The following is a 46,033-nucleotide window of genomic DNA, read 5'->3' as shown; positions in this document are numbered from 1 at the left end:
GTCGTGCCATGACTCGATCCTTTCACGAAATCGAGTCTCCATTCGAGCCGGGGCGGTTCACACCACCACTCCCAGCCCCTCCGCCACTCCCAGCCCCTCCGCCACTCCCAGCCCCTCCGCCCCCAACAGCCACACAACAGGTCCCAGCCGCCCCACCCCCAACGGCCAGATAAAGGCAAACAATCACCCCCCAGCCCCACCCATCCGCCCGCCAACCCCCCGCCTCCCACCCCGCGAAGCCCTCCGTCTCCGTATCCGCTGGGTGCAGGAACTGCAGGTCCGCCTGGTCCGCGAAGCGGCACGGCGGCTCGCCCTGGACGTGGAGCGCGTCGGGCTGCTCAGGTGGCCGGAGCTGGCCGCCGCCCTCGACGGAGCCGGGCTCCCGGACGATCTGCACGACCGGGTGCGGCAGGTGGAGTCGCCCCCGCTGCCGGACGCGTTCCGGCTCGTGGACGGCGGGGTCGTCGTCGCCGAGCGGAGTGGCCGCGGCGAGGACGGCGCACGGGGCGTGTCCGCGGGGCGCACGGTCGGAACGGTCTGGGACGGGACCGGCACCCGACCGCCGGACGCGGTGCTCGTCGTACGGACGCTGGACCCCGCGCTCGCCCCGCTGCTGCCCCGACTCACCGGACTGGTCGCGCAGACCGGCAGCCCGCTGTCGCATCTAGCGGTGCTGGCCCGTGAACTGGGGCTGCCCGCGGTGGTCGGCGCCACGGACGCCGTACGCCGCTTCCCGCCCGGCACCCGCCTCACCGTAGACGGGACGACCGGCGGCGTGGAGGCGCTGGAGGAGCCATGAGGCGGATCGCGTTCGTCTTCGGGGCCCTGGCAGCGGCAGGAGCCGGGACCTACCTGGTCGTGTACCTGTACCGGTGGCAGTGGCAGCGCGCCATCCTGTGCGGGGTACTGCTGCTGATCGTCGAGATCATGCTGCTCGGCATCGTGATGCTGGGGCGGCTGGCCCGGATCGAGGAGCGGGTGCGTGACACCGACCGGCGGCAGCGGGAGCTGACCGCGCGGCAGGAGGACGTACTGAGCCGGCTGCGCACCTCCACGCCCGAGCCTGAGGGCGCCGGCCTGTTCCGGTGGCTGGACGACCCCACCGAGCGGACGTACGTCTTCGTGCCGGTCCTCATGGTCGCCGGTGTCGCGCTGTCCGGGCTCGCCTGGGTGGTGCAGCGGGTCGCGTCGGCGACCTCCCGTCCGGCGGAGCGGCGGCTGGCGGGGCGGGCGGCCGTCCTCAGCGCGCCCGGCCCGGACATCGTGGACGACCTGGAGGATCTGCCGCCACCGGGCACGAGGGGCTCCCAGGCAGGCGCGGGCCGGGTCGCCACCGTCATCGTCGTCGGCATCGCGCTGCTCGCCGCGCTCGTCGTCGGCTTGGCCGAAGTCACCCAGACCCGGGCGGAGCCGGACAACGCCAGCAGGGCGACCTCCGTGCTCTTCCAGGTCGACACGCGCGACGCCAGCATGACTGCCGAGCGCCGGTCTCTCGCCGCCCAGCAGCTCTGGGAGCGGTGCCGGGACTCCACCTCCGTACCCCTGCACCATGCGACGCTCGGCGATCTGGGCGACGGACTGTTCGCCGGGGCAGTGCGGCCCGCGCTCAGCGAGCACGACCGTATGCGGCTGCGCGGCTGCCTGGAGGACGCGACGCTCGACCGGGCACACCTCACGGTGGTCGGCATCGGCGACGCCGGCGCGCATGACGACTGAGTCATGGCAGACAACCACGACCAATCACGACGACCAGCCATGACAACCAGCCATGACAACCAGCCATGACGACCGCGCACGACGACCACGCACGACAAGTGAGATATACGGCACAAAAGGGGACGCGTCGAACAGATGATCACAGGCCCCGGGTTACGATGCCAAAGCGCCCTCGTCCCCTAGTCACCCGGGTCGCCCATGGCTGTCATCACCGCAACCCCACCCCGCCCTGCCATCCGCAAGCGCCCGCTGTCGCGGCGCGCACTGCGGATCCTCCTCGGCGTCGTCATCGGCTACCTCGTCCTCTGGGTCGCCGGCGCGGGAGGCATCCTGGGTCTGTCGTACTGGGCGAAGGCAGAGACCCCGGCGCCTGCGGGAACCCGCACCGTCCAGGGCGTCCACAACTTCCAGCCGGTCGACCCCGACGGCAAGCTGTGGCGAGGCGCGGCCCCCTCTCCGGCCGGATACCGCGCGCTGGCGGGCATGGGCTTCACCACCGTCGTGGACCTGCGGGCCGAGGACCTGAGCGCGGCCCAGCTCGCCGAACCCGGCAAGGCCGGGCTGAAGACCGTACACCTGCCCATCCGGGACGGGCAGACGCCGACGTCCAAGCAGGTCCAGCGCCTGCTCAGCATCGTCTCGAACGCGCCCGGGCCGGTGTTCGTGCACTGCGGTGCCGGAGTCGGCCGTACGGGCACGATGGCGGCGGCCTACCTCGTGCAGACCGGTGAGGAGTCGGCGGCGCAGGCGGTCCGGCGCAACCTCGCGGTCGGACCGCCGTCGATCGAGCAGATCTACTACGGCCTGAACCTCAGCCCCAACAAGGCCGAGCAGCCGCCGCTGCCGGTCGTGGTCGTCAGCCGCCTGGTCGACGCCCCGCGCCGTATCGCGTCCTGGTTCTGACCGCGCCTCCAACGACCCGCAACCGGCTACGACTTACGCCCTACGCCCCACCGCCCCGGACGGGAGCGATCTCCTGCGCGAGCCGAGCATCTGAAGGCGTCTGATGAAGGCGTCTGAGACGGGAAGTGATCAAGTTCGCACCAAAGTTAGGAAGTTGAAGAGGCAATAACATGTGACATTCAAGACAGCAGGAAGTCCGCCTGCCCCGACTTCGCCCCCTCAATGAACGCCAGCATCTCATCGGTGGTGTAGATCAACGCCGGCCCGTCGGGATCGGTCGACTGGCGTACGGCGATCCGGCCGTCGGCCAGCTTCATCGCCTCCAGGCAGTTGCCTCCGTTGCCGCCGCTCCACGGCTTGAGCCAGCCTTCGCTGCCCAAGTCCCGCGCGGGCATGCCGTTGTAGACGTGTGGGCGCGGCTTGATGCGTTCCATTCAGAGCTCCTTGCGGAGATCCCGGAGGATCTCCTTCGTGCGATGTGCTGTAGCGGCCTGCGCCGCCATGCGGTCCATGACCTCAAGGTGGGTCACCACCTCTTCACGCGCGTCGAGATAGACGGCGCCGGTCAGGTACTCGCTGTAGACCATGTCCGGAAGTTCGGGCATGGCAAATCGGAAGAGCACGAAGGGCCCGTACGTGCCGGGGTGCGGCCCGCTGGAGAACGGGGCGACCTGCAACGTCACATTGGACAGCTTCGTGACCTCAAGCAACTTGTCGATCTGAGCACGCATCACCTCCGGGCTTCCTACGGGGCGACGCAGTGCGGTCTCGTCCATCACCGCCCAGAACCGGGGTGCGTCGGGACGGGTGAGCAGATCCTGACGCTGCATGCGCAACGCGACATGGCGCTCTATGTCCTCGGGCCGGGTCTGGCCGATGGCACCCGACTTCAGGACTGCGAGGGCGTATTCCTCGGTCTGGAGGAGGCCGGGGACGAAGTGCGGTTCGTAGTTGCGGATCAGGGCGGCGGCGCCCTCCAGGCTGACATACATGGAGAACCAGCCGGGCAGGATGTCATGGAAGCGCTGCCACCAGCCGGGTTTGTTGGCCTCCTCCGCCAACCGCACAAAGGCGTCGGCCTCTTCCTCGGAGACGCCGTAGGACTTCAACAGCAGCTGGAGATACGGGATTTTGAGCCCGACCTCGGCCATCTCCATACGGCGGACGGTGGCGGGGGCGACACGGAGGACGCGGGCGGCCTCCTCGCGCTTGAGGCCGGCGCGTTCACGGAGGTCGAGCAGGCGCCGGCCGAGGACGACCTGACCGACCGTCGGTGCGGACCGCGGCTCGCTCACCCTCCACCTCCACAAAAGAATCCTGACAGCCCGGCGGCGCCATTCGAAGACCCATTCGAAGGCGTGGGCAGGCCTTCGGGGTCTCAACTGGCGCCGCTCGACATGCTGTTGCGAGCAGTGTGCCACGGCATTCCACCGCGTCACACAGCACTCTGCATTTTTCAGAGTGACACTTGCCAAGTGTTCACGGCGGGGCGATAGTGGCAAGCGTGATTCCGTCCGCGCCCTTAGGAACAGACGCCGCCGCAGCGCCCTTCGGCCTCGGTGCCGCCTCGGCAGAAAGCCCTGGTGGGACCGGAGCGAAGCGCCGGTTCCGCTTCGAGCTGGCCGCACATCCGGCTTCTCCCGCCCAGGCAAGGCGTCTGACGCGCGCCCGGCTGACCGGCTGGTCGGTGGGCGAGGACACCTGCGACTCGGCGACCCTGGTCGTCTCCGAGCTGGTCACCAACGCGGTTCTGCACACCGCGAGTACCCACATCGTGTGCGAGTTGCACGACGGTGCCGACCTGGTGCGCATAGCCGTCCGCGACGAGGGCTGTGCTCCGGGTGAGCCCCGCCCGGCCTGCCCGCGGTCCGAGGAGGAGCACGGGAGGGGATTGTTCCTCGTCGACGCGCTGTGCCAGGCCTGGGGCGCCCAGGAGCACGGCCCCGGCCTGCTGGTCTGGGCGGAGCTGCGGCGCGGGACCGCCAACGCCGACGCCATCCCCGGTCCGCGCGGCGACCTCGGCTGGGGCGCCCGCCCGAAGCCCGGCCCGTCCGGCGGCTCCGCCGGCAGCGCGGGCAGGGCGGGCAGGGCGGAGGCGCACGGGAAGGCCGCACACGGCGCGTTCGGAATCGGAACGTACATACACGGCGTGGACGGGCACGGGGCCTGCGGGCACGGGGCCTGCGGACATGGGACCTGCGGGCACGCCATGCACGGACACGACACGTACGCGCACGAGACGCACGCACACGACACACGCGCACACGACACGCACGCATACGACGCATACGACGCATACGACGGACCCGATCAGCACGACGCCCAGCAGGCGCCGCAGCCCCAAGGCCGCACGGCACGCCCCCACGACGGTCACGGGGCGGGGGCCGAATGGCTGTAGGCGCTGGTCACAGCGGCGGCCGGGCGCTGACCCTGGACACGATGGTCCGCCTTCGCCGCGGACTGCACGCCCCCGTACCACCCCGGCGGCTCCCCGTCCCCGAGGGCATGACCGCCCCCCTCGGCTGCGACGCGGTGGCGGTACCCGCCCGATTCGGCCCGCTGGTACTGCCCCGGCTGCCCCGCGTGGGGTGCGTCTACGCCGACGATGCGCACTGGTGGTGGATCGTCCCGTCCGACTCCGACTACGCCCTGGAGTGGCCGGCCCTCGTGCGCTACGCCACCGGCGCGCTGATCCCGGGCACCCCGCAGGCCCCCGGCCTGATCCACCGGCCGGACGGCACCGTGCCGTACACCCCGCCGATCCCCTTGTACCTGGCCCTGTGCCGGGTGACGGGCACGAACCCCTCCTGGTCGCGCTCGGTGAGCGCGTAAGCACAAGGCGTACGCCCGCGCGCTCCGGCCTCCCCCGTCTGCGCTCTCCCCTGGGGTCATATGTCCCGCGATAGTGGCCGTCGTCCACGATCGGGGGAGGGGTCCACGGTGGCCGGTAGGAAGCGCGATGCGCAGAAACCCGACGCGCAGAAACCCGACGCGCAGAAACCCGAGGTCTCCGAGTCCGAGCAACTGCTCTTCGGCGGCCCGTTGCGCTACGACATGGGCTGGAACCAGCACCGTGACGCGTTCCTGGAGCTGAACTTCCGGGCCATGGTGGCACGGCTGCCCTCCATGCTGGCCTCCAGTTTCCGGCTGGCCTGGCAGGCCGACCGGCGGGCGGCGCGGACCGTGCTGGCCGCCGAGGTGGGCCGGGGCGTGGCGCAGGCGGTGAGTCTGCTCGCGGTCAACAGCGTGCTGGGCCGGCTGCTGACGGGCGGCGCCATCGAGGACCGGCTGCGCGGCGCCGTCCCCGCGCTGGTCACGGTGGCCGCCGTGATGTTCGTATCGGCGCTGCTGCGGGCCGCGTCGACGTACGCCACCGGCCGGTTGGAACCGAAGGTGGAACGCGTCGCCACCGAGCGGTATCTGGAGCGGGCGGCGGCGGTGGAGCTGGCCGCGATCGAGGACCACACCTTCCACAAGCTGCTGGACACCGCGCAGTACGGCGCCCAGTCGGCCCGGCGCATGATCTCGTACAGCACCCGGGTGGTGAACGCGATGATCTCGCTGATCGCGGCGGCCGGTGTGCTGACCGTCCTGCATCCGGCGCTGCTCCCGCTCCTCGCGACGATGACGCTGCCGAGCGCGTGGAGCGCCCTGACGAACGCACGGCGCCGGTACGAGTCCTTCCACACCTGGGTGCAGCACGCCCGCGCCGGGCATCTGATCAGCGGGCTGCTGACCGAACCGGCGGCGGCGCCGGAGATCCGGCTGCACGGCGTGGGCCCGTTCCTGTTGCGCCACTTCCGGGCGATGTCGGAGACGGCGGAGGCGGAGCAGGCACGCCTGGCGCGGCTCGCGGCGCGTACCGGGCTGTTCGCGGCGGCCTGGACGGGCCTTGCGACGGTGGCGACGTACGCCACACTCGGCGGGCTGCTGCTCGCCGGGGCGATGGCCCTCTCCGTCGCGGGCACGGCCGTGATCGCGATCCGCACCGGGTCCGCCAGCCTCGACACCCTCGTCCTGGAGGTCAACGCGCTCCATGAGGAGGCGCTGTTCGTGGGCGATCTGCAGCGCCTGTACGTCGAGGCGGCCGAACGGGCGATCCCGGTCGGCGGCGACGCTCTGCCGGAGGCGCCCCGCGAGATCCGCTTCGAGAACGTGTCGTTCAGCTACCCGGGTGAGTCCACCCGCCCGGCGCTGGACGACGTCACACTGACCATTCCGCTCGGCCGCATCGTGGCGCTCGTCGGCGAGAACGGCTCCGGCAAGACGACCCTGGTGAAGCTGGTCTCGGGCCTCTACACCCCGGACCGGGGCCGGATCCTGTGGGACGGCGTCGACGCGGCGGGCGCGGACCGGCACCAACTCGCCGAGCGCATCGCGATGGTGGCGCAGGACTTCAAGCGCTGGCCGTTCACGGCCCGCGTGAACGTGGCCGTCGGCCGCTCCTCCGTGCCCCTCACCGAGGAACGCCTCGCTGCCTCTCTCACCGAGGCGGGCGCCGAGGAGGTGGTCGCCGATCTGCCGCGGGGCCTGGACACTCTGCTGGCCCGGCACTTCAGCGGCGGGCACGAGCTGTCCGGCGGCCAGTGGCAGCGGCTCGGTATCGCGCGGGCGGCATACCGGCGCGGCAGCATCCTGATCGTCGACGAGCCGACGGCCGCCCTGGACGCACGGGCCGAGCTGGAGGTCTTCGAGAAGATCCGCGCCCTGGCCTCGACCGGCCAGACGGTCATCCTCATCACCCACCGACTGGCGTCCGTCCGCCACGCGGACCTGGTGCATGTCCTCGACCAGGGCCGCCTGGTGGAGTCCGGCACCCCCGGCGAACTCCTCGCCACCGGCGGCGTCTACGCAGAGCTGTACGCGCTCCAGGCGGAGCAGTTCACGACTCCCGTACCGGACGCGGACTCCACCGCTCGATGCGCGGTGTCAGCGGAGGACGCGCGCTGAACGCGCACATCCTTCGACAGCTGATGAGAGAGTTCCGCATGGACTCACCCACCCCCCTCCTGGTCATCCCCGCGCTGTTGTGGACCGCGGTCGCCGCGGCCTCGCTGATAGCCTCGATCGCGCTCTCCGTCCGAGCCAGGCGCTGGGAGAAGGGCTCCGACGCCTGGAACCCCTTCGACACGGACTCCCCGGTCATCGCCGTGGGGGCGATCGCCGGATACGCGGTCGCCGCCGTCATCGGCGGCCACCTCTCTGCCGGGTCCGCCGCATTCAGCATCCTGTGGCCCGCCATGGCCGGATCGGCCCTCACCTACGCGGCAGGAAGACGCACCCGCTCCTGGCCCCGCCGGGCCGGCGCAGCCTTCGCCGCCGCAGGTGCCGCACTGTTCGGCTCACTGCCCACGTGACTTCCGGCGGAGCCGTCACGCCGCGATGTCCGTGGCGACGTCACCGCCTCGCAGGATCACCAGGAACGAATCCGTGGCGAGATCCATCACGACTTCCGCGGGCAGGCCCTTCAGACGCTGCGCCTGCGCGAACTCCTCCGCCGGCCAGGAACCTCGCGGCCCGCCTGCGGGAAAGCGCTCAAGCACCGTTCGCCCGTTCACCCTGCACCTCCATGTAGCGCTGACTCATAGAGTTAAACGCCAAAGTCGGGGTGAACGCCTCGCGAAGTAACGGTACTGAGACGTAGTTGACACTCGTCCACCACAGGGTGTGAGGACTCTCTCAGCATTTCGGGCACATGATCACTCTGTGCGTCGGCCTCCGCACTCGACGTGATACCGAATGCGCAGTACTCATGCGTCGTACTGCTGGATCCGCCTGCCGTGGCTCCGGTCCAGGAGTGCGGGCAGTCGCTCCCCCAGCTCCCGTACGACCGCGGGCACATCGAGGGTCAGCAGCTCGCGGTCGCGCATGAGGATCCGACCGTCGACGATCGTCGTGCGGACGTCGGCGGAGCGGGCGCTGTGCACCAGGGTCGCGGCGAGGTCGTGCACGGGCTGGGTGTGCGGGCCGGTGAGGTCGACGAGGATGATGTCGGCGCGGCGACCGGGGGCGATGCGGCCGAGTTCCTCGCCCAGCCCGACGGCCCGTGCGCTCTGCACGGTCGCGTGGTGCAGGGCTTGACGGGACGTCAGCCAGCGCGGGTCGCCCTGGGTCGACTTCTGGACGAGGGCGGTGAGCGCCATCGACTCCCATACGTCGAGGGAGTTGTTGGAGGCGGCTCCGTCCGTGGCGAGTCCGACGGGGACCCCGATGTCGTACAGCGCGCGCACGGGTGTGGTGTCGGGCCAGGCGAACTTGAGATAGCCGCGCGGCGCTGATGCGACGGCGATCCGTCCGGTGGCGCGTTCCAGGACGGGCAGGTCGCGGTCGAGGATGCCGGTGCCGTGCGCGATGAGGAGGTCGGTGTCGAGGAGGCCGGTGGCGGCGAGGACGTCGATGGGGGTGCGGCCGTGGCGGGCGAGGCTGGTGTCGGCCTGGTCGCGGTTCTCGGAGGCGTGGATGTGGACGGGCAGGCCGTGTTCCAGGGCGAGTGCGGCGGTGGCGGCGAGGTCGGCGTCATCGACGGTGTAGGGGGCGTGCGGGGCGAGGGTGGTGGTGATACGGCCGCCTGCGCCTCCCCGGTGCCGTAGCGCGAACTCCAGGGACTTCTCCCGCCCTTGCGGCCCTTGGGAGGAGAAGAAGGCCTCGCCGAGATGTGCCCGCATCCCGCATGCGTCGACCACGGCGGCGACCGCGTCCATGGCGAAGTAGTGATCGGCGAAGCAGGTGACACCGGCGCGGATCATCTCGGCGCAGGCGAGCCGCGCCCCCAACTCCACGTCCTTTCCAGTGAGGTTGGACTCGATGGGCCAGACGACGTCGTTGAACCACTCCTCGGTCGGCAGGTCCTCGGCGACCCCGCGCAGCGCGACCATCGGAGCGTGCGTGTGGCAGTTGACGAGCCCGGGCATGGCGACCTGCCCGCGGGCGTCGATCCGTTCCCGTGCCGCCCGCCCTGCCGCTTCAGCGGCGCTGGTCACAGCCTCGACGCGACCGTCCCGTACGACGACTGCGGCGTCTTCCTCGAACCCGATCCGCTCGTGATCGTCGTGCACGAGGACAGCGCATCCGGTGATGATGAGATCAGCTTCCGCAGGAGAGGGCGTCATGGGGCCAACGTACGACGGTGTCCTGCGGTGACGTGAACCGAACCGCGTATCCCACCGCTGCCTGGACGTCAGTGCCCCGCGCCCCTGAAGGGGCGCGGGGCGGTGTACGTGTGCGGCTTCGCCACCCTCAGCGGTCAGCCGCCCTTGCGCTCAGCCGCCACGGAGCACCGTCTCGGCTCTGTTGCCCGCGTAGTCCTCCAGAACGGCCACGACCCTGCTGGTGGAACTGGTCATGGTCACGGTCATCGCCGCACGGGTGGTGCGGCCTCGGATGATGTACGGCTTGTTCCCCGATCCGTACGTCGTCGCGAACGACTTCGGCTGGCCGTCCTCCAGGATGGTGAGGGTGTGCCAGTCGGCCAGCGTGGGCCGGGAGAAGGCGAAGGTGTTTCCGCTGACGCGCACGGCGGAGGCGGGATAGGGGGTGATCTCGGCGTCCGCGAACGTGCCGCGAACGGAGGTCTTCGTGCCACCCGCCGATTTCACGGTCACGACGTAGTCGCTGCCGTCGACGGGCACACCGGTCAGGGTCGTGCCCGTGGCGGTGCCCGGGACCGTGACCGTCCTGGTGTAGGGGGCGGACTTGTCGACGTTCTTCACCTTCACGGTGACCGGCAGGCCCGACGGGGGCTGTGTCCAGGTCACGTCGAGCGTGCCGTCCCGGTCGGCCACGCCGGTCACCTTGCCCGGTGACGTCCCCAGGTCGAACGGTACGGTGGCCGGCTCGCTCCGGCTGCCGTCCGGGCCCACCGCCACGAGCTTGATGGTTCCCGAGGTGGCGGTGAAACGCTTGGCGTAGAAGACGTCGTCGTAGATGCCACCGAGGTAGGTGTCGTCCAGGTAGACGTCGTAGCGGCGGACGGTGTCGTAGTCGCTGCGCTCCCAGGAGAGGAACATTTCGTCCGTCTCGGGCAGCAGCTGGGTGATGGCCAGACCCTCGGGGGCGGCCGGGGTGCGGTCGACGCCGTCGTGCAGGGCCAGGGCGCCCAGGTTGACCTGGTAGTCCTCGATGGGCTGCGCTCCGGCGGCGACCACGACGCCGAGCGAGGCGATGTGCTGGCCCGCGTAGGCGGACAGGTCGGCCGTGGCGGTCGTCCAGCCGTCGGTCTGCCGGCCGGAACCGGCCAGGGGGACCTGCACGACCTTGTCCGGGTCGGAGGCCAGCACCAGGGCGAGCCGCAGTTCGGAGTCGTCGTCGGCCGAAGGCTTGTTGTAGGTGAGGTCGAGCGTCGAGCCGGCGGTCAGGGTCAGGTCGGTCTTGTAGAGGCGGACCGTGTTGTCACTGGCCAGCGTGCCGCTCAGGGCGAGGGAGCTGCCACCGTCGTAGGCGCCGATCTTCTCGTACGAGAACCTGCTCGCCGGGGTGTACTCGGGGCCGTAGTCGAAGTCCGCGGCCAGCGGCGAGCGGTCCGCGTCGATCCACCACTGCCAGGTGACCGGGATGTCCTGGAGGTTGATGTTGCCCCACTCGGCGTCGTTGGACAGCCTGCCCTCGCTCCAGGTCGACAGGCCGTGGCCGGTGTTGAACGACGTGTTGAAGGTGGTGCCGTTGATGACGGAGCGCTCGGCGATCTGGTTCGAGATGCCCTTCCAGGCGCCGTCGGGGGTGGTGGTGCCCTGGGACGAGCCGGTCCACCAACGGCGTTCCCGGTCGAAGACCTGCGCCTGGGCGGCGTCGTCGGTCTTGTTCGCGTAGTCGGAGGAGACGAAGTCGGCACCGAGCGTGGCGATGGCGTTCATGGGAGTGCCGTCGGGACCGAGGTTGTTGTCCAGGTTGTAGGGCTGGTTGAACTGGTACATCCCCGCCTCGACGCCGGCGAACACGCTGTCGCGGGAGTCCAGGCCCAGACCGGCCGCGTACGACTGCGAGTTGGTGAGCTTGCTCTGGTTCCACCAGTAGTTCAGGAAGATGGAGTCGGACACGTCACCGAGCTGACTGTCGCGTACGAAGGGGGCATTGACCGAGTTGAACTCGTTCTGGTACGAGATCTGGCCGGTGGAGTTGTTGATGGAGTCGTACCACTGCACGTACAGCCCGCCGTCGCGCAGCTGCTTGAGGAACTGCTTGTACGCCGGGATGTCGGCGGGGGCGACGGAACTCTCCTGGTTGACGAAGTAGCCGTCGAAGCCGTAGTAGTCGGCGACCTCGATGAGCTTCCTGGCCGCGGGGAAGCTGCCGTCGGCGTCGCGGACCAGCAGCTCGGAGTAGGACTGGTCGCCGCGGTCGTTCGGGGAGAAGAAGATGCAGCCCAGTGACCGCACGCCGTTCGCGTGCGCGGCGTTGGTGTAGCCGGGGTTGGGCAGGTTCAGCATCCCGAACTCGAACCACTTCTCCCGCCAGTCCGCGTTCGGGTCGTAGTAGTCCACCGGGACGCCCTCGGTGGGCATGCCGTGCCAGGACGCGTAGACGTCCGTGTACTGCCAGTAGTTGAACAGGTACTGGCTGAACTCGTTGGTGTACGCGTTGCTTTCGAAGAAGGCATTGCCGTAGTCGCCCGCGAGGGTGAGCTGCTGGGTCTCGGCGGGCAGCGCCGGGTTGCGCTGGGTCGCGGAGTTGGGGGCCACCCGGTCCTGCAGCGGCACCTTCGCGCGCAGGTACTCCGCGTCGGTGTCGTCGGCGGGGTTCCAGCGCAGCAGGTCGGTGGATGAGTAGCCGTGCTGGTAGGGCTGGTTGGCGCCTATCGCGCTGTCACCGGTCCACGGCAGGGTGTCGGTGGCCCCGGCGCTTCCCGCGCCGAGCGTGAGGGCGAACGCCACCGCCAGCGCACCGGCGCCGGCACCGGCCCGCAAGCCGGAGCGTCTTCCCGTCCTGCTTCCCGTCCTGCTTCCCGTCCTGCTTCCCGTCCTGCTTCCCGTCCTGCTTCTCGATCTGCTTCCCGATCTGCTTCCCGATCTGTGATGCCACAACAAGACATTGCCTCGCTTTCTCTGCGGGGGGGGGCTACTGGGAGATGGCCGGCCCTCAGGACGGGCCGGGCCCGCGCCTTCAGCCAGGGGCGGCGGCGGTCCGTTGCAGTACCTCCTCATCGCTGACGGACGAATAGAAGGTGCGGCCGGTCGGGTCGGCGGACACCAGACGCTCGATTCCGCGGGCGCCCGACGCGGCCGGGTCGGCGGCGGTACCGGAGGTGATGAGGGCGGGGCGTGCCCCGGCGCGGGCGCGGTCCATCCACGCTTCGAAGACGCCGCCTCCCGGGGAGAGTTCGGCCCGGGAGAGGGGTACGTCCATGCCGTCGACCGGAACCACCACGGCCTCGCGCCGGGACGCGGGACGCGGCCGGTCGCGCAGTTCCGCGGCGAGTTCGGCGAAGCGCCGCCCGATCGGTTTCACCGTCGAGTCGGCGCCGATCAGGCCCAGGCTGTGCTCCAGGTCGGGGAAGTCGCCCAGCCGGCGGTCCACGTCGTGCGAGCACCACCAGGTGATCCCCCACAGCGCCTCGCTGTCGGCCGCCGCACGTACCGTCTGCTCGCAGAAATCGGGCGCCTGGGCCTCGGTGAGGTGGTTGAGCGGCGCCCCGACCTCCTGCAGCCACACCGGGCGGGCGGGGTCGACGGCGAAGGCGCGTGACAGCTCCACGAGGTAGGCGGCGTGGTGGACGCTCTCGTGGGACATGGGACCGTATCCCTGCGCGGTGCCGTTGAAGATCCAGGAGTGCACCACGCTCATCCCGCCGAAGCGACTGGAGTGGGACGGTACGAAGGCGTGCCCGTCGGCGTACCACACGGCGTCGTACTCGGCGTTCAGCCTGAAGTGGCGGGTCTCGCGCGGCCCGGCCCCGTGCAGCGCGCGGAGCCAGGCCGTCACCTGCTGCGTCGTGGCGAGCATCGGGGTGGGGTGCACCGCGGAGGTGAACTGGTTGACCTCGTTGCCCAGCGTCAGCCCGAGGAAGTTGGGCAGGTCGTGCAGGTGCTCCTCGAACGCCTCGACCAGGTCGACCTGGGCGGCGACGGCGTCAGGGTCACTGAACATGCTGCGCCGGTGCCAGTCCGTCAGCCAGCTCGGCACGAAATCGAATCCGGACAGGTGCCCCTGCAGGACGTCGACGCCCGCGTCCAGACCGGCCTCACCGGCGATCTCCACGACCCGGCGGACATCCCGCAGGGCGCGGTGGCGGATCAGCGTCCGGTTCGGCTGTACCACGGGCCACAGCGGCAGGACGCGGATGTGGTCGAGCCCCAGGGCGGACACGGCCTCCAGATCGCGGCGGACGGCTGCCCAGTCCGGATCAAGCCAGGAGTAGAACCAGTCCTGGGAGGGCGTGTAATTGACTCCGAACCTCAGCATGTCACCCTTTCAGTCCGCCGGCTTCCAGCCCGCGGAAGAAGTAGCGTTGCAGGACGGCGAAGAACGCGATGATGGGAACGAGGGCGATGATCGTGCCGGCGGCGATGAGGCGCGGATCGTCGTAGAAGGTGCCGCGCAGCCGGTTCAGACCGACGGTGAGGGTGTAGTTCTGTTCGTCCGACAGGACGATCAGCGGCCACAGGAAGTCGTTCCACGAGCCGACGAAGGAGAACACCGCCACCACGGTCATCACGCCCTTGACCTGGGGGACGGACACCCGGATGAACCGCTGCCAGGCATTGGCGCCGTCCACGACGGCGGCCTCCTCGAACTCCGGTGGAAGACTGGCGAAGGCGTTGCGCATCAGCAGCACGTTCAGCGCCGCCACCAGGGTCGGCAGGGCGACGGCGACGAGCGTGTCCGCCAGTCCGGCCTCCCTGACGATGAGGAACTGCGAGACCAGGACGGTCTCCGACGGCACCAGCAGGGCCGCGACGACGAGCACGGTCACCACACCCCGGCCACGGAAGCGCAGTTTCCCCAGCGCGTAGCCGGCGCAGGTCGCGCCGACGACGTTGCCGACCACCGCCATGACCGCCACCAGCAGCGAGTTGTAGAGATAGCGCGGTACCGGAATGCGGTCCAGCACGGTGCCGAAGTGCTCGAACGTGGGGTGCTCGGGGATCAGCCGGGGCGGCCGGTCGTACAGCGGCTCGCCCGCACCCTTGAGGGACAGCGACAGCTGCCACACCAGCGGGCCCGCCAGCAGCAGGGCCATCAGGACGAGGACGGCGTAACGGGCCACCGTGCCGGGCAGGATCCGACGCCGGCGGCGGGGGCCGGGGGCCTTGGTCCCGGTGCGGGGCGCCCTGGTCTGGGTGCGCGGGAGGTCGAGGTGGGACATCAGGAGTTCCTCTGCTTGCGCTGCACGGCGAGTTGCGCCAGGAGCAGCCCGCCGAGGATGACGAACATGACGAGGCTGATCGCGCCCGCGTACCCGGTACGCGCCTGCAGCCCGGTGCCCTCGCGCTGGATGAGCATGGTCATCGTGAGGTCGCCGCCGCCCACTCCTCCCGTGCCGTCGGTGAGCACGTAGATCTCGCCGAACACCCGGAAGGCGGCCACCGAGGACAGCAGCGCGACGAGCGCCATGGTCGAACGCACTCCGGGCACGGTGACGTCGAGGAAGGTGCGTATCGTGCCGGCCCCGTCCACGGCCGCCGCGTCGTACAGGCTGCGGTCGATGTTCACCAAAGCCGCCAGATAGATCACCATGTAGTAGCCGAGGCCCATCCACACGGTGACGAACATCGCGCTGAACAGGAGCAGCCACCGGTCGCTGAGGAAGGGGAAGGGCTCGGAGACGATATGGAGCGTGGCGGCGAGTTCATTCACCAGGCCCTGTTTGTCGAGCATGTTCGTCCAGATCAGTCCGACGACGACCGGTGACATGATGACCGGCAGGTACATGGCGGTACGGAAGAAGCCGGCCAGCCGCGGCGTCGAGGCCACCAGCGCGGCGAGCATCAGCGGCAGTACCACCATGACGGGCACGACGCACACCGTGTAGAGGGTGGAGTTCAACAGGGCGGTCGAGAACCGCTCGTCGTCGAACATCTTCCGGAAGTTGTCCAGGCCCACGAAGTCGCCGGTTCTCAGCAGCGTCGAGTCGGTGAAGGCCAGTTGCAGCGTGTTGACGAACGGCACGAGGACCATGAGCACGATGACGGTCAGCGCCGGCGCCAGGAACAGCCAGGGGGTCAGGAACCAGCGATGCGTGGCCAGACGGTCCCGGCGGCGGAGCGACCGGCCGCTCCGCCACCTGGGAAAGCCGCCTCGTGCGGTGGTGCGTTGTGCGGTGGCGCGTGGGGCCGTGGCCGTCATCCGTTCGCTTCCAGCCGTTCGTTGGAGTACTCGACGGAAGCGTCCAGCGCCTCCTGCACGGACTTGTCGCCCAGCAGGGCCTGCGCGATCTGCTCACGCAGCGTCTCGGCGTCCGCGGATCCCGAGAACGCCGGCGGCCACCACACGACCGCCTCCTTCACCTGCGCGGCGCTGTCGACCCGTACCTGGGTGGCCGGGGTGCCGTCGTCCTCGGTGAAGTACGGGCCGTCCAGCGTCCCGGCCGAGGAGGGGAAGACGTCGGCCTTCTTGGCGAACTCAAGCTGGTTGGAGGAGTCGGTCACGTACTTGGCGAACGCCTTGGCCAGGGCCTGGTGCTCGGACTGCGCGTTCACCACGAGCGACTCGATGTACATGTTGGGCGAGCCGTTGTTGATCCGCGGCCCGATCGCCACGTTCTCGTAGACCTCGGGCGCCGTGTCCTTGAGGTCGTTGAGGGTGTAGGAGCTGCCGGGCAGATAGGCCAGCCGGCCCGCCTTGAACTCCTCGACCTCCGTGGTCTGGAGGTTGTTGAGCGACTCCTCGGTGAGCCCCTGATCCGCGTACAGATCCTTGAACCGCTCGACGAACTTCACGCCCTCGGCGTTGTTGTAGGTGAACTCCGTGCCGTCCTCGTTCATCAGCTGCACGCCGTACTCGCCGAAGTTCTCGATGGCGGGCATCCTGGCGAGCATCTGCACGTCGTCGCAGTTCTCGGCCATGGTCTCGGCCTGGTCGAACAGCTCGTCGTAGGTGGTGGGCAGCTTGTCGGGATCCAGGCCGCACTTCTGCAGCAGTTCCTTGTTGTAGAACGACGGCCCGGTGTTCAGATACCAGGGGTAGCCGTACGTGCCACCGCCCAGGCCCTCGAAGGTCATCGCCTCCCACGCCTTGTCCAGGTACTGGTCCTGGGCTTCGGGATCTTCCTTGCTGAGGTCCAGCAGAACGCCCGACTGCGCGAGGGTGTAGGCGGCCTCGGGCCCCATGTCGACGACGTCGGGGAGGGAGCCGGCCGCGGCGTCGGCGGACAGCTTGTCCTGGTAGCCCTCGGCGGGCTGGTCCACCCACTTGATGGTGGTGCCCGGGTTCTCCTTCTCGAAGGAGGCGATGAGGTCGTTGAAGTACGGGGTGAACTTGTCGTTCTTCAGGTTCCAGGTCTGGAACGTGATCGTGCCGGAGACCTCTCCGTCCGAGGCGTTCGAGTCGTTCGACGTCGAGTCGCTGTCGCTGCCGATGACGCACGAGGACAGCAGCAGCGATCCGAGCAAGGCGCCCGCAACGAACGTGCGCCGTCTGCCCGTTGATGTCATGTCGGTTCTCCTCACATGTGGTGCGCGATGGTGTAGGACGGTGTGGTGCGCGATGGTGTGGTGCGCGATGGTGTGGGACGGCTCAGGTGGTGATCCGCAGGGTCGCGACCTGGAACGGCCCGAGATCCAGTTGCGCGCCGGCTGCGGAGACGGGCCCGCCGGAGGCGGTGGCGGAGAGGGCCAGGGGCAGGCCTTCCTCGGGACGGACGCCGCGTTCGAGCAGATCCGTCTCGTGTACGACGACGTCCTTGCCGAGGGCGGCGGACGGGCGCAGCAGGGCCCGGGCCCGCCCGCCCTGGGTCTCGTAGACCCGCACGACGACGTCCTTCGAACCGTCGTCCGCGAGTTTGACCCAGTCGACGACCGCGTGGCCGCTCAGCGGCTCCAGTTCCACCAGCGGGGGCAGGTGCGCGGGGCCGCGCACCTCGGGTGCGTTGAACCGGTAGGCGGCCTCCACCGCGGCGGGCACGTCCACGCCCGGCAGCAGGGCCCATCGGAAGGTGTGACGGCCCACGTCGGCGTCCGGGTCGGGGAACCGGCTGCCCCGCAGCAGCGACAGCCGGACGACGGTGGCGTCACCCTGGGACCGCGCGTCGGCGCCGTACATGGTGTCGTTGAGGATCGCCAGGCCGAAGGCGCCGTCGGACACGTGGACGTACCGGTGCATGGCGGCCTCGAACATCGCGTCCTCGGCCGCGGTGTTGACCAGCAGCGGGCGCTCCACGTACCCGTACTGTGTCTCGAACCGGGCGGTGCGGGCCATGACATGGACCGGCAGGGCGACCTTGAGCAGGTGCTCGCGTTCCCGCCAGTCGACGGCGCACTCCGTCTCCAGCCGTCCGGTGCCCGCGCGCAGCCACGCCGTCACGGTGAACACCGAGGTGCCGAACCGGCGGACGACCTCGACGCCCGCGTCGGGTCCGTCGTGGACCGTCCTCCGGCCGGTGACCTCGCCGACCGCCTGGGGATGGCGCAGGGTGTGGCGGTCCACGTCCCAGGCGTCCCAGCGCACCGGCTCGTCACGGAAGATCTGCAGTTCGTTCGCGTGCCCGCCGGGCGGCACGGTCTCCCGGCCGGTGCGCAGGTCGACGAGTGAGGTGAGGTGGCCGTCGGCGTCGACGACGGCCCGGAGCAGTCCGTCGTCCAGCACAGTGGCTCCGGCCTCCCCGTCCGTGACCTGGACGGCGGCCGGGCCCTGGACTGCGGCCGTGCCTTGGACCGCGGCCGTGCCTTGGACCGCGGCCGTGCCTTGGACCGCGGCGGGGAGGAACGGTGGCAGCGCCGCGGTCGCGGCCCCGTCCTCGCCCGCGCCGCCCAGTGTCTTGGTGGCCCGCTCGACGATGTCGTGCAGCCGCGCCACGGTGGTCCGGTAGAAGGCGCGCGCCTCACGGTGCACCCAGCTGATCGAGGTGCCGGGCAGGATGTCGTGGAACTGGTGCAGGAGCACCCCGCGCCAGATCTCGTCGAGTTCCTCCCGCGGCCAGGGCGTGCCGTGCAGGACGGTGGCCGCCGCGCTGAGGTACTCGGCGGCCCTGAGCAGCGACTCGCAGCGCCGGTTGTACCGCTTCATGGCCGCCTGCGAGGTCAGCGTGCCCCGGTGCAGCTCCAGATACAGCTCACCGCGGTGGACGGGCGCGAGGGCAGGCGCCGCCGCGGTGACCTCGTGAAGTTCTCCCTCGGCATCGCGGAAGAACTCCGCCGGGGTACGGGAGACGACCCGCGGAGCGCCCTCCAGGTCGGCGAACCGGCGCAGCCGCTGCGCCATCTCCGCGGTGGGACCGCCGCCGCCGTCGCCGTAGCCGTAGGGCAGCAGGGAGTGGGAGGCGATGGCCTTGTCCTTGAAGTTGCCGACCGCGTGCCGCAGTTCGCGGGCGGTGACCTCGGCGGCGTAGGTCTCCGCGGGCGGGAAGTGGGTGAAGATCCGGGTGCCGTCGATGCCCTCCCACCAGAAGGAGTGGTGGGGGAAGGTGGTGGTGTCGTTCCACGAGATCTTCTGCGTCAGGAACCAGCGTGCGCCGGCCCGGCGCGCGAGCTGCGGCAGCGCGCCCGAGTAGCCGAAGGAGTCCGGCAGCCACACCTCGCGCGCCTCGATACCGAACCGGTCGAGGAAGTACCGCTTGCCGTAGGTCAGTTGGCGCACCATGGACTCACCGGTGGGTATGACGCCGTCCGGCTCCACCCACATCCCGCCCACCGGCACGAAGCGGCCCTGCTCGACGTACCGGCTCAGCCTCTCGAAGAGTTCGGGCTGGTGCTCCTCCAGCCAGGCGAAGTGCTGCGCGGCGGACATGGTGTAGATCAGGTCCGGGTGGGTGTCCAGCAGCGCGAGGACGTTGGACACGGTGCGGCCGACCTTGCGCACCGTCTCGCGCAGCGGCCACAGCCAGGCCGAGTCCATGTGCGCGTGTCCCACGGCGGTGATCCGGTGGGCGCTGTGGTGAGCGGGCGCGGCCAGGAGCGGCGCCAGCACGGCGCGTGCCTGCCGGGCGGTGGCCGCCGCGTCCGTCTCGTCGTAGACGTCCAGGGCCTCTTCGATGCCACGCAACAGCCGCCAGCGGCGCGGTTCTTCGTCGGTGAGTTCCGCGGCCAGGCCGCCCAGGACGTCCAGGTCACACAGGAGGCCGTGCACGTCGGGGCAGAACACGGCGGTCTCCGCCCGGCGCAGCCGGAACTCCTCGAACGGCTCCCGCGCGCCCTTCTCGCCGTGCTCGGTGGTGACGAAGGGCGGCAGACCGAGCAGGAGGGGGTTCGCGGCGGCCTCGACATGGAGCACGAAGCGCCCCTCGGCGTCGAGCAGAGCGGGGTCCGGGTCGCGGGTGGCGTCCTTGAGCCGGATGCTGCTCTGCCGGGGATGCAGCCCTTTGACGACGGTGCCGTCCTCGGTGAAGACCAGGCCCTCGCAGTGACCGCCGACGGAGTGGTCGAACCACCCCAGGTCCAGCACGAGGTCGACCGGTCCGGCCTGATGGGGGTCCACCGCGCCCTGGACCCGGAACCAGGTCGTGGACCAGGCGGGGCCCCAGCTGTCGCCCAGTTCGAAGGGCCGGTAGTCGGGGTGGGCGCGGCCCGCGTCGGTGGTCAGCCCGAGTGCGTGGCCGGGGCTCACCGGCTCGCCGTCGTCCCCGACGGTCCATGCCTCGACCAGGACGTCCGCGAGTCGGGTGCGGACCCGGGGGAGGATGCGTTCCCGCCGTACGCGGTCGAGCCGGTCGAGCGTCGAAGCGAAGTGATTGTGCACCTTGGATCTCTCCGTGCGGGAGGGGCGGAAGGAGCCGGTCTAATACGTTCTAGTGCTTCGGTACAGTTCAGTGCAGAGGGTGTAATACGTTTTAGTCCTGGTGCGAGTGGCCGCAGACTAATACGTTCTAGAAGCGCAGTCACCGCGCCGGATCATCACAGTTGGGTGACGCCGGTACGGCCGGCGGGTGGAGGGGCGATGGCACCGAAGAAACAAGCGGGACCGGGAGCGGGCCAGGCGGCGCCGCGCCTCAGGAGTACCGACATCGCGCGACTGGCCGGTGTGTCGGTCTCCGCGGTCTCCCTGGCGATCAACGGGCGACCCGGTCTGAGCGAGGCGACACGCAAGCGGATCCTTGACGTCGCCGACGAACTCAACTGGCGTCCGCACCGGGCCGCGAGCGCGCTCAAGGGCGCGTCCAGCGACGTGGTCGGCATCGTCATCGCCCGTCCCGCCCGGACGCTCGGCGTGGAGCCGTTCTTCGCGCACTTCCTTTCCGGCCTGCAGTCCTCGCTCTCCGGCCAGGGCATCTCCACCCAGCTGCTCATCGTCGAGGACACCGAGGCGCAGACGGCGGTGTACCGGCGGTGGGCGGCGGAGCACCGCGTCGACGGACTGGTCCTGCTCGACCTGGAGGTCGACGACCCCAGGCCACAGCTCGTCGCCGACCTGGGCATTCCCGCGGTGACACTGGGAAGCCACGGCAACCCCATGCCGCTGACCAGCGTCTGGGTCGACGACCATGCCGCGATGGTCGGCATCCTGCAGTATCTGTCCTCCCTCGGACACCGCCACATCGGCCACGTCAGCGGCATCACGTCCTTCCAGCACACCCAGCGCCGGCTCCAGGCCATCCAGGACGTACACACCAGCCTCGGCACGGAGGTCGACTCCATCCCGACCGACTTCTCCGACGCCCAGGGCGCGGAGGCGACCCGTCGTCTGCTGGGGGCCGACCCTCGGTGTACGGCGATCGTCTACGACAGCGACGTCATGGCGATCGCCGGCCTCGGCGTGGCCACAGAGATGGGCGTCTCCGTCCCGTCCGACGTCTCCCTCGTGTCATTCGACGACTCCGTCCTCACCACCATGGCGCACCCCCCGGTCACCGCCCTGACCCGCGACACCTTCGCCCTCGGCACACTCACCGCCACGGAACTGCTCCGCGTGATGTCCGACGGCCCGAACGACCCACAGGCCACACAGGCGCCTACGCCCCGGCTGGTCGTACGGGGCAGTACGGCGGCCCCTCCGGCCGAGCGCGGTCCCCATGCGGACGACGCGTTGGAGGGGCGCTGAGGGCGCTGAGGGCGCTGAGGGCGCTGAGGGCGCTGAGGGCGCTGAACGGGACGGAGCCGAGACGCGAGCGGGGCCGCCCTCCTGCTTCAACGCGCTGTGCGCGCACGCTCCTTACGCGGGGTGCCGAGCGGCACCTCACCCCGTCGCCGCCACCCCGAAATCCGCCCCGGAGATACCCGCCAGCCCCTCCGCGATCCGCACCAACGGCTCTCGCAGCGCGACCAGTTCGGACCTCATCGCGTCGGCCTCCGGCCACGCCGCCTCGTGATCGAGCGGAGCGACGTCTGCCGGGCAGCGGGGCTCATACGCCGCGAGGCGCGGGTGCCAGGTGCTGGTGAAGGGGCGAATCACGTCGTTGATCAGGGCGTACGCAAGGTTCTGGACCGTCGGTGCGCCCGTCTGCGCACCGGGGTCCAGGCCGATGCTGTATGTGTGCAACGTCCCTCGCGTGAAGTCGATGAGCGACTTCAGGGACGTCAGCGCCTCCCGCAGGCTCCCCGTCCCCGGCGCCAGTTCCTGCACTCCGATCCGGGTGACCAGCTCGACCTGGATGTCGTAGGCGGCCATCCGCTCCGACTCGCTGGGCGCTGCCATGGGGGCTTCCCTCCGGGTTCCGGGGAAGGCCAGCGTAACCGGGCCGGATGGATCACGGCGCGCGCACAGGGTGCGTAGGGCGGCATGGCGCAGGCTCTCGGTGCGGGCGGGAGCCGGGTCGTGGTGGTGCCAGGCGTGCTGGGTCACGGGGTGGAGGGACCAGCGTTCGTCGGCTGCGGGGTTCAGCAGGCCACGAGCGCGCAGTTCGCGGACGCCGTTCGCCGCGCGTCGGTGGGCGACGATCCGGGGCACGCGGTCGGCGGCGGCGAGGACGTGTGCCGCGTCGTCGGTGGTGAGGGGCAGCGGGTGGAGAGCGGCTGCGCAGCGCAGGACGTCGGCGGCGTCAGTCGTGTCCACGTCCCGGACGACCGCGCCCGTCACGTCCTCCTCGGCGAGGGTGTCGAGGACGGATCTGCCTCGGGCGTGGAGACGGTCGTAGAGGGTGGCGGGCCGGTGTCCCGCGCGGATCGCCCGGCCCAGGAGGCCGAGTGCGAGGGGGTGGCCCTCGACCGCGTCGGCGAGTGCCTCGTCGCCGCCGACCAGCACGCGCGCGTGGGGAGCGTCGAGCGGTCCCAGGTCGATCGGGGTGCCGAGGGTGTCGTAGGCGTGGCTGCGCAGGGTGAAGAGGGTGTGGCCGAGGGGATGGGGCGCCGCCATCGCGGCGATCTCGCGTGCCGCCAGCCGACTGGCGGGCACCGCGTCGACGATCCACAGGAACGGTTCGCCGATGGCGTCGAAGTACGCGGAAAGGCCATCTGAGCCTGCGCCGAGGGCGTGTACGGACTCCTCGTACGCCTCCCCGTTCACCCAGCACACGCCACCGGGGTACGCCGCCTCGAAGCGCAGGGCGTACTCCTGCGCCAGGAGGGTCTTTCCGATACCCGCCATGCCCCGGATCTGCACGGCGTGCGCGGCGGCGCGGCCGGTGACGAGCGGGGCGGCGTGGGCGTGCAGGGCGGAGTGCACCTGCCAGAGTTCAGGGAGGCGGCCCAGGAACTCCGGGCGCGGCTGGGGTGTGCCCAGCAGCCAGCGTCGTACGCCCCCCGCTGCGTTCCGTTCCGCGACGGTCATGGGACCGTCGAGCCGTGCCACGTGCGCGCGCACGTCGTCCACGAGGGCGGCGAGGTCGTCGGCCGAGGCATGCCTGGCGTCGCGCAGTTCGATGGGGTGGATGTGATCCGTGCCCGGTTCCGGGTTGACGACCATCACCCGGCGCCGCGGGTCGCCCTCCCCGAGTCCCGCGAGATACGCGGTCGTCAGCTCCCACTGGCAGGCCTCGCGCTCGGGATAGCCGATGGAGTAGAACGCCAGCAGGGCCTTGGAGCGGGCGAGTTCGCGGCGGATGGTGTCGCTGATGCCGGCGAAGGACGCGACTCCGGTCTCGTCCGTGAACACCTCAAGTCCGCCGTCGCGCAGCGCTCGCGCGAGCGGACGCACCCGCTCCACATCACCGCGGCTGTAGCTCAGGAAGACGTCCCACACGCCGACTTACCCTACTGTGGGTACTGGGGAGGCGATCATGAGACACAGGCAGGGCAGGCGTCGCGGCCCGGGCGGGCCGGCACAGGTCACGGCCAAGCTGACGATTCCCTTCGTCGGCGAGATCTCCGGCACGTGGGAACCGGCCGACGCGGAGCGCAGCGCGGCCTGGGAACTGTATCTGGAGCTCGTCACCCGCGTGTCGGTCGAGGAACTCGACCCGGACGAGGGCTTTCTGCGCGAGGCGCTCTCCTCCCTCTACACCTTCTTCAACACCACCCGCGAGATCCTCCGCCGCTACGGCCCCGACGTAGCCCCGCCCCTCGCCCCCGGCCACGTCAGTTTCGGCGTCCTCGCCGTGACCGTCCTCAACCGCGTCCTGCGGCCCCTCCTGGCACAGTGGCACCCCCGCCTGACCGCCTACGAGTCCCAGCGTCCGCCCGGCCGGGATCCGGTGGAACACGAACGGCAGTGGGAACACGTGCAGGCACTGCGCACGGAGATCGGCGCGGTGCGCGAGACGCTGGTGTCGCTGGCGCGGACCTTGCAGGAGGTGGCAGGGGTCAGCGATCTGATCGACCTTCCGGCGCCGCGCTCGCCGCGGTCTTCCGGATCGGGGCACCCCCCCCCGCAGGTCAGAGGGGTCCTGAAGGTCCGGGAAGCTGAGATCGGCCTCGGCCGGCAGCTGATCGGCCTCGCGGCCTGAAACTCGCGGCCCAAACTCGCGGCTCAAACTCGCGGCCTGAAATTCAGATGCCGCACCCGGGCGGCAGGGCGGATGATCGGCAGGTTGGCCGTCCACCGCACGAGGAGCCACGCATGATCCAGCGCGTCACCGTCCCGAGCCTCTTTCCGCCGCCGGACTACTCCCACGCCTCCGTCGTCGAGGCCGGTACGAAGCTCGCGTTCCTTGCCGGGGCCGTGCCGCTCGACGCCGAGGGGAAGCTGGTCGGGGAGGGGGATCCGGTGCGGCAGGCAGAGCAGGTGATCGCCAACCTGTGTGAGCAGCTTCGGGCGGCCGGGAGTGACCTGGCGCATGTCGTGTCGACCGACGTGTACGTCGTGAGCAGTGAGACGGCGGTGCTGTCCGCCGTTTGGGACGTCGTCGAGGCCTCGGGGCTCAGTACGGGACCGCACTCGTCCACACTCCTCGGCGTCGCCTGTCTCGGCTACACCGGGCAGCTGGTCGAGATCACGGCGACGGCCGTCGTCCCGGAACCGGAAGGAGCGGGGTGGTCGTCTGCATGATGCCCCCGGACGGCGAAGGAGAGGAAGTGAACGGCTCGGCCGGACTTCCCTACCGGGCGGCGTACTTGTCCGTCGCCGCCACCAGCGCCGCAGCCACCCCCGGCGCCCCGGCATCGTGACCGACCTCGTCGATCATCACCAACTCGCTTCCCGGCCAGGCGTGATGAAGCCGCCACGTGATGCCGACAAGGTTGCCGAAGTCCAGGCTGCCCTGGACGAGCGTGCCGGGGATGCCCTTGAGCAGGTGCGCATCGCGCAGTACGACACCCTGGTCATTGCCCTCGCCCAGAAAGCTGTCGTTGCCCCAGTAGTGCGTGACGGTGCGGGCGAAGCCAAGGCGGAAGACCGGGTCCTCGAACCGCGGCACCGAACGCGGCGGCGCGGGAATGATCGCCGTCTCCCAGTCGGTCCAGGCCCGCGCGGCCCGCGCCCGCACCTCGGCATCCGGTGACTCAAGCAGCCGGTTGTACGCGGCCGCGAGGTTGCCGTCCCTGTCGTCGACGGGCAGTTCACCGACGAACCGCTCGAACGCCTCCGGAAAGATCTTCCCAAGCCCCCTGGTCAGCAGGGCCACTTCGGTGTTCGCTCCGGTCGCCACGCCCGTCAGCACCAGCTCCGACACCGCCTCGGGACGGGTCTGCGCGTATCGCAGCGCCAGCACCGACCCCCATGACACGCCCCACACCAGCCACCGCCCGATCCCCAACTCCCGCCGCAGCAGCTCCAGATCGGCGATGAGGTGAGCCGTCGTATTGACGCTCATGTCGGTCTCGTACGCGCTCGCCGGCGGCGTCGAACGCCCACACCCCCGCTGGTCGAGCAGCACGATCCGGTACACGGCAGGGTCGAACAGGCGCCGCGGGTACGGCGTACAGCCGGATCCCGGGCCGCCGTGCAGTACCAGCGCGGGCTTGCCGTGCGGGTTGCCGCAGGTCTCCCAGTACACGCGGTTGCCGTCACCGACATCGAGCATGCCGTGGTCGTACGGTTCGATCTCCGGGTAGAGGGCCATCCGGGCACCTTAGGGTCGATCCGACGGTCAGGTCACCTCATTTGCGCGGCTCAGGCCCGCCGCCCCGGCCGCCGTGCGCAGTACGTCCCGCAGCATCGCGGGCGTGAGCCGGCCGGTGAAGGTGTTGCGCTGGCTGACGTGGTAGCAACCGAAGAGGTCGAGCCCGTCGAGTGGGACCCTGGCCCCGTGCGCGAAGACGGGCCGCGGCCTCGGCACGCCCCACCCGGCCTCGGCGAGCGCGGGCAGCGTGGCCTGCCAGCCGAAGGCACCGAGCACGACCATCGCCCGCAGCGTCGGCCGCAGCAGCGTCAGCTCCTGAACGAGCCAGGGGCGACACGCGTCCCGCTCGCCTGGCGTGGGCTTGTTCGCGGGCGGGGCGCAGTGCACGGGCGCGGTGACGCGGACGCCGTACAGTTCGAGACCGTCGTCGGCCGCCATGGAGCTGGGCTGCGACGCCAGCCCGATGTCGTACAGCGCCTGATACAGAACGTCCCCGGAGCGGTCCCCCGTGAACATCCGCCCGGTGCGGTTCCCACCGTGCGCGGCAGGCGCCAGTCCCACGATCAGCAACCGGGCATCCGGCGGCCCGAACCCCGGAACCGGCCGCCCCCAGTACGTCCAGTCGGCGAAGGCAGCACGCTTGGTACGGGCCACCTCCTCGCGCCAGGCGACCAGCCGCGGGCAGGCCCTACAGCCCGCAACCCGCTGGTCGAGATCGGCGAGGACATCCATGGGCCCAAGGTAGTCCTACGCCCTCCTCTCCCCTCTCCCCTCTTCGTCTTCCGGCGGTGGCTTCGCCCCAGGGATATTCCGGCAGGTTCACCGGCACGGGGACTAAGGTCGAGACATGGCTTCGGAAGCTACGGACCGCGACGAGACGAACGGCTGGGCGGACAGCTCGACGAACAGCTGGACGAACAGCTGGACGAACAGCGAAAGCGGTACGCCCCAGGGACCCGACATCCAGACCCCGGGACAGGACGGGCCCGAGGTGCACAAGGGGCAGGAAATGCCTGAGGTGCACGAGGGACCGGCCGCTGTCGACGCCGACGCCCTCGCAACCGCTGCCGCCGAAGTCGCCGAAGCCGCCGAAGCCGCCGAAGCCGCCCGCCCGCAGAACGGCGAATCCGTCCGCATCGACAGCTGGATCTGGTCGGTACGCCTGGTCAAGACCCGCTCGACGGGCGCCGCCGCCTGCAAGGGCGGCCACGTGCGGGTGAACGGCGAGCGGGTGAAGCCCTCCCACTCCGTCCGCGTCGGCGACGAAGTCCGCCTCCGGCACGAAGGCCGGGAACGGATCGTCGTCGTCAAGCGCCTGATCCGCAAGCGGGTCGGCGCCCCGGTGGCCGTCCAGTGCTATGTCGACAACAGCCCGCCGCCTCCGCCCCGCGAGGCCGTCGCCCCGGCCGGCATCCGCGACCGCGGCACGGGCCGCCCCACCAAGCGAGACCGCCGCGAATTGGAACGCCTGCGGGCGCTGCGCGGACTGAGCGGCCGACCCATGGGAGGCCGTCCCGCAGAAGGCCGTCCGACGGGAGAGCGCCCGACTGGAGACCGATCCGAAGACCGCTGATCGGGTCCCGGGCTCTGCTCCGATGCCGGGTCACCGGGCCGCGGTGTCACTGGCTGCCACTCGGAGGCCGGTGCCACTTCTTCGAAAGGCACCGGCCTCCGAGCAGCGACCACCCTGCCGCCCTCCCCCGGGCCGCCCTCCCCCGCTCACCCCCTTCGTCTCACCAACCGCAGAAGATCCGCGTTGTGCCCGCGCCGAGCCCAGGCGATGAGCGCGAGCGGCACGATGAGGATCAGCGGGGTCGCGGCATTCTCCCCGTCGAAGTACGTGAGGGTGACGACGAACGCGCCCACCATCAGACCGCTCAGCGCCATCGCCGCCACCGACTGCAGCACCGGGATCAACAGCGCTGTGCCTCCGGCCAGTTCGAGGACGCCGATGATGTACATCCCCGTGCTGCCCCAGCCCATCTCATCGAAGCCCTCGGCGGCGGTGGGGTGCGCGATGAGCTTGGGCAACGCGCTCGCGATCACGTAGAAGAGGGCTAGCAGCACCTGCAGGCCGCGCAGGGCGATGCGGGCACGCCCACCACGGGCGGTCGCGGACTCGGCGATGACGACGCGGCGGGACGAGGGGGCAGCGGCGGCGGTGACGGATGCGGTGGTGACGGATGCGGTGGTGACGGATGCGGCGGTCTCGGACATCGAGGTCTCCCGTGGGAAGCGGTCCGTGTTGCTGTCACAGAGGAAGACCGGCGCCCACTCCAGAACTCATCGCTGTCCGGCAGCTCCTTCCTCGTCCCGTCGGCTCACTCTCCTCCGGCGGGAACCGCCCGCACCCATATCCGGTCGTCCGTCAGGTACTTGTCCACCTTCAGCCCCGCCTCCACCAGCGCCTCCTCGAACTGCTCCTCCGTCAGCGGCCGTGCCAGGAACGTCTGGGTCCACACCGCGTCCGGGAACTCGTACTCCGCGCGCACCGAGTTCACCCCGTCGCCGACCGGCTCCGAGGACACGATCCGCAGGGTGAAGCCACGGGGATCCATACGCTCGCGCGGCAGGTCCGCGTGGTAGTCCTCTCCCTCCCGCTGGATCAACACACAGCCGCCGTCGACGACATGCCGGACGCACGTCCGCAGGAGCCCTCGCCGTACCTCGACGTCACCGGAGTGCACGAGGAACGACGCGAGCAGCACCACGTCGAACGTCCCGCCCAGGTCGAGATCCTCGATCGCGCTGCATATCGTGCGCGCCCCGCGGACGCGTGCGAGCATCTCCGCGGATTCGTCCACCGCCGTGACCGTGAAGCCGCGTTCCAGGAGCGGGTGGGTCATTCGCCCCACGCCGCAGCCCAGCTCCAGAATGTGCGCGCCCGCCGGGACGGCCCCGGCGATGATGTCCGGCTCTTCCCCGGCAGGCAGCCGTGAGTAGAGCTGGACCGCACAGCCGTCCGGGGTGATCGCCCCGGGTCCCGTCCCCTGATGTCCGCTTCGCATGTTCAGCCCCATGCCCGCACAACGGCCCGCGACCGCACGGCCGTTCCCACCCCACCACTGTTCACCCGTTCGAGCTACACCCCACGCAACAAGCCCCACGCAACAAGCCCCACACGACAAGCCTCACACGACGGACCCCACTCGACGTGCTCCGCTCACCACGGAAACCAGCCATGCCCGATATACCAATGGCCGCCCGCCCGCAGATGATCCCCGACCGCCCGCTCCACCGGCGTACGCCGCGGCAGGCTGTCCGGCCCGCCCACGGGCAGGTCCGGATTCCCGAAGACGAACTGCACCGGCTCCGTAGCCGCGGGCTCCGTATCCGCGGACTACGTATCCGCGGGCTCCAGATCCTCCCGGGCGACCCGAAAGCGCTCCTGGAACCGGACGACGCTGCCCTCGTCGGTCAGTGCCCGCCGCGTACTCCGGCAGCGGATGAGCCCTTTGGTGAACGTCCGTACCGAGGAGTACGTTGCAGACAGGAGTGGTGATCCCGATGCGTACGGGCAGTGAACCGGCGACCGCGCGCAGTGCACTGCGGGCGCGCTTCTGGCTGAGTGTATGGGGCCTGGTCTGGGCGGTCTTCGGCACGGTCGCTTTCGCGCTCGCCGGACGCCCGGGGTGGGCGATCGCCTGCGGGGTGCTGTGGCTGGTGATCACCGTGGACATGGCGCTGATCCTCCGGCACATCCGCCAGGGCCCGCACTACCAGCCGGGCCGCGGCATACCGCCGTACCGACCGCCGGATGAGCACTACCCGACCCGACCGCACCAGCGGCGCCCACCCCCGTGACCGGCCGACTGGCTGCCGCCGTGGCCGCAGCCCCATGACCGGCCGGCGGATGCTCACCCGTCGAAGCGTGCCGCCTTCACATACTCCGGGTTCGGATCCAGCGCGGCCGCCAGCCGGAAGTGGCGCTTGGCCTCGTCATGCCGCGCCTGTCGCTCATACGTCCGGGCCAGGGCGAAGTGGGCGAACGCGTTGTCCGGCTCGCGCTCCAGGACGATGGTGAACTCCAACTCGGCAGGTCGCAGTTGCGCGGCAGCGAAGAAGGCCCGCGCGCGCAGCAGCCGGGCGGCGGTGTTCTCCGGGTGCGCCGCGATCACTCCGTCGAGCAGTTTCACCGCACCCCGCGGGTCTCGCGCGGCGAGCAGATGCTCAGCGGCACGGAAATCGATGACATGGGTCTCCGGAGTACGTCCGGTTGATCCGCTGGTCTCGGGCACGCCACAGTCCTTCCCTCGCTGAACGGGTTCAACGCCCGCGACACGGCCGCGATTCCACGGTCGTCGTCGAGCAGTACCCTGTCGCGCCGACCGCCGACCGCCGACCGCCGACCGCCGACCGCCGACCGCTGACGGCTGACGGCTGACGGCTGACGGCTGAACGTCCTGCGCCGGCGCCGCCGGGTCACCCCGGGCGGAGCAGTGGGCCCGCCTACCTCCACGTCCGCGTCCTCCCGCCCCCTTCGGGCGGCTAGCGCGACGCGTGGGCCCGTCCGACGAGATCCGCCCAGACCTCGCGCACACGGGCCTGAAGCTCCTCCATCGGTACGTCGTTGTCGATGACGATGTCCGCGATCTCCAGCCGCTTCTCGCGGGTGGCCTGCGCGGCCATACGCGCGCGTGCATCCTGCTCCGTCATGCCGCGCAGCCGGACCAGCCGGTCGAGCTGGGTCTCGGGGCTCGCGTCGACGACGACCACGACGTCGTACAGCGGCGCGAGGCCGTTCTCCGCGAGGAGCGGGACGTCGTGGACGACCACGGAGTCCTCGGCGGCGGCGCTTTCGAGTTCACGGGAGCGTGCGCCCACCAGCGGGTGCACGATCCCGTTCAGCACGGCCAGTCTGCCGGGGTCGGCGAAGACGATGGAGCCCAGCTTGGGCCGGTCCAGGCTGCCATCCGCGGCGAGCACCTCCGTACCGAAGGCCTCGACGACCGCCGCGAGACCGGGAGTTCCCGGCGCGACGACCTCGCGCGCGACACGGTCCGCGTCGATGAGGACGGCCCCCTGCTCCACAAGCAGCCGTGACACCTCGCTCTTGCCGGCGCCGATGCCACCGGTCAGGCCCACTTTCAGCATGAACGGCAGCTTAGGGCCTGCCGCTGACAGCGCACCGGGTCAGGTGTCGCCCTCCCGCTCCGCCAGGAAGCGCTCGAACTCCAGCCCGATCTCGTCCGCCGACGGAATGTCCATGGGTTCGGCAAGCATGTTGCCCCGCGTCTCGGCGCCCGCGGCGGCGTCGTACTGGTGCTCCAGGCCCTGGACGAGGGCGACCAGTTCCTCGTCGCCCTCCTGGATCTGCCGGTCGATCTCGGTCTGCGTACGATGGGCGTCCGTGCGCAGGGCGTGCGCGATGCCCGGGAGGACCAGTCCGGTCGCTGCCGTGATGGCCTCCAGGACGGTCAGCGCGGCATCAGGGTAGGGGGAACGCGCGATGTAGTGCGGCACGTGCGCGGCGACGCCCAGGACCTCGTGACCGGCCTCCATGAGGCGGTACTCCAGCAGCGCCTCGGCGCTGCCCGGCACCTGCGCCTCGTCGAACGGGCTGCTGCGGCCGGGGACCAGGTCGGTGCGGTTGCCGTGCGGGGTGAGGCCGACCGGGCGGGTGTGCGGGACGCCCATGGGGATGCCGTGGAAGTTCACGGCCAGGCGCACGCCGAGCCGCTCCACGATCTGCTGCACGGCCGCGGCGAAGCGCTCCCACTCCACGTCCGGCTCGGGCCCGGACAGCAGCAGGAAGGGCGCCCCCGTCGCGTCCTGGACGAGCCGCACCTCGATGCCGGGCACGTCGTAGTCGGTCCAGCGGTCGCGCCGGAAGGTCAGGAGCGGACGGCGCGCACGGTAGTCCACGAGCCGGTCGTGGTCGAAGCGGGCGACGACCTGGTGGGGCAGTGAGTCGAGGACCCGGTCGACGATCTGGTCGCCGGTTTCGCCCGCGTCGATGTAACCGTCGAAGTGGTAGAGCATGACAAGGCCGGCCGACTCCTGGGCCAGCGCCACGTCGACGACGGCCAGGCCCTTCGGCTCCCATGCGTACAAACCCTGCGGATCAAGCACTGTGACCGCTCCTCCTCGTGTTCGTACTGCACAACGCAGCCCAGGACACGGGCATTCCCACCCGTGTCCCTGATCAGGCCTCCCTCACCCTCTTTTCATACGCCGCCGCTGGGCGTGATCCATCGCCGGCCCAGTGGTTCACGAGGACAGCACGCGCGCGTGGAGGCTGTTACGGCCTTCCGGGCGGAGGTGAACGCGCCGTGTGCCAGCCGTCGGTGTGGCTGAGCCAGTCCCCGGCGAACCAGACGCGTCCGGTGAGCTCGTTCAACGCCGCTCCCGGTCGGTGGCCGCCAACTCCTTGTCGAGGGCACCCCTGTCGGTGGCCTTGGCGAGCAACTCCGCGACACACCCGTAGACATCGGCCTTGGCCGTGCGACAGCGCATCGACTCGACCATCCCGGCCGACTCGTTGTAGATGTACGACGTAGATGTACGACGTAGATGCACGACGTAGATGCACGACGTAGATGCACGACGTAGATGCACGACGTAGATGCACGACACTGAGGGACCGCACCTCGAAAGGTGCGGCCCCTCAGTCAACCGCTGAGCCTCAGCGGCAGGCGATCAGCTCTGGCCGCCCGCCAGCTTCTCCCGCAGCGCGGCAAGCGCCTCGTCCGAGGCCAGCGCGCCGGAGTTGTCCGGGCCCTCGGAGGAGTACGAACCGCCACCGGACGCGGCCGGAGCGGCACCCGCAGCGTCGCCACCCTCGGCAGCCGCCGCAGCGTCCGCCTCGCGGGACTTGATGACCTGCTGCTGGTGCTGCTCGAAGCGCTGCTGCGCCTCGGCGTACTGGCGCTCCCACTCCTCGCGCTGCTTCTCGTACCCTTCGAGCCAGTCGTTGGTCTCGGGGTCGAAGCCCTCGGGGTAGATGTAGTTGCCCTGGTCGTCGTACGACGCGGCCATGCCGTACAGCGTCGGGTCGAACTCGACGGAGGCCGGGTCGGCGCCGAAGGACTCGTTTGCCTGCTTCAGCGAGAGGCTGATGCGACGGCGCTCAAGGTCGATGTCGATGACCTTGACGAAGATCTCGTCGTTGACCTGGACGACCTGCTCCGGGATCTCCACGTGGCGCTCGGCCAGCTCGGAGATGTGGACCAGACCCTCGATGCCCTCGTCCACGCGGACGAACGCTCCGAACGGAACCAGCTTCGTGACCTTGCCGGGCACGACCTGGCCGATCTGGTGGGTGCGGGCGAACTGCTGCCACGGGTCTTCCTGGGTCGCCTTCAGCGACAGGGAGACACGCTCGCGGTCCATGTCGACGTCGAGGACCTCGACGGTGACTTCCTGGCCGACCTCGACAACCTCGGAGGGGTGGTCGATGTGCTTCCAGGACAGCTCGGAGACGTGGACCAGACCGTCGACGCCACCCAGGTCCACGAAGGCACCGAAGTTGACGATCGAGGAGACCACACCGGAACGGACCTGACCCTTCTGGAGGGTCGTGAGGAACGTCTGGCGGACCTCGGACTGGGTCTGCTCCAGCCAGGCACGGCGGGACAGGACCACGTTGTTGCGGTTCTTGTCCAGCTCGATGATCTTGGCTTCGAGCTCCTTGCCCACGTAGGGCTGGAGGTCGCGAACGCGGCGCATCTCGACCAGAGAGGCCGGGAGGAAGCCACGGAGGCCGATGTCGAGGATGAGACCACCCTTGACGACCTCGATGACGGTACCGGTGACGATCCCGTCCTCTTCCTTGATCTTCTCGATGGTGCCCCAGGCACGCTCGTACTGGGCGCGCTTCTTCGAGAGGATCAGGCGGCCTTCCTTGTCCTCCTTCTGGAGAACAAGGGCTTCGATCTCGTCACCGACGGCGACGACCTCGTTCGGGTCGACGTCGTGCTTGATCGAGAGCTCGCGGCTCGGGATAACGCCTTCGGTCTTGTAACCGATGTCGAGCAGGACCTCGTCCCGGTCGACCTTCACGATGACGCCGTCGACGATGTCGCCGTCGTTGAAGTACTTGATCGTCTCGTCGATCGCGGCGAGGAAGGCTTCCTCGTTACCGATGTCGTTGACCGCTACCTGCGGGGTGGTGGCGGTGGTCTCGGTGCTGCTCGTCATGTGGGAAAGGGCTCCGGTACGGACATTGAAGTCGTAGGTACTGCGTTACGCCGGGAGCCCGTTTCGCTCTGCAGAAGCCGGACAGCCTAGGAAGCGCCACCGAAAACGCTGGTGGCGCCTCGACAACCGAGGGGACATACAACAGATGCGAGCGCAGCCTGCTACGTCTGAGGTGCGCAGGCCCGCAGCGCAACTTGTAGCATACGGGGGCAGCAGGACAGGGTCAATGCGCGAAGGCGCACACCCGGGGCGGATCGCCGCATACCCGGCACAATACGTGTCTCTTGAGGCCACGCATGGCCCAAGGAGCCCCTCGCGTGACACCACCGCGACGGGTTGGACGGAAGAGCCCGCAGACTAATACGAGGGAGCCGATCATCCAAGAGCCCGATGCGTTCGAGCCGGAAGCCACCCGACGTGACGCCGGTGTCGCGGAGAGCGCCCGGGCCAACCGGGGCTGGTGGGACCGCAACGCGGACGAATATCAGACCGAGCACGGCACGTTCCTCGGGGACGACAGGTTCGTGTGGTGCCCTGAAGGCCTCGACGAGGTGGAGGCGGAGCTGCTCGGCCCGTCGGAGGAGCTGAAGGGCAAGGCCGTCCTGGAGATCGGCGCCGGCGCGGCCCAGTGCGCGCGCTGGCTGGCCGCCCAGGGCGCCCGCCCGGTGGCCCTGGACCTCTCCCACCGCCAGCTCCAGCACGCGCTGCGGATCGGCGCCGCGTTCCCGCTGGTGCAGGCGGACGCGGGCGCGCTGCCCTTCGCCGACGCCTCCTTCGACCTGGCGTGCTCGGCGTACGGGGCGCTGCCCTTCGTGGCCGATCCGGTGCTGGTGCTGCGCGAGGTGCGACGGGTGCTGCGGCCCGGCGGACGCTTCGTCTTCTCGGTCACCCACCCCATCCGCTGGGCCTTCCCCGACGAGCCGGGCCCGGAGGGCCTGTCCGTCTCCGCGTCCTACTTCGACCGCACGCCGTACGTCGAGCAGGACGAGACGGGCGGCGCGGTCTACGTCGAGCACCACCGCACGCTCGGCGACCGGGTACGCGACGTCGTGGCGGCGGGCTTCCGTCTGGTGGACCTGGTGGAGCCGGAGTGGCCGGAGTGGAACACCTCGGAGTGGGGCGGCTGGTCGCCGCTGCGGGGGAATCTGATCCCGGGCACGGCGATCTTCGTGTGCGAGCGAAGCGAGATGGGGGCACCCCCGGCCGGAGGCTGGGGGAGAGACTGAGCGCGTGATCCGTTACGACGCCCTGGACGCGCTGCCGGTACGTGGCGCCCTGCCCGCGCTGGACGACGCCCTGGACGCGCACGGCACGGCGGTCCTCGTGGCGCCGCCCGGCACGGGCAAGACGACCCTCGTGCCGCTCGCGCTGTCCGGACTGCTCGGGGACGGTCCCGTGCGTCGCGTGATCGTCGCCGAGCCGCGGCGGATCGCGGCCCGTGCGGCGGCGCGGCGGATGGCGTGGCTGCTGGGCGAGAAGGCCGGTGACAGCGTCGGCTACACCGTGCGCGGGGAGCGGGTCGTGGGGCCACGCGCGCGCGTGGAGGTCGTCACGACCGGTGTGCTGTTGCAGCGGCTGCAGCGCGACCAGGAGCTTGCGGGCGTGGACGCCGTGGTCCTCGACGAGTGCCATGAGCGGCATCTGGACGCGGACACGGTGGCGGCGTTCCTGTGGGACGTGCGGGAGACGCTGCGGCCGGAGCTGCGGCTGGTGGCCGCGTCCGCGACGACCGACGCCCAGGGGTGGGCGCGGCTGCTCGGCGGGGCGCCGGTGGTCGAGGCCGAGGGGGTCTCGTTTCCGGTGGATGTGGTGTGGGCGCCACCCGTACGTCCGGTACGCCCGCCGCACAGCATGCGCGTCGACCCGGCGCTGCTCACGCATGTGGCGTCGGTGGTGCGGCGGGCGCTGGCCGAGCGGTCCGGGGACGTGCTGTGTTTCCTGCCGGGTGTCGGGGAGATCGCGCGCGTGGCCGGGCAATTGGGGGGTCTGGGTGACGTCGAGGTGCTTCAGGTGCACGGGCGGGCGCCGGCGGCGGTGCAGGACGCCGTGCTGTCTTCCGGAGTACGGCGCCGGGTGGTGCTGGCGACGTCCGTGGCCGAGTCCTCGCTGACGGTTCCCGGTGTGCGGGTGGTCGTCGACTCGGGGCTGACGCGGGAGCCGCGGGTCGATCACGCGCGCGGGCTGAGCGCGCTGACGACGCTTCGGGCCTCGCGGGCGGCCGGGCGGCAGCGGGCGGGGCGGGCCGGACGTGAGGCGCCGGGGGCGGTGTACCGGTGCTGGGCGGAGGCCGAGGATGCGCGTCTGCCGCGTTTCCCGTCGCCGGAGATCAAGGTGGCCGACCTGACGGCGTTCGCCCTGCAGGCGGCGTGCTGGGGCGATCCTGAGGCCTCCGGACTGGCGCTGCTGGATCCCCCGCCGGGCGGGGCGATGGCGGCGGCGCGGGCCGTGCTGTCGGCGATCGGGGCGGTGGACTCGGCCGGGCGGGCCACGGAGCGCGGCCGGCGGCTGGCGCGGCTGGGGTTGCATCCGCGACTGGGGCGGGCCCTGCTGGACGCCCCTGGTGGGGGCGCGGAGGTCGTGGCGCTGCTTTCCGAAGAGGTGCCGCGGGACTACGGGGATGATCTGGCGGCTGCGCTGCGCACCGCCCGGCGTGGCGGTGACGCCTATGCGGGTCGGTGGCGGGCGGAGGTGCGGCGGCTGCGGGCCGCGTCGGAAGGGGTTTCCCACCCGTCCGCCGGCGACGGCGATGACCGTCTCGTCGGGCTGGTCACCGCCCTCGCGTTTCCCGAGCGGGTCGCAAAGGTGGACGGCGGTTCTTGGCTGATGGCCTCCGGGACCCGCGCCGAACTCGGTGCGGACACCGGGCTCCGCGGCGTCGGCTGGATCGCCGTGGCCGCGGCGGACCGGCCCATCGGCAAGGGGCACGCGCGCGTGCAGCTCGCCGCCCCGGTGGACGAGGACACGGCCAGGTCTGCGGCGGCGTCACTGTATTCCGAGGACCACGAGGTGCACTGGGCCGACGGGGATGTCGTCGCACGACTGGTGGAGCGGCTCGGCGCCATCGAACTGGCGGTGCGGCCGCTCGACAACCCCGACTCCGTTCTCGTACGCAACGCCCTTCTCGACGGGCTGCGGCAGGAGGGGTTCGCCCTGCTGCGCTGGACGCCGGACGCCGACGTACTGCGGCAGCGGCTCGCCTTTCTGCGTCTGCACCTCGGTGAGCCGTGGCCCGACGTCTCCGACGATGCGCTGCACGCGCGCGTGGAGGAGTGGCTGGAGCCGGAGCTGGGCCGTGCGCGGCGCCGTGCGGATCTCGCTCGTATCGACGCCGGAGCGGGGCTCACCCGGCTGCTGCCCTGGGCCTCCGGCGATGCCGCGCGGCTCGACGAACTCGCCCCCGAGCGCATCACCGTACCCAGTGGGTCCAGAATCCGGATCGACTACTCCAATCCGGAACGGCCTGTCCTCGCCGTGAAGTTGCAGGAGATGTTCGGCCTCCAGGAGTCGCCGGGCCTCGCCGGTGTGCCGGTGCTCGTGCATCTGCTCTCGCCCGCCGGACGGCCCGCTGCCGTCACCGCTGACCTGGCGTCCTTCTGGAGGGACGGCTACAACGGCGTACGGGCGGAGCTGCGCGGCCGGTATCCGAAGCATCCGTGGCCCGAGGACCCCGCCACCGCCGAGCCGACCCGGCACACCAACGCCCGGCTCAGGCGCTGACCGGCTCCGGTGCCGCCGTCTCCACGCCCGCCGGGTCGGCCGGGCGGCGGCTGCGCGCCTCAAGGTAGAGGGAGAGGGCCAGCAGCAGGGCGCCGAGGATGAGGAAGCCCCACGGCAGGTACGACGTCATCAGCAGGACCAGGGTGCGGTTGGAGTTGACCAGGTCCACGGTGGACTTGATGTAGTCCTCGCGCATCTTCACGTGCCCGGCGAACGCCGTCACCTTGTCGCGGTCGCCGAGCAGGGTGCCGCCGCGCAGTTCCTCCTCGTGGATCTCCTCGCCGTAGACGGGGGCGCCGGTGAGGGGTTCGACCCAGAACTTGCGGACGGTGGTGTACCAGCGGGTGGTGCCGGTCTCGGCGATCGATTCCGGTGTGACGCCTTCGACCGGCATCGTCTTGGGCATCGGCACCTTCGTCCACGGGATGGTCTGCTCGAAGTAGTAGACGTCGACGCCGCGGAAGTCCCGTGTGCCCTTGTAGTGGATCGGCGCCGTGACGCGCGCCTGCGCGTCGAAGTACTCGTAGTCCCGTTTCTCCGTCAGGAACGGCCACTTGAACTCGATGCCGTCCCGGCGCACCGGGTCGCCGTCGACCATCTCGCCCGTGGCGTGGACGGGTTCCTGGGTGTGGGCGTCGAAGATGTAGCGCTCGGGGATCTGGGAGACCATCTCGCCGTCGGGGCCGACGACGTACGACAGCCCGTCCCAGACGACGACGTCCTTGCCCGCGGTCTTCTCGATCTTCTCGGACTCCTCCACGTTGCCCTTGAGGGTCTGCACGATGGTGACCTTGGGGACCTTGCGCGCCTGCATCGTGGCGTAGTCGAGGAGGGTCGCGTCCTTCGCCTCCAGGACCATGTCCTGGTACTGGTTCGGCGGGATCTTGGCCAGGCGAGGGAAGGCGTACCAGCGCAGCAGGGGGGACAGCGCCGCGAAGAACACGGCGAGGGCGAGCAGGATCAGGCTGGCCTTGCGGCGCATCTCGGCCTCCCTCCCGGGTGGTCAGGGGTGTGCGGGCACCGTTGTCAGGAGCGGCTTCGGGGAGGTCTCGCCCGTGGGCGAGCCCAGCGCCGTGATGGTGAGTACGAGGGCCAGAGCGACGGCGAGACCGGTCGCGGCGGCGATCAGGGCGCGCATGCGGACGCCTCCCGACAGGCGGAACTGATACATCGTCAGGTCCGGCACGGTAGCAACGGGCGAGTGAGATGAGAACACGTTGCACACACAACGACGGCGCCCCCTCGGCGAAGGGGCGCCGTCGTCGTCGTAGAAAGCCGTGTGAAGTGGCAGAAAGCCGTGTGAACTTGTGAGAACGGGGACGAAAGGTTACGCGCTGGGGCTGGCCGACGGGCTCGGGGAGGACGTCTCCGCGGCCGCCTCCACCGTCAACTCGACCGTGAGCGTCGCCCCGCCCGCCGTCTCGATGCGGAGCAGGAACGTGCCGGCGGTGTCGTCCGCGTACAGCTTCGGCAGCGTCAGCAGCCCGTTCGCGTCGGTCTTCAGACCGGTCAGGGTGCGTACGGTCGCGCCGTTCGCGTCCTTGAAGTAGGGGCCCTTGTCGTTCTCGGACGGGTCGAGGTCCGACGTGACCAGTGTGGCGGTGGCGGCGACGTCGTCCGCGGCCTCGCCCTGGTACGTCGCCTTCACCTCGACCTGCTCGGCGAACTCGCCGCCGACCGGGCAGGTCACAGCAGTGCTGCTGGTGCGGGTGAGGGCGTCGGCCACGCGTTCGGTGACGGTGGCCGAGTAGCTGAGGGCGCTGACCGTGCGGCCGACGACGGTGGCGCGGACGGTGAAGTCGCCCGTCTCCTCGCCTGCCTTCAGCGCCGGGGCGACGGCGACACCGGAGTCGTTGGTGAGGACCGTGGCCACGCTCTCGCCGCCGGTGAAGGTGGCGTCGGAGTCGCCGGTGATCGTGAAGCGGATCCTGACCTTGCCGACCGCCTCGCCGTCCGCGGTCTCGGCACGGGTGCTGATCTTCTGGGTGAACGCGTCGCCCGCCTGAGCGGTGAGCGTGGCGGTGCCCGCGTCCTCCAGGTGGTCCACCGTGTCGGTGGGGGTGCTCGGGGTGGTCGGGGTGGTCGGGTCGCTCGGCGAGCCCGACGGCGGCGTGGGGCTCGGGCTCTGGGAGCCGCCGCCTTCGCTCGCGGGCGGCGTCGGGGTCGGCGACGTGGTGCCCGGCGGCGTCGGCGACGGGTCGGGGCTCGCCCCGCTGGTGCCGTCGCTGCGGTCGCTCGGCAGCGTGCCCGTGCCGTCCGGGATCTCGTGGGTGCCCTTGCGGTAGTAGTCCAGCCACGACAGGACCGTGTTCAGGTAGTCCTGCGAGTTGTTGTAGCTGAGGATCGCGCTGTTGAGGTCGGACTCGGTGGACAGGTCCCAGCCGTAGCGGCACAGGTAGTGACCGGCGGCGAGCGCGGCGTCGTAGACGTTGTTCGGGTCCTCCTCGCCGTCGCCGTTGCCGTCGCGGCCCGCCCACGACCAGGTGGACGGGATGAACTGCATGGGCCCGACGGCACGGTCGTAGGAGCTGTCGCCGTCGTAGGCGCCGCCGTCGGTGTCGCTGATGTTCGCGAAGCCGTCGCCGTTGAGCTGCGGGCCGAGGATCGGGCTGGTGGTGGTGCCGGCGGAGTCGACGCGTCCGCCGCGGGCGTGACCCGACTCGACCTGGCCGATGGCGGCGAGGAGTTCCCAGGGCAGGTTGCAGCCGGGCTTGGACTCCTGCAGGGCCGCCGCGGCCTGCTGGTAGGCGTCCAGGACGGTGGCGGGAATGCCCGCCTCCGAATCGCCGCGGGAGGCGGGGGTGCCGATGGTCGGCGTCGGGCTGGGGGTGTTGAGCGGCGGCAGGTCCGTGTAGTACGGCGAGTTGCCGGTCGCGCTCTCCTCGGGGGGCGCCGCGTCGGGGGCGGACTGGGCCTCGCCGGCGGTCCGTCTGCCGGAGTCGTCGACCGTGACGCCCGGAGCCTGGGACGCCGACAGCGCTGCGACCGCCAATGCGGCCGCGGCTGTCGTCGCCGCACCTGCGCGCAGCCTCCTGCCGAATTGCGCCGCCATAAAGTGAACCCCTCCCGTGGGCGCCTCGCGCCCTTCTCCGACTGCTGTGCCCGTCCCGGGGGACGATCGGCCCGCCGCGGCGGTTGCCCTTGCGGGGCCCGCCGGTGTTCTGTTGATGGGGTCGGTCACGCCCCTGGGTATGCCGACTCAGGTGACCCTACGGCAACTTTCTTTGCACGGGCACCCGTTCGAGCCGGGTCTTGACCGGTTGGCCATATGTCGTCGGGCCGCTACGGCCGCACCGGTCATCCCGCATACTGGACACCGATGATCAACGGGACCGGCAGGTCCGCCAACGTCCGTCGCGGGGGATGCAGTTGCCGTTCACGCTGAGCCATGCGGCGGCCGTGCTGCCCGCCGTGCGCACCGACGGCACCGGCCGCGGCCCGCTGGTGCCGGCCGTTCTCGTGACCGGCTCCTTTGCGCCCGACTTGACCTATTACGCGGCGAGTGTCCTGTCCGGAGCGATGGAATTCGGCGATGTCACCCACTCGTTCGGCGGCGTCTTCACCGTCGATGTGGTCCTCGCGTGGGCCCTCGTCGGGCTGTGGCTGCTGGCGCGCGAGCCTCTGGTGGCGCTGCTGCCGCGGGAGCGGCAGGGCAGGGTGGCCACCCTGGTGCGCTGCGGGGCGCCCCGCGCGCGTGTCCGGCCGTCCCTGGTGGCGCGGTGGTACGTCTCCGCCGCGCTCGGCGCGCTGACCCATGTCGTGTGGGACGCGTTCACGCATCACGACCGGTGGGGGACGCGGCTGTTTCCCGTCCTGGGCGAGGAGGTGGCCGGCTCGCCGTTGTACTGGTACCTGCAGTACGGCGGCTCGGCGGTCGCCGCGCTCGTGATCGCCGTGTTCGTGGCGTGCGCGCTGCGGCGGACACCGTCGGCCGAGCCGGTGGGGGTGCCTGCCCTGTCGATGCGGGACCGATGGGCAGCGGGCGCGGTGATCGGCGGGTGTGCGGCCGTGGCGGCGGTGGAGCGGGCGGTTAGGTGGTGGGGCGACTGGGGCTCCGTGGCGAAGCCCTGGGAACTGATTCCGACCCTGTGCTTCGGGGCCGGCGCCGGCCTGGTCCTCGGGCTGCTGCTCTACGCCGTCGGCGTCAGGGTGTGGCGCGGTTCCCCGGCGGTGGTGGAGCGGAGCCGGAGCCGTCCGGCCGCCCGCTGACGGTGGACGCGGTCGCGATGAACACGGTGACGGTCTGCACGGGCCGCGACCGCGGCAGCCGGGAGAGGACCAGCGCCAGGTAGCTGCGGGCCAGGTCGGTCCACAGGCGCCAGTCGGGCCGGTGCCCTGGCTGTACGCCGGCCTGCTCGCGGTCGCTGGAACGGTGCCGGAGCCTTGCGGCCGCCCCGCGCAGCACCGCCGGGAGGTCGGCGGGGAGGCGGGCGGTGCTTGCGCCGGCCGAGAAGACCGGGACCCGTGGGGGCGGCGTGGACGGGGTCGCGTCGGCGTTCGCCTGCGCCAGTGCCCATGCCGTCCGGCGGTTGAGCATGCGTATACCCATGCGGGCATCCTTACGGGCGCCGGGGGCGGGGGCGTGTTCGCGGGGGCCACGTGGGTGACGGGCCCTCCGGGGGTGGGCCGGGTTCCTGAGCGTCTGCCGGGTCGCGCTTGTATCGGGGCTGCGGGTCGTGGGGCTGGTCGCGCCCCCGCGGCGGAGCCGCACATCGGCACCCAGCCCCGCGCCCCTTCGGGGCGCGTTGCAGTCCCGCCCGCCGAACACCACAGGGTGAGCCAGGCGCCGACTCGCCTTCGGCCGGGCTGAGTGCCGAGTCAGCAATGAACCACCCGACACCCGGCCCGACCGCCGGAGACTAGGGCGACTTTCGCAAGTCCCGCCTGCCCCGCGACGCCTGGCACGCGCCCTAGTGCGCTGCCGACTCCCAGTCCGGGCCCGCGCCCACCGAGACGCCCAGGGGGACGCGGAGGTGGACGGCGGTGGCCATTTCGCGGCGGACGAGTTCCTCTGCGGCGGCACGCTCTCCCGGGGCGATCTCCAGGACGATTTCGTCGTGGACCTGGAGCAGCATGCGGGAGGTGAGGCCGGCCTCGCGCAGGGCCCGGTCCACGTTGAGCATGGCGATCTTGACGATGTCGGCGGCCGTGCCCTGGATGGGTGCGTTGAGGGCCATCCGCTCGGCCGCCTCACGCCGCTGGCGGTTGTCGCTGTTGAGGTCGGGAAGGTACCGGCGGCGCCCGAAGAGCGTCGCCGTGTAGCCCGTCGCCCGTGCCTCGTCGACCGCGCGGCGCAGATAGTCCCGTACCCCGCCGAAGCGCTCGAAGTAGGCGTCCATCAGGGCGCGCGCCTCGGCCGCCTCGATGTTCAGCTGCTGGGAGAGGCCGAAGGCCGACAGGCCGTACGCCAAGCCGTACGACATCGCCTTGATCTTGCGGCGCATCTCCGCGTCCACCGCCGTGGGCTCGACGGCGAACACCTGCGAGGCCGCCGTGGTGTGCAGGTCCTCCCCCGACGTGAACGCCTCGATCAGGCCCTCGTCCTCGGAGAGGTGGGCCATCACGCGCAGCTCGATCTGGCTGTAGTCCGCGGTCATCAGGGACTCGAAGCCCTCGCCGACCACGAAGCCCCGGCGGATCGCCCGGCCCTCGTCCGTGCGGACCGGGATGTTCTGCAGGTTCGGGTCCGTCGAGGACAGACGGCCCGTCGCCGCGACCGTCTGGTTGAAGGTGGTGTGGATACGGCCGTCCGCCGCGACCGCCTTGATCAGGCCCTCCACGGTGACACGCAGCTTGGCCTGCTCACGGTGGCGGAGCATGATCACCGGCAGTTCGTTCTCCGTCTGCGTGGCGAGCCAGGCCAGCGCGTCGGCGTCGGTGGTGTAGCCGGTCTTGGTGCGCTTGGTCTTGGGCAGGGCCAGCTCGCCGAAGAGGACTTCCTGGAGCTGCTTGGGCGAGCCCAGGTTGAACTCGTGCCCGGCCGCGGCGTGCGCCTCCTTCACGGCCTGTTGCACGGCGCCGGCGAACATCTGCTCCATCGCCTCCAGGTGGATCCTGTCGGCGGCGATGCCGTGCCGCTCCATGCGGGCCAGCAGCGCGGACGTCGGCAGCTCCACGTCCCGCAGGAGGTCCGCGGCGCCCACCTCCGTCAGCCGCTCACCGAATGCCTCGCCGAGGTCGAGGACCGCGCGGGCCTGGATCATCAGCGCGTCGGCCTCGGCGCCGTCGTCCGTGCCGAAGGCGAGCTGGCCGTCGGCCGCGGCGGCCGGGGCCAGCTCGCGGTGGAGGTACTCCAGGGACAGCGCGTCCAGGTCGAAGGAGCGGCGGCCCGGCTTGACCAGGTAGGCGGCGAGCGCGGTGTCCATGGTGACGCCGTCGACGCTCCAGCCGTGCTCGGCGAAGACCCGCATCGCACCCTTGGCGTTGTGGAACACCTTGGGGCGGCCGGCGTCGGCCAGCCAGGCGGCGAACGCCGTCTCGTCGGCCTCGTCCAGCTGGGCGGGGTCGAACCAGGCGGCCGCTCCCCCGGGCTCCGCCAGGGCCACCTCGGCGACCGAGCCGGTGCCGAGCGCCCAGGTGTCGACGGTGGCGACACCCAGCCTGTCGGTGCCGTGCTCCGCCAGCCACGGAGCCAGCTCGCCGGTGCCGAGCACCGTGCCGTCCAGCTCCACGCCGTCCGTGGCGAGGGGGGTCGACTCGGCCTCCTCCGCGCCGGGGTCGACGGCGAAGAGGCGCTCACGCAGCGACGGGTTGCGGATCTCCAGGGTGTCCAGCACCATCGCGACCGCCTTGCGGTCGTACGGCGCCCGCTCAAGGTCGGTGACGGTCTTCGGCAGCTCCACCTGCCGCTCCAGCTCGGTGAGCCGGCGGTTGAGCTTGACGGCCTCAAGGTGATCGCGCAGGTTCTGACCGGCCTTGCCCTTGACCTCGTCGACGCGCTCGACCAGGTCCGCGAAGGAACCGAACTGGTTGATCCACTTCGCGGCGGTCTTCTCACCGACGCCCGGGATGCCCGGCAGGTTGTCGGAGGGGTCGCCGCGCAGCGCCGCGAAGTCGGGGTACTGCGCCGGCGTCAGCCCGTACTTCTCGAAGACCTTCTCCGGCGTGAACCGGGTCAGCTCGGAGACGCCCTTCGTCGGATACAGCACCGTGGTGTGCTCGGAGACCAGCTGGAAGGAGTCCCGGTCGCCGGTGACGATCAGCACTTCGAAGCCGTCGGCCTCGGCCTGCGTCGCGAGGGTGGCGATGACGTCGTCCGCCTCGAAGCCGTCCACCGCGAAGCGCTGCGCCTGCATCGCGTCGAGCAGTTCGCCGATCAGCTCGACCTGACCCTTGAACTCGTCCGGGGTCTTGGAACGGTTCGCCTTGTACTCCGTGAACTCCTCGGAGCGCCAGGTCTTGCGGGAGACGTCGAAGGCCACCGCGAAGTGGGTGGGCGCCTCGTCGCGCAGCGTGTTGGCCAGCATCGACGCGAAGCCGTAGATCGCGTTCGTCGGCTGGCCCGTCGCGGTCGTGAAATTCTCGGCGGGCAGCGCGAAGAACGCGCGGTAGGCCAGCGAGTGCCCGTCCATGAGCATCAGCCGCGGGCGGTCGCCGCCGGGGGTGCTGTCGGTCTTCTTCGATGCTGTTTCTGCCACGTCCACGATCCTGCCACGCCCCACTGACAGTCGGGACCGCGGTGAGTTCACCGCCGCGGAAACCCCGGGCGGCGGCTGATCGCCGGTGCGGCGGAGAAGGACTGCGCAGGCTGTGGCAGCGATCTTCACAAGATCGACCGCGATCGTTGTCACCGGCACATGCGAGGATCGGAGAGGTACCTCACACACGCAGTGGCAGCAGTCGTAGAGGAGAGCGCTCGATGGCAACGAAGCCGCCCCAGGGTGATCCGGTTCAGGACGCGCCGCAGGTCGCCGAGCCACAGCGCGCGGCGGCGGGCCTCCCTGCCATCGGGCACACCCTGCGCGTCGCCCAGCAGCAGATGGGTGTGAAGCGGACCGCGCTGACCCTGCTGCGCGTCAACCAGAAGAACGGCTTCGACTGCCCGGGCTGCGCCTGGCCGGAACCGGACCACCGGCACAAGGCGGAGTTCTGTGAGAACGGCGC

Annotated in this window: 39 protein-coding genes and 3 pseudogenes (1 of these 42 cut by a window edge); 16 read left to right on the top strand and 26 right to left on the bottom strand. The window is 70.6% G+C overall.

Going from position 1 to position 46,033, the window contains the following annotated elements; genetic code table 11:
* Positions 1–262 precede the first annotated feature (262 nt).
* The 3 genes from GFH49_RS09280 (at position 263) to GFH49_RS09270 (ending at position 2,619) form a co-directional block, all read left to right on the top strand.
* The gene (locus GFH49_RS09280; protein ID WP_230396213.1) at positions 263–799 is read left to right on the top strand and encodes a PEP-utilizing enzyme; all 537 of its coding nucleotides are present in this window, start codon (positions 263–265) and stop codon (positions 797–799) included.
* Complete coding sequence (locus GFH49_RS09275; RefSeq protein WP_155055324.1) at positions 796–1,716, top strand: hypothetical protein; 921 nt, start codon at positions 796–798, stop codon at positions 1,714–1,716. Before GFH49_RS09280 ends, GFH49_RS09275 begins: the two co-directional genes overlap by 4 nt.
* 198 nt (positions 1,717–1,914) lie before the next feature.
* Positions 1,915–2,619, top strand: a complete 705-nt coding sequence (locus GFH49_RS09270) for a protein-tyrosine phosphatase family protein (protein ID WP_155055323.1) — start codon at positions 1,915–1,917, stop codon at positions 2,617–2,619.
* 179 nt (positions 2,620–2,798) lie between these two features.
* Here GFH49_RS09270 and GFH49_RS09265 read toward each other — a convergent pair whose 3' ends face one another.
* Entirely contained in the window at positions 2,799–3,053 is a 255-nt protein-coding gene (locus tag GFH49_RS09265) for a DUF397 domain-containing protein (protein ID WP_155055322.1), read from the bottom strand.
* The gene (locus tag GFH49_RS09260) at positions 3,054–3,914 is read right to left on the bottom strand and encodes a Sco1979 family transcriptional regulator (RefSeq protein ID WP_155055321.1); all 861 of its coding nucleotides are present in this window, start codon (positions 3,912–3,914) and stop codon (positions 3,054–3,056) included.
* 173 nt (positions 3,915–4,087) lie between these two features.
* Here GFH49_RS09260 and GFH49_RS09255 point away from each other — a divergent pair.
* From GFH49_RS09255 to GFH49_RS09240, 4 genes and pseudogenes are all read left to right on the top strand, one after another.
* Positions 4,088–4,735 (top strand): annotated as a pseudogene (locus GFH49_RS09255) (ATP-binding protein); the annotation flags it as partial.
* Between the two features lie 272 nt (positions 4,736–5,007).
* Positions 5,008–5,451, top strand: coding sequence for a hypothetical protein (locus tag GFH49_RS09250; protein WP_155055320.1), 444 nt, complete (start codon positions 5,008–5,010; stop codon positions 5,449–5,451).
* A 222-nt stretch (positions 5,452–5,673) separates the two neighbouring features.
* Positions 5,674–7,569 carry an ABC transporter ATP-binding protein gene (locus tag GFH49_RS09245; RefSeq protein ID WP_155055337.1) on the top strand — a complete coding sequence of 632 codons (1,896 nt, stop codon included), beginning with the start codon at positions 5,674–5,676 and terminating at the stop codon, positions 7,567–7,569.
* A 38-nt stretch (positions 7,570–7,607) separates the two neighbouring features.
* A complete protein-coding gene (locus GFH49_RS09240) occupies positions 7,608–7,976 on the top strand; it encodes a hypothetical protein (protein WP_155055319.1) in 369 nt (122 codons plus the stop codon).
* A 15-nt stretch (positions 7,977–7,991) separates the two neighbouring features.
* Here GFH49_RS09240 and GFH49_RS09235 read toward each other — a convergent pair whose 3' ends face one another.
* The 8 genes from GFH49_RS09235 to GFH49_RS09200 all read right to left on the bottom strand — a co-directional run bounded on the left by GFH49_RS09235 (position 7,992) and on the right by GFH49_RS09200 (position 20,442).
* Positions 7,992–8,177 (bottom strand): DUF8839 family protein, encoded by a 186-nt coding sequence (locus GFH49_RS09235; RefSeq protein WP_155055318.1) that lies wholly within the window; start codon positions 8,175–8,177, stop codon positions 7,992–7,994.
* Positions 8,178–8,369: 192 nt separating this feature from the next.
* Positions 8,370–9,728: an amidohydrolase gene (locus GFH49_RS09230; RefSeq protein ID WP_155055317.1), complete on the bottom strand. Its 1,359-nt coding sequence runs from the start codon at positions 9,726–9,728 to the stop codon at positions 8,370–8,372.
* A 150-nt stretch (positions 9,729–9,878) separates the two neighbouring features.
* A complete protein-coding gene (locus GFH49_RS09225) occupies positions 9,879–12,518 on the bottom strand; it encodes an endo-beta-N-acetylglucosaminidase (protein WP_155055316.1) in 2,640 nt (879 codons plus the stop codon).
* A gap of 196 nt (positions 12,519–12,714) precedes the next feature.
* On the bottom strand, positions 12,715–14,013 hold the full coding sequence (locus GFH49_RS09220) for a glycoside hydrolase 5 family protein (RefSeq protein WP_155055315.1): 1,299 nt from the start codon (positions 14,011–14,013) through the stop codon (positions 12,715–12,717).
* Between the two features lies 1 nt (position 14,014).
* Entirely contained in the window at positions 14,015–14,917 is a 903-nt protein-coding gene (locus GFH49_RS09215; protein ID WP_155055314.1) for a carbohydrate ABC transporter permease, read from the bottom strand.
* The gene (locus tag GFH49_RS09210) at positions 14,917–15,897 is read right to left on the bottom strand and encodes a carbohydrate ABC transporter permease (RefSeq protein ID WP_155055313.1); all 981 of its coding nucleotides are present in this window, start codon (positions 15,895–15,897) and stop codon (positions 14,917–14,919) included. The genes GFH49_RS09215 and GFH49_RS09210 overlap by 1 nt, the downstream gene beginning before the upstream one ends.
* Complete coding sequence (locus GFH49_RS09205) at positions 15,894–17,204, bottom strand: ABC transporter substrate-binding protein (protein WP_155055312.1); 1,311 nt, start codon at positions 17,202–17,204, stop codon at positions 15,894–15,896. The genes GFH49_RS09210 and GFH49_RS09205 overlap by 4 nt, the downstream gene beginning before the upstream one ends.
* An 82-nt stretch (positions 17,205–17,286) precedes the next feature.
* Entirely contained in the window at positions 17,287–20,442 is a 3,156-nt protein-coding gene (locus GFH49_RS09200) for an alpha-mannosidase (protein WP_155055311.1), read from the bottom strand.
* A gap of 198 nt (positions 20,443–20,640) precedes the next feature.
* Between GFH49_RS09200 and GFH49_RS09195 the strand changes: the two genes are divergently transcribed.
* Entirely contained in the window at positions 20,641–21,741 is a 1,101-nt protein-coding gene (locus GFH49_RS09195) for a LacI family DNA-binding transcriptional regulator (RefSeq protein ID WP_155055310.1), read from the top strand.
* Between the two features lie 135 nt (positions 21,742–21,876).
* Here the strand turns inward: GFH49_RS09195 and GFH49_RS09190 are convergent, their stop codons facing one another.
* Positions 21,877–23,817: a toll/interleukin-1 receptor domain-containing protein gene (locus GFH49_RS09190; RefSeq protein WP_155055309.1), complete on the bottom strand. Its 1,941-nt coding sequence runs from the start codon at positions 23,815–23,817 to the stop codon at positions 21,877–21,879.
* 37 nt (positions 23,818–23,854) lie between these two features.
* On the opposite strand from GFH49_RS09190, the gene GFH49_RS09185 reads away from it, so the two are divergent.
* Together GFH49_RS09185 and GFH49_RS09180 are read left to right on the top strand one after the other, a co-directional pair.
* Positions 23,855–24,520, top strand: coding sequence for a hypothetical protein (locus tag GFH49_RS09185; protein ID WP_155055308.1), 666 nt, complete (start codon positions 23,855–23,857; stop codon positions 24,518–24,520).
* Between the two features lie 113 nt (positions 24,521–24,633).
* Positions 24,634–25,062, top strand: coding sequence for a RidA family protein (locus tag GFH49_RS09180; protein ID WP_155055307.1), 429 nt, complete (start codon positions 24,634–24,636; stop codon positions 25,060–25,062).
* A gap of 49 nt (positions 25,063–25,111) precedes the next feature.
* Here GFH49_RS09180 and pip read toward each other — a convergent pair whose 3' ends face one another.
* Both pip and GFH49_RS09170 read right to left on the bottom strand, forming a co-directional pair.
* A complete protein-coding gene (pip, locus tag GFH49_RS09175) occupies positions 25,112–26,074 on the bottom strand; it encodes a prolyl aminopeptidase (RefSeq protein WP_155055306.1) in 963 nt (320 codons plus the stop codon).
* A gap of 27 nt (positions 26,075–26,101) precedes the next feature.
* Positions 26,102–26,806, bottom strand: coding sequence for a uracil-DNA glycosylase (locus tag GFH49_RS09170; protein ID WP_155055305.1), 705 nt, complete (start codon positions 26,804–26,806; stop codon positions 26,102–26,104).
* A gap of 277 nt (positions 26,807–27,083) precedes the next feature.
* On the opposite strand from GFH49_RS09170, the gene hslR reads away from it, so the two are divergent.
* Positions 27,084–27,647 carry an Hsp15 family ribosome-associated heat shock protein gene (gene hslR / locus GFH49_RS09165; RefSeq protein WP_408055892.1) on the top strand — a complete coding sequence of 188 codons (564 nt, stop codon included), beginning with the start codon at positions 27,084–27,086 and terminating at the stop codon, positions 27,645–27,647.
* 146 nt (positions 27,648–27,793) lie between these two features.
* Here the strand turns inward: hslR and GFH49_RS09160 are convergent, their stop codons facing one another.
* The 3 genes and pseudogenes from GFH49_RS09160 to GFH49_RS39960 all read right to left on the bottom strand — a co-directional run.
* Positions 27,794–28,291 carry a DoxX family protein gene (locus tag GFH49_RS09160; RefSeq protein ID WP_155055304.1) on the bottom strand — a complete coding sequence of 166 codons (498 nt, stop codon included), beginning with the start codon at positions 28,289–28,291 and terminating at the stop codon, positions 27,794–27,796.
* Between the two features lie 104 nt (positions 28,292–28,395).
* Positions 28,396–29,082, bottom strand: a complete 687-nt coding sequence (locus GFH49_RS09155) for a class I SAM-dependent methyltransferase (protein ID WP_155055303.1) — start codon at positions 29,080–29,082, stop codon at positions 28,396–28,398.
* Positions 29,083–29,237: 155 nt separating this feature from the next.
* Positions 29,238–29,504: pseudogene (locus GFH49_RS39960) on the bottom strand (acyltransferase domain-containing protein); the annotation flags it as partial.
* A 77-nt stretch (positions 29,505–29,581) separates the two neighbouring features.
* Here GFH49_RS39960 and GFH49_RS09145 point away from each other — a divergent pair.
* Positions 29,582–29,878, top strand: a complete 297-nt coding sequence (locus tag GFH49_RS09145) for a DUF6343 family protein (protein ID WP_196217903.1) — start codon at positions 29,582–29,584, stop codon at positions 29,876–29,878.
* A 53-nt stretch (positions 29,879–29,931) separates the two neighbouring features.
* On the opposite strand, the gene GFH49_RS09140 is transcribed toward GFH49_RS09145, so the two are convergent.
* The 5 genes and pseudogenes from GFH49_RS09140 to rpsA all read right to left on the bottom strand — a co-directional run bounded on the left by GFH49_RS09140 (position 29,932) and on the right by rpsA (position 34,213).
* Complete coding sequence (locus GFH49_RS09140; RefSeq protein WP_155055301.1) at positions 29,932–30,312, bottom strand: tetratricopeptide repeat protein; 381 nt, start codon at positions 30,310–30,312, stop codon at positions 29,932–29,934.
* Between the two features lie 250 nt (positions 30,313–30,562).
* Positions 30,563–31,168 carry a dephospho-CoA kinase gene (coaE, locus tag GFH49_RS09135; protein ID WP_155055300.1) on the bottom strand — a complete coding sequence of 202 codons (606 nt, stop codon included), beginning with the start codon at positions 31,166–31,168 and terminating at the stop codon, positions 30,563–30,565.
* Between the two features lie 39 nt (positions 31,169–31,207).
* On the bottom strand, positions 31,208–32,146 hold the full coding sequence (locus tag GFH49_RS09130; protein ID WP_155055299.1) for a PAC2 family protein: 939 nt from the start codon (positions 32,144–32,146) through the stop codon (positions 31,208–31,210).
* A 270-nt stretch (positions 32,147–32,416) separates the two neighbouring features.
* Positions 32,417–32,566 (bottom strand): annotated as a pseudogene (locus tag GFH49_RS09125) (amino acid oxidase); the annotation flags it as partial.
* A gap of 147 nt (positions 32,567–32,713) precedes the next feature.
* The gene (gene rpsA / locus GFH49_RS09120) at positions 32,714–34,213 is read right to left on the bottom strand and encodes a 30S ribosomal protein S1 (RefSeq protein ID WP_155055298.1); all 1,500 of its coding nucleotides are present in this window, start codon (positions 34,211–34,213) and stop codon (positions 32,714–32,716) included.
* Between the two features lie 317 nt (positions 34,214–34,530).
* On the opposite strand from rpsA, the gene GFH49_RS09115 reads away from it, so the two are divergent.
* Both GFH49_RS09115 and hrpB read left to right on the top strand, forming a co-directional pair.
* Positions 34,531–35,439 carry a class I SAM-dependent methyltransferase gene (locus GFH49_RS09115; RefSeq protein WP_230396211.1) on the top strand — a complete coding sequence of 303 codons (909 nt, stop codon included), beginning with the start codon at positions 34,531–34,533 and terminating at the stop codon, positions 35,437–35,439.
* A gap of 4 nt (positions 35,440–35,443) precedes the next feature.
* The gene (hrpB, locus tag GFH49_RS09110; RefSeq protein WP_155055296.1) at positions 35,444–37,930 is read left to right on the top strand and encodes an ATP-dependent helicase HrpB; all 2,487 of its coding nucleotides are present in this window, start codon (positions 35,444–35,446) and stop codon (positions 37,928–37,930) included.
* Here the strand turns inward: hrpB and pgfA are convergent.
* From pgfA to GFH49_RS09095, 3 genes are all read right to left on the bottom strand, one after another.
* Positions 37,920–38,912, bottom strand: a complete 993-nt coding sequence (gene pgfA, locus GFH49_RS09105) for a cell envelope lipid trafficking protein PgfA (protein ID WP_155055295.1) — start codon at positions 38,910–38,912, stop codon at positions 37,920–37,922. The two genes, hrpB and pgfA, sit on opposite strands and share 11 nt — an antisense overlap.
* A gap of 21 nt (positions 38,913–38,933) precedes the next feature.
* Entirely contained in the window at positions 38,934–39,068 is a 135-nt protein-coding gene (locus GFH49_RS09100) for an SPW_0924 family protein (RefSeq protein WP_155055294.1), read from the bottom strand.
* Between the two features lie 189 nt (positions 39,069–39,257).
* A complete protein-coding gene (locus GFH49_RS09095) occupies positions 39,258–40,982 on the bottom strand; it encodes a lytic transglycosylase domain-containing protein (RefSeq protein ID WP_155055293.1) in 1,725 nt (574 codons plus the stop codon).
* 317 nt (positions 40,983–41,299) lie between these two features.
* On the opposite strand from GFH49_RS09095, the gene GFH49_RS09090 reads away from it, so the two are divergent.
* Positions 41,300–42,139, top strand: a complete 840-nt coding sequence (locus GFH49_RS09090) for a DUF4184 family protein (protein WP_155055336.1) — start codon at positions 41,300–41,302, stop codon at positions 42,137–42,139.
* On the opposite strand, the gene GFH49_RS09085 is transcribed toward GFH49_RS09090, so the two are convergent.
* Positions 42,075–42,479, bottom strand: a complete 405-nt coding sequence (locus tag GFH49_RS09085) for a hypothetical protein (protein ID WP_155055292.1) — start codon at positions 42,477–42,479, stop codon at positions 42,075–42,077. The two genes, GFH49_RS09090 and GFH49_RS09085, sit on opposite strands and share 65 nt — an antisense overlap.
* Before the next feature lie 361 nt (positions 42,480–42,840).
* The gene (gene polA, locus GFH49_RS09080) at positions 42,841–45,567 is read right to left on the bottom strand and encodes a DNA polymerase I (RefSeq protein ID WP_155055291.1); all 2,727 of its coding nucleotides are present in this window, start codon (positions 45,565–45,567) and stop codon (positions 42,841–42,843) included.
* Positions 45,568–45,788: 221 nt separating this feature from the next.
* On the opposite strand from polA, the gene GFH49_RS09075 reads away from it, so the two are divergent.
* A protein-coding gene (locus tag GFH49_RS09075; RefSeq protein ID WP_155055290.1) for an FdhF/YdeP family oxidoreductase crosses the window boundary here: on the top strand, positions 45,789–46,033 show its start. 2,035 nt of this gene lie beyond the right edge of the window; only the first 245 of its 2,280 coding nucleotides appear in the window; the start codon lies at positions 45,789–45,791; its stop codon lies off the right edge, out of view.

The organism is Streptomyces blattellae, assembly GCF_009709555.1.
GTDB lineage: Bacteria > Actinomycetota > Actinomycetes > Streptomycetales > Streptomycetaceae > Streptomyces > Streptomyces blattellae.
This window is presented reverse-complemented; position numbering and strand designations above follow the sequence as displayed.

Coding starts and splice junctions, on each gene's coding strand:
- GFH49_RS09275 (WP_155055324.1), top strand. CDS start 796: ATGAGGCGGATCGCGTTCGTCTTCGGGGCCCTGGCAGCGGCAGGAGCC.
- GFH49_RS09270 (WP_155055323.1), top strand. CDS start 1,915: ATGGCTGTCATCACCGCAACCCCACCCCGCCCTGCCATCCGCAAGCGC.
- GFH49_RS09265 (WP_155055322.1), bottom strand. CDS start 3,053: ATGGAACGCATCAAGCCGCGCCCACACGTCTACAACGGCATGCCCGCG.
- GFH49_RS09250 (WP_155055320.1), top strand. CDS start 5,008: ATGGCTGTAGGCGCTGGTCACAGCGGCGGCCGGGCGCTGACCCTGGAC.
- GFH49_RS09245 (WP_155055337.1), top strand. CDS start 5,674: ATGGGCTGGAACCAGCACCGTGACGCGTTCCTGGAGCTGAACTTCCGG.
- GFH49_RS09240 (WP_155055319.1), top strand. CDS start 7,608: ATGGACTCACCCACCCCCCTCCTGGTCATCCCCGCGCTGTTGTGGACC.
- GFH49_RS09230 (WP_155055317.1), bottom strand. CDS start 9,728: ATGACGCCCTCTCCTGCGGAAGCTGATCTCATCATCACCGGATGCGCT.
- GFH49_RS09220 (WP_155055315.1), bottom strand. CDS start 14,013: ATGCTGAGGTTCGGAGTCAATTACACGCCCTCCCAGGACTGGTTCTAC.
- GFH49_RS09215 (WP_155055314.1), bottom strand. CDS start 14,917: ATGTCCCACCTCGACCTCCCGCGCACCCAGACCAGGGCGCCCCGCACC.
- GFH49_RS09210 (WP_155055313.1), bottom strand. CDS start 15,897: ATGACGGCCACGGCCCCACGCGCCACCGCACAACGCACCACCGCACGA.
- GFH49_RS09205 (WP_155055312.1), bottom strand. CDS start 17,204: ATGACATCAACGGGCAGACGGCGCACGTTCGTTGCGGGCGCCTTGCTC.
- GFH49_RS09195 (WP_155055310.1), top strand. CDS start 20,641: ATGGCACCGAAGAAACAAGCGGGACCGGGAGCGGGCCAGGCGGCGCCG.
- GFH49_RS09185 (WP_155055308.1), top strand. CDS start 23,855: ATGAGACACAGGCAGGGCAGGCGTCGCGGCCCGGGCGGGCCGGCACAG.
- GFH49_RS09180 (WP_155055307.1), top strand. CDS start 24,634: ATGATCCAGCGCGTCACCGTCCCGAGCCTCTTTCCGCCGCCGGACTAC.
- pip (WP_155055306.1), bottom strand. CDS start 26,074: ATGGCCCTCTACCCGGAGATCGAACCGTACGACCACGGCATGCTCGAT.
- GFH49_RS09170 (WP_155055305.1), bottom strand. CDS start 26,806: ATGGATGTCCTCGCCGATCTCGACCAGCGGGTTGCGGGCTGTAGGGCC.
- hslR (WP_408055892.1), top strand. CDS start 27,084: ATGCCTGAGGTGCACGAGGGACCGGCCGCTGTCGACGCCGACGCCCTC.
- GFH49_RS09160 (WP_155055304.1), bottom strand. CDS start 28,291: ATGTCCGAGACCGCCGCATCCGTCACCACCGCATCCGTCACCACCGCA.
- GFH49_RS09155 (WP_155055303.1), bottom strand. CDS start 29,082: ATGCGAAGCGGACATCAGGGGACGGGACCCGGGGCGATCACCCCGGAC.
- GFH49_RS09145 (WP_196217903.1), top strand. CDS start 29,582: ATGCGTACGGGCAGTGAACCGGCGACCGCGCGCAGTGCACTGCGGGCG.
- coaE (WP_155055300.1), bottom strand. CDS start 31,168: ATGCTGAAAGTGGGCCTGACCGGTGGCATCGGCGCCGGCAAGAGCGAG.
- rpsA (WP_155055298.1), bottom strand. CDS start 34,213: ATGACGAGCAGCACCGAGACCACCGCCACCACCCCGCAGGTAGCGGTC.
- pgfA (WP_155055295.1), bottom strand. CDS start 38,912: ATGCGCCGCAAGGCCAGCCTGATCCTGCTCGCCCTCGCCGTGTTCTTC.
- GFH49_RS09100 (WP_155055294.1), bottom strand. CDS start 39,068: ATGCGCGCCCTGATCGCCGCCGCGACCGGTCTCGCCGTCGCTCTGGCC.
- GFH49_RS09095 (WP_155055293.1), bottom strand. CDS start 40,982: ATGGCGGCGCAATTCGGCAGGAGGCTGCGCGCAGGTGCGGCGACGACA.
- GFH49_RS09085 (WP_155055292.1), bottom strand. CDS start 42,479: ATGGGTATACGCATGCTCAACCGCCGGACGGCATGGGCACTGGCGCAG.